Annotated in this window: 45 protein-coding genes, 1 tRNA gene and 1 pseudogene (1 of these 47 running past the window's edge); 24 read left to right on the top strand and 23 right to left on the bottom strand. The window is 65.8% G+C overall.

Features of this window, described 5'->3' with window-relative positions; translation table 11 throughout:
* Positions 1-31 precede the first annotated feature (31 nt).
* Entirely contained in the window at positions 32-697 is a 666-nt protein-coding gene (locus ACW2Q0_RS26660; RefSeq protein WP_457193660.1) for a TetR/AcrR family transcriptional regulator, read from the bottom strand.
* Between the two features lie 304 nt (positions 698-1,001).
* On the opposite strand from ACW2Q0_RS26660, the gene ACW2Q0_RS26665 reads away from it, so the two are divergent.
* The 3 genes from ACW2Q0_RS26665 (at position 1,002) to ACW2Q0_RS26675 (ending at position 4,619) form a co-directional block, all read left to right on the top strand.
* Positions 1,002-2,129: a DUF3152 domain-containing protein gene (locus tag ACW2Q0_RS26665; protein ID WP_457193661.1), complete on the top strand. Its 1,128-nt coding sequence runs from the start codon at positions 1,002-1,004 to the stop codon at positions 2,127-2,129.
* Positions 2,130-2,329: 200 nt separating this feature from the next.
* Positions 2,330-3,514: an adenylyltransferase/sulfurtransferase MoeZ gene (gene moeZ / locus ACW2Q0_RS26670; RefSeq protein ID WP_457193662.1), complete on the top strand. Its 1,185-nt coding sequence runs from the start codon at positions 2,330-2,332 to the stop codon at positions 3,512-3,514.
* A 253-nt stretch (positions 3,515-3,767) separates the two neighbouring features.
* The gene (locus ACW2Q0_RS26675) at positions 3,768-4,619 is read left to right on the top strand and encodes a TIGR02569 family protein (RefSeq protein ID WP_457193663.1); all 852 of its coding nucleotides are present in this window, start codon (positions 3,768-3,770) and stop codon (positions 4,617-4,619) included.
* 3 nt (positions 4,620-4,622) lie between these two features.
* On the opposite strand, the gene ACW2Q0_RS26680 is transcribed toward ACW2Q0_RS26675, so the two are convergent.
* From ACW2Q0_RS26680 to ACW2Q0_RS26690, 3 genes are all read right to left on the bottom strand, one after another.
* Complete coding sequence (locus tag ACW2Q0_RS26680) at positions 4,623-4,772, bottom strand: hypothetical protein (RefSeq protein WP_457193664.1); 150 nt, start codon at positions 4,770-4,772, stop codon at positions 4,623-4,625.
* Positions 4,773-4,853: 81 nt separating this feature from the next.
* On the bottom strand, positions 4,854-6,338 hold the full coding sequence (locus ACW2Q0_RS26685; RefSeq protein WP_457193665.1) for an MFS transporter: 1,485 nt from the start codon (positions 6,336-6,338) through the stop codon (positions 4,854-4,856).
* Positions 6,339-6,526: 188 nt separating this feature from the next.
* Positions 6,527-7,198: a FadR/GntR family transcriptional regulator gene (locus ACW2Q0_RS26690; RefSeq protein WP_457193666.1), complete on the bottom strand. Its 672-nt coding sequence runs from the start codon at positions 7,196-7,198 to the stop codon at positions 6,527-6,529.
* A 173-nt stretch (positions 7,199-7,371) separates the two neighbouring features.
* Between ACW2Q0_RS26690 and ACW2Q0_RS26695 the strand changes: the two genes are divergently transcribed.
* The 8 genes from ACW2Q0_RS26695 (at position 7,372) to ACW2Q0_RS26730 (ending at position 16,513) form a co-directional block, all read left to right on the top strand.
* On the top strand, positions 7,372-8,523 hold the full coding sequence (locus ACW2Q0_RS26695) for an MFS transporter (RefSeq protein WP_457193709.1): 1,152 nt from the start codon (positions 7,372-7,374) through the stop codon (positions 8,521-8,523).
* 278 nt (positions 8,524-8,801) lie between these two features.
* Positions 8,802-10,265: a nitrate/nitrite transporter gene (locus ACW2Q0_RS26700; RefSeq protein ID WP_457193710.1), complete on the top strand. Its 1,464-nt coding sequence runs from the start codon at positions 8,802-8,804 to the stop codon at positions 10,263-10,265.
* A gap of 26 nt (positions 10,266-10,291) precedes the next feature.
* Positions 10,292-12,841 carry a nitrite reductase large subunit NirB gene (nirB, locus tag ACW2Q0_RS26705; protein ID WP_457193667.1) on the top strand — a complete coding sequence of 850 codons (2,550 nt, stop codon included), beginning with the start codon at positions 10,292-10,294 and terminating at the stop codon, positions 12,839-12,841.
* Between the two features lie 64 nt (positions 12,842-12,905).
* A complete protein-coding gene (gene nirD / locus ACW2Q0_RS26710; protein WP_457193668.1) occupies positions 12,906-13,310 on the top strand; it encodes a nitrite reductase small subunit NirD in 405 nt (134 codons plus the stop codon).
* A 2-nt stretch (positions 13,311-13,312) separates the two neighbouring features.
* On the top strand, positions 13,313-14,554 hold the full coding sequence (locus tag ACW2Q0_RS26715; protein WP_457193669.1) for a uroporphyrinogen-III synthase: 1,242 nt from the start codon (positions 13,313-13,315) through the stop codon (positions 14,552-14,554).
* Positions 14,551-15,375 (top strand): sirohydrochlorin chelatase, encoded by an 825-nt coding sequence (locus ACW2Q0_RS26720; RefSeq protein WP_457193670.1) that lies wholly within the window; start codon positions 14,551-14,553, stop codon positions 15,373-15,375. Before ACW2Q0_RS26715 ends, ACW2Q0_RS26720 begins: the two co-directional genes overlap by 4 nt.
* 476 nt (positions 15,376-15,851) lie before the next feature.
* Positions 15,852-16,115, top strand: a complete 264-nt coding sequence (locus tag ACW2Q0_RS26725; RefSeq protein ID WP_457193671.1) for a type II toxin-antitoxin system Phd/YefM family antitoxin — start codon at positions 15,852-15,854, stop codon at positions 16,113-16,115.
* The gene (locus ACW2Q0_RS26730) at positions 16,106-16,513 is read left to right on the top strand and encodes a PIN domain-containing protein (RefSeq protein ID WP_457193672.1); all 408 of its coding nucleotides are present in this window, start codon (positions 16,106-16,108) and stop codon (positions 16,511-16,513) included. Before ACW2Q0_RS26725 ends, ACW2Q0_RS26730 begins: the two co-directional genes overlap by 10 nt.
* Before the next feature lie 310 nt (positions 16,514-16,823).
* Here ACW2Q0_RS26730 and ACW2Q0_RS26735 read toward each other — a convergent pair whose 3' ends face one another.
* The gene (locus ACW2Q0_RS26735; RefSeq protein WP_457193673.1) at positions 16,824-18,011 is read right to left on the bottom strand and encodes a phosphotransferase; all 1,188 of its coding nucleotides are present in this window, start codon (positions 18,009-18,011) and stop codon (positions 16,824-16,826) included.
* Between the two features lie 206 nt (positions 18,012-18,217).
* Between ACW2Q0_RS26735 and ACW2Q0_RS26740 the strand changes: the two genes are divergently transcribed.
* Together ACW2Q0_RS26740 and ACW2Q0_RS26745 are read left to right on the top strand one after the other, a co-directional pair.
* Positions 18,218-19,462 carry a cytochrome P450 gene (locus ACW2Q0_RS26740; protein ID WP_457193674.1) on the top strand — a complete coding sequence of 415 codons (1,245 nt, stop codon included), beginning with the start codon at positions 18,218-18,220 and terminating at the stop codon, positions 19,460-19,462.
* An 80-nt stretch (positions 19,463-19,542) separates the two neighbouring features.
* Positions 19,543-21,243 (top strand): metallophosphoesterase, encoded by a 1,701-nt coding sequence (locus ACW2Q0_RS26745; protein ID WP_457193675.1) that lies wholly within the window; start codon positions 19,543-19,545, stop codon positions 21,241-21,243.
* A gap of 3 nt (positions 21,244-21,246) precedes the next feature.
* On the opposite strand, the gene ACW2Q0_RS26750 is transcribed toward ACW2Q0_RS26745, so the two are convergent.
* Positions 21,247-21,585, bottom strand: a complete 339-nt coding sequence (locus ACW2Q0_RS26750; RefSeq protein WP_457193676.1) for a TfoX/Sxy family protein — start codon at positions 21,583-21,585, stop codon at positions 21,247-21,249.
* 196 nt (positions 21,586-21,781) lie between these two features.
* Here ACW2Q0_RS26750 and ACW2Q0_RS26755 point away from each other — a divergent pair, with 196 nt between their 5' ends.
* Complete coding sequence (locus ACW2Q0_RS26755) at positions 21,782-22,537, top strand: helix-turn-helix transcriptional regulator (protein WP_457193677.1); 756 nt, start codon at positions 21,782-21,784, stop codon at positions 22,535-22,537.
* A gap of 2 nt (positions 22,538-22,539) precedes the next feature.
* On the opposite strand, the gene mtnC is transcribed toward ACW2Q0_RS26755, so the two are convergent.
* From mtnC to ACW2Q0_RS26800, 9 genes and pseudogenes are all read right to left on the bottom strand, one after another.
* Positions 22,540-23,223, bottom strand: a complete 684-nt coding sequence (gene mtnC, locus ACW2Q0_RS26760) for an acireductone synthase (RefSeq protein WP_457193678.1) — start codon at positions 23,221-23,223, stop codon at positions 22,540-22,542.
* Positions 23,220-23,795 (bottom strand): 1,2-dihydroxy-3-keto-5-methylthiopentene dioxygenase, encoded by a 576-nt coding sequence (locus tag ACW2Q0_RS26765; RefSeq protein ID WP_457193679.1) that lies wholly within the window; start codon positions 23,793-23,795, stop codon positions 23,220-23,222. The genes mtnC and ACW2Q0_RS26765 overlap by 4 nt, the downstream gene beginning before the upstream one ends.
* Positions 23,796-23,863: 68 nt before the next feature.
* Positions 23,864-25,495: an S-methyl-5-thioribose-1-phosphate isomerase gene (mtnA, locus tag ACW2Q0_RS26770; protein WP_457193680.1), complete on the bottom strand. Its 1,632-nt coding sequence runs from the start codon at positions 25,493-25,495 to the stop codon at positions 23,864-23,866.
* 125 nt (positions 25,496-25,620) lie between these two features.
* Positions 25,621-26,280 (bottom strand): annotated as a pseudogene (locus ACW2Q0_RS26775) (sulfatase-like hydrolase/transferase); the annotation flags it as partial.
* 563 nt (positions 26,281-26,843) lie between these two features.
* Positions 26,844-27,029 carry a hypothetical protein gene (locus ACW2Q0_RS26780; RefSeq protein WP_457193681.1) on the bottom strand — a complete coding sequence of 62 codons (186 nt, stop codon included), beginning with the start codon at positions 27,027-27,029 and terminating at the stop codon, positions 26,844-26,846.
* A gap of 94 nt (positions 27,030-27,123) precedes the next feature.
* On the bottom strand, positions 27,124-28,908 hold the full coding sequence (locus ACW2Q0_RS26785; RefSeq protein ID WP_457193682.1) for an NTP transferase domain-containing protein: 1,785 nt from the start codon (positions 28,906-28,908) through the stop codon (positions 27,124-27,126).
* A gap of 98 nt (positions 28,909-29,006) precedes the next feature.
* Complete coding sequence (locus ACW2Q0_RS26790) at positions 29,007-29,750, bottom strand: VOC family protein (RefSeq protein ID WP_457193683.1); 744 nt, start codon at positions 29,748-29,750, stop codon at positions 29,007-29,009.
* A gap of 43 nt (positions 29,751-29,793) precedes the next feature.
* Positions 29,794-30,090 carry an MGMT family protein gene (locus tag ACW2Q0_RS26795; RefSeq protein WP_457193684.1) on the bottom strand — a complete coding sequence of 99 codons (297 nt, stop codon included), beginning with the start codon at positions 30,088-30,090 and terminating at the stop codon, positions 29,794-29,796.
* Positions 30,091-30,094: 4 nt separating this feature from the next.
* Positions 30,095-30,880: an alpha/beta fold hydrolase gene (locus ACW2Q0_RS26800; RefSeq protein WP_457193685.1), complete on the bottom strand. Its 786-nt coding sequence runs from the start codon at positions 30,878-30,880 to the stop codon at positions 30,095-30,097.
* 126 nt (positions 30,881-31,006) lie between these two features.
* Here ACW2Q0_RS26800 and ACW2Q0_RS26805 point away from each other — a divergent pair, with 126 nt between their 5' ends.
* The 4 genes from ACW2Q0_RS26805 (at position 31,007) to nudC (ending at position 40,844) form a co-directional block, all read left to right on the top strand.
* Entirely contained in the window at positions 31,007-34,837 is a 3,831-nt protein-coding gene (locus tag ACW2Q0_RS26805; RefSeq protein WP_457193686.1) for a PD-(D/E)XK nuclease family protein, read from the top strand.
* Positions 34,834-38,721: an ATP-dependent helicase gene (locus tag ACW2Q0_RS26810; protein ID WP_457193687.1), complete on the top strand. Its 3,888-nt coding sequence runs from the start codon at positions 34,834-34,836 to the stop codon at positions 38,719-38,721. Before ACW2Q0_RS26805 ends, ACW2Q0_RS26810 begins: the two co-directional genes overlap by 4 nt.
* Positions 38,722-38,862: 141 nt before the next feature.
* A complete protein-coding gene (locus tag ACW2Q0_RS26815) occupies positions 38,863-39,918 on the top strand; it encodes a potassium channel family protein (protein WP_457193688.1) in 1,056 nt (351 codons plus the stop codon).
* Positions 39,919-39,941: 23 nt separating this feature from the next.
* Entirely contained in the window at positions 39,942-40,844 is a 903-nt protein-coding gene (gene nudC, locus ACW2Q0_RS26820; protein WP_457193689.1) for an NAD(+) diphosphatase, read from the top strand.
* Between the two features lie 60 nt (positions 40,845-40,904).
* Here nudC and ACW2Q0_RS26825 read toward each other — a convergent pair whose 3' ends face one another.
* On the bottom strand, positions 40,905-41,135 hold the full coding sequence (locus ACW2Q0_RS26825; RefSeq protein WP_457193711.1) for a mycoredoxin: 231 nt from the start codon (positions 41,133-41,135) through the stop codon (positions 40,905-40,907).
* A 321-nt stretch (positions 41,136-41,456) separates the two neighbouring features.
* Between ACW2Q0_RS26825 and ACW2Q0_RS26830 the strand changes: the two genes are divergently transcribed.
* Together ACW2Q0_RS26830 and ACW2Q0_RS26835 are read left to right on the top strand one after the other, a co-directional pair.
* Positions 41,457-43,631 carry an ATP-dependent DNA helicase UvrD2 gene (locus tag ACW2Q0_RS26830; RefSeq protein ID WP_457193712.1) on the top strand — a complete coding sequence of 725 codons (2,175 nt, stop codon included), beginning with the start codon at positions 41,457-41,459 and terminating at the stop codon, positions 43,629-43,631.
* A gap of 643 nt (positions 43,632-44,274) precedes the next feature.
* Positions 44,275-44,541 carry a WhiB family transcriptional regulator gene (locus tag ACW2Q0_RS26835; protein WP_433601716.1) on the top strand — a complete coding sequence of 89 codons (267 nt, stop codon included), beginning with the start codon at positions 44,275-44,277 and terminating at the stop codon, positions 44,539-44,541.
* 186 nt (positions 44,542-44,727) lie between these two features.
* Here ACW2Q0_RS26835 and ACW2Q0_RS26840 read toward each other — a convergent pair whose 3' ends face one another.
* From ACW2Q0_RS26840 to ACW2Q0_RS26850, 3 genes are all read right to left on the bottom strand, one after another.
* Positions 44,728-46,071 (bottom strand): ABC1 kinase family protein, encoded by a 1,344-nt coding sequence (locus tag ACW2Q0_RS26840; RefSeq protein WP_457193690.1) that lies wholly within the window; start codon positions 46,069-46,071, stop codon positions 44,728-44,730.
* A gap of 83 nt (positions 46,072-46,154) precedes the next feature.
* The gene (locus tag ACW2Q0_RS26845) at positions 46,155-47,018 is read right to left on the bottom strand and encodes a hypothetical protein (RefSeq protein WP_457193691.1); all 864 of its coding nucleotides are present in this window, start codon (positions 47,016-47,018) and stop codon (positions 46,155-46,157) included.
* Positions 47,019-47,106: 88 nt separating this feature from the next.
* Positions 47,107-48,516, bottom strand: a complete 1,410-nt coding sequence (locus ACW2Q0_RS26850) for a zinc-dependent metalloprotease (RefSeq protein WP_457193692.1) — start codon at positions 48,514-48,516, stop codon at positions 47,107-47,109.
* Between the two features lie 127 nt (positions 48,517-48,643).
* Here ACW2Q0_RS26850 and ACW2Q0_RS26855 point away from each other — a divergent pair, with 127 nt between their 5' ends.
* A complete protein-coding gene (locus ACW2Q0_RS26855; protein ID WP_457193713.1) occupies positions 48,644-49,669 on the top strand; it encodes a YlbL family protein in 1,026 nt (341 codons plus the stop codon).
* A gap of 3 nt (positions 49,670-49,672) precedes the next feature.
* Here ACW2Q0_RS26855 and ACW2Q0_RS26860 read toward each other — a convergent pair whose 3' ends face one another.
* Entirely contained in the window at positions 49,673-50,254 is a 582-nt protein-coding gene (locus ACW2Q0_RS26860; protein WP_457193693.1) for a PPA1309 family protein, read from the bottom strand.
* A gap of 233 nt (positions 50,255-50,487) precedes the next feature.
* Here ACW2Q0_RS26860 and ACW2Q0_RS26865 point away from each other — a divergent pair, with 233 nt between their 5' ends.
* Positions 50,488-53,490, top strand: a complete 3,003-nt coding sequence (locus ACW2Q0_RS26865; RefSeq protein WP_457193694.1) for a UPF0182 family protein — start codon at positions 50,488-50,490, stop codon at positions 53,488-53,490.
* A gap of 113 nt (positions 53,491-53,603) precedes the next feature.
* On the opposite strand, the gene ACW2Q0_RS26870 is transcribed toward ACW2Q0_RS26865, so the two are convergent.
* Positions 53,604-54,152, bottom strand: coding sequence for a transglycosylase family protein (locus ACW2Q0_RS26870; RefSeq protein WP_457193695.1), 549 nt, complete (start codon positions 54,150-54,152; stop codon positions 53,604-53,606).
* Positions 54,153-54,705: 553 nt separating this feature from the next.
* Here ACW2Q0_RS26870 and ACW2Q0_RS26875 point away from each other — a divergent pair.
* Positions 54,706-54,779 (top strand) — tRNA-Met (locus ACW2Q0_RS26875).
* 430 nt (positions 54,780-55,209) lie between these two features.
* Here the strand turns inward: ACW2Q0_RS26875 and ACW2Q0_RS26880 are convergent.
* Positions 55,210-56,490, bottom strand: a complete 1,281-nt coding sequence (locus ACW2Q0_RS26880) for a hypothetical protein (protein WP_457193696.1) — start codon at positions 56,488-56,490, stop codon at positions 55,210-55,212.
* Positions 56,491-56,571: 81 nt separating this feature from the next.
* On the opposite strand from ACW2Q0_RS26880, the gene ACW2Q0_RS26885 reads away from it, so the two are divergent.
* On the top strand, positions 56,572-56,826 hold the full coding sequence (locus ACW2Q0_RS26885; RefSeq protein WP_457193697.1) for an acyl carrier protein: 255 nt from the start codon (positions 56,572-56,574) through the stop codon (positions 56,824-56,826).
* Position 56,827: 1 nt separating this feature from the next.
* Here ACW2Q0_RS26885 and ACW2Q0_RS26890 read toward each other — a convergent pair whose 3' ends face one another.
* On the bottom strand, positions 56,828-57,671 hold the 3' portion of the coding sequence (locus ACW2Q0_RS26890) for a class I adenylate-forming enzyme family protein (RefSeq protein ID WP_457193698.1). Its footprint extends 617 nt past the window's final position; 844 of the gene's 1,461 nt are visible here — the last part of the coding sequence; its start codon lies off the right edge, out of view; the stop codon is at positions 56,828-56,830.

Below are 57,671 nucleotides of genomic sequence, written 5' to 3' on the forward strand. Positions count from 1 at the left end.
GGTGAGTGCGGGGGCTCTGTCGTCTGCCCGGTCAGTTGATCGGATGCAGCGGCACATGCGACAGACCGCCCCAAGCCAGCGCGACGGTGGTGTCGACTGCCTCTTCCTTCGGAATCGGCCGATCCGCCTCCAGCCAGTACCGTGCGGTGAACTGGCTGGTGCCGACCAGTCCGACCGCGAGGATCCGGGCCCGATAGGGGTCCAGACCGGAATCGTGGGCGACCAGATCGAAGACCGCGTCCACACACGCCTCGGTGGCCTGTTCGACCCGGCGCTGCACCTGCGGCTCGCTGATCAGATCGGATTCGAAAACCAGTCGGAAGCCCTGCATTTCGTTGTCCACGAAATCGAAGTAGGCCTGGACCGCGGCGCGCACACGCTGCCGGTTGTCGGTAGTCGAGCGCAGCGCCTGGCGCACACTCGACACCAGCATGTCGACGTAGTTCTGCAGCACCGCCACGTAGAGCTCGAGTTTGCTGGTGAAGTGCTGATAGAGCACCGGCTTGCTCACTCCGGCGCACTGTGAGATCTCGTCCATGCCGGCGGCGTGGTAACCGCGCTGGACGAACACCTCACTGGCCGCCGCGAGTAGCTGTTGACGACGCTCGTCGCGCGGAAGCCGGGTACCGCGCTTGGTCGGCGCCATGGCGTCGGACGACGTTCTGCGCGACGGCGTCCGGTCCACGAGGTCAGTCATTTTCGGCTCTCCCAGTCGATGCCCCGGCAGATTGGGGTGTACACCGGGTATCCCATGAACGATACCCGGTTGCCCGACGTCTGCCGATCGGGGCCACAGATGCCGCCCAGTCGGTGAGATATATCGCATCGCCGGCGACTCCTGCAGGTCGCTCGAAAGGGCCGGCATCGGCCCGGTACGGGGTATCGCGCCTTGTGAGACGCTGGTTGACGTGACCGTCCGACCGGAAAGATCGTCCGGCGGCAGACGCAATGCGCACCGCCGGGCTGGCTCCGGCGCGTCCGGTTCCGTAGTCTCGGGCGCTGTGGAAAGGCCAGGCCCCGAGGTGCGTGCGGGCGCAGCCACCCGAAGCGGTGCTGCTGCCCCGGACGGCGCCGAGGGTGAGATCGAATGGAGATCCGGTTCGCCACCGCGGGTCGGCAACGGTGTCGAGATCTATCACCCGCTCGGCTTGGACGAGTCATCACCCGTCGATCGTTCCTATCAACCGCTGCGGGCCCGCTGGGATCCCACCGCCCCCGACGAGAGTCGTTCCCGCGCATCGAGACCCGAGCGTGATACCAAGAAGCTGAGCGCACTCGGTCGTTTCGTCCGCACCTATGGTTGGCGTGCTTACGCACTTCCCGTACTTTTCGCGGTGACTGTGCTGGTGATCGTGGACGCGGTGCGCGGGGGCACCGATCCGGCGAATATGCCGGGCGGGGCACCGGGATTCGGACGATTCAGCCCGCGCGCGGCATCTGCGGGAATCATCGGCGCACCGCCCGGCGACGGCCACTTCCCGACGAATCTGCCGACCGGCGCGCTGCCCGACGGCGGATCGTTCACCGAAACCGGCACGGGCACATGGCATGTGGTGCCGGGGGCCACCGGGCAGGTGGGCACCGGATCGCAGTTCCAGTTCAAGTACACCATCGAAATCGAGGACGGCGTAGACACTTCCGGCTTCGGTGGGGACGAGTCCGTGGCCAAACTGGTCGACAGCACCCTCGGCAACCCCAAGAGTTGGGCGCACGACACCAGATTCGCCTTCCGGCGCATAGATCAGGGTGAGCCGGACTTCCGCATTTCGCTCGCCTCCCGCGAATCCTCGCGTAAGGCATGCGGTTTCGATATTCCGATCGACTCCTCCTGCTTCAATGCCGATCTGCGCCGGGTGGTGCTTTCGGAGGTGCGTTGGGTGCGCGGCGCGCTGGCCTTCGAGGGCGATATCGGTTCCTATCGGCAGTACCAGGTCAACCACGAGGTCGGCCATGCCATCGGCTATCACCAGCATCAGCCGTGCGAGACCGACGGCGGGCTCGCGCCGGTGATGATGCAGCAGACCTTCGGCACCAAGAACAACGACATCGCGGCCCTCGATCCTGACGGTGTGGTTCCGATGGACGGTAAGCGCTGTCGTTTCAACCCCTGGCCCTATCCACGCGGCTGAATTATCGCACCGCGCCTGCGGCGCGAACTCCTCGCTCGTAATGCCACGCTCCGTGGTGGTCGGGTTGTGCGGGTCGGTTGTGGGGCTCGGTGGTTGATGCGAGACCATAGTCGGGAAGAACGGGCCGATTGTCGGTGTTGAGTAATTACGCGCTGAGCCACCACAGTGCGATCGGCCAATTGATTCGAGGAGCCCTGGACGTGTCATCACCGAAGTCCCTGCCGCCGCTGGTCGAACCGGCCGCGGAGCTGACCAAGGACGAGATCGCCCGCTACAGCCGTCATCTGATCATCCCGGACCTGGGTGTGGACGGACAGAAGCGGCTGAAGAACGCCAAGGTGCTGGTCATCGGCGCGGGCGGGCTCGGCTCGCCAGCGCTGCTGTATCTGGCGGCCGCCGGTGTCGGCACGCTCGGCGTTGTCGAATTCGACGAGGTCGACGCCTCCAATCTGCAGCGCCAGATCATCCACGGTGAATCCGATATCGGCCGTCCGAAGGCCGATAGTGCGCGCGATTCCATTCTCGAGATCAACTCCGGTATCGACGTGCGGCTGCACAAGATCCGCTTGGAGCCGGAGAACGCCGTCGAACTGTTCGCCGAATACGATCTGATCGTCGACGGCACTGATAACTTCGCCACCCGCTACCTGGTCAACGATGCCGCGGTGCTGGCGGGCAAGCCGTATGTCTGGGGCTCCATCTACCGCTTCGAGGGCCAGGTCTCGGTCTTCTGGGAGGACGCGCCGGACGGCCGCGGCATAAACTACCGCGACCTCTACCCGGAGGCCCCGCCGCCGGGCATGGTGCCCTCCTGCGCCGAGGGCGGTGTCCTCGGCGTGCTGTGCGCCTCCATCGGTTCGATCATGGTGACCGAGGCGATCAAGCTGATCGCCGGCATCGGTGAGCCGCTGCTCGGCCGTCTGATGGTCTACGACGCACTGGATATGAACTACCGGACCATCAAGCTGCGCCGCGATCCGGAGCGTCAGCCGATCACCGAACTGATCGACTACGAGGCGTTCTGCGGTGTGGTGTCCGAGGAGGGCCAGGCCGCGGCCGCGGGCTCGACGATTACCGCGCGCGAGCTCAAAGAGTTGCTCGACGCGGGCAAGGAAATCGAGCTCATCGACGTGCGCGAGCCGGTCGAATGGGACATCGTGCACATCGAGGGCGCCAAGCTTATCCCGAAGGATCGGTTCCTCTCCGGTGAGGCGCTCTCGGATCTGCCGCAGAACCGCCCGATCGTCTTACACTGCAAGACCGGTATCCGCTCGGCCGAGGTGCTCGCGGTCCTGAAGAGCGCCGGTTTCTCCGATGCATCGCATGTGCAGGGCGGCATCGTCGCCTGGGCGAATCAGGTCGACAAGTCACTGCCGGTCTACTAGATCGGGCACCCATGCCGAGAGGTTGCCTCGCGGCGTAACCACCTCGGAGTGAGTCTTACGAGCGATGTTCGCGGCCCGTTGCGGGTCCGCGTCGGCCGAGCCGTCGAAGCGTATGCGCCGCGGGCGCGAGCCTCGGCGGCTCGGACGCGCGACAGCAGAGGGGCCGCGAACGCGCAGCGCCGAAGGCGCTGCCAAAGGCAGAGCACACGGCGCGCCGCGGGCGTGCCAAATTCAACACAGGTACCGTACGGCCGTGACTTCTGTGGAACCTCCCGAGCACGTACGCGCCACGTTCGGTCTGCGCGAAGTGACCCCGGTTTCGCTGGGAGACTGGGACGGCGGCTGGCGGCTGGGCGATGTGGTGCTGAGCCCGGTCGCCGACCATGCCAGGGCGGCATGGTCGGCGAAGGTCCGCGAAACCCTGAAGGTGGACGGCCTGCGCCTGGCCCGCCCGGTGCGTGCCACCGACGGCCGCTATGTGGTATCCGGTTGGCGCGCCGATACCTATCTGGAGGGTGTGCCCGAGCCACGGTATGACGAGGTCGTCTCGGTATCGCTGCGACTGCATCAGGCCACGGCGCGACTCGAACGACCGCGGTTCCTGGTCCAGCCGCCGGTGGCGCCCTGGGTCGATGTCGACGTCTTCGTCGCCGCCGACCGCGCCGCCTGGGAGCCGGTACCGCTGCGCAGTCTGCGCGCCGGTGGTATCACCCCGGCCACCTCCCCCGACGGCGAACGCAGCATGGAACTGATCGGCCAACTGGCCACCTTGCGCAAACCGATCCAAACCCCCGCGCAACTGGTGCACGGAGATCTGTTCGGCACGGTACTTTTCGCCGGGGTCTTCACCCCGGGTCTGACCGACATCACCCCGTACTGGCGTCCAGCGTCATGGGCCGCCGGTGTCATCGTCGTCGACGCGCTCGCCTGGGGCGGTGCCGATGACGGCCTGCTCGACCGCTGGTCCGATTTGGCCGAGTGGCCGCAAATGCTGTTGCGCGCGGTTATGTTTCGGCTTGCTGTGCATGCGCTGCACCCCCGCTCGACCCCCGAAGCGTTTCCCGGATTGGCGCGAACCGCGGATATGGTTCGTCTGATGCTCTGAGTTCTATCCTGACCGCGATCGCCCGGTTACCGGATCCGGCACTGTGCGCCGCGCGGTCGGGATGGGCTGGCCGTCGGTGGCCCACAGCGAGACGGTGTCGATGAGCAGTACGGCGGCGATCCAGCCGAGCAGCCGGAACGGCCGAAAGCCCACTGGGATTCGACGCTTGGACGGCCGAATGCCGCGCCGGGGACCTGGTTCCGGCGCGGCATTCAGGTCTATCGGGTGAGGTGGTTACACGTTGGCGTAGGCGAGTGAGGGGACGCGGGCCACGGCGAACGACGAGCGCAGGTAGCAGAACCAGGTGACCGCGGCCATGACCAGGAAGGCGCCGGCGTAGGCCCAGAAGGCCGGGTTCATGCTGTGGAAGTTGATGTTGGATAGGCGAAGCGCCTGCTGGAGCAGATAACCGCCGGAAGCGCCGATCGCGCCGATGACACCGATCGCGGCACCGGCCTGACGCTTGGCCGAGGCCACGGCATCGACGAGGTCGAGTCCGTGCTCGGCGGCGTACTTCTTGGCCTCGGCATTGAAGATGGATGGGATCATCCGGTAGGTCGAACCGTTGCCGACGCCGGACAGCACGAAAAGCAGCAGGAATGCGATCAGGTAGAGCGGGAAACTCTTCGCCTGCAACCCGGCCATGATCAGCACACACGCGATCGCCATACCGCCGAACACATAGATGGTGATCTTGGCGCCGCCGACCTTATCGGAGATCCAGCCGCCGAACGGCCGGCTGAACGAGCCGACCAGCGCGCCGAGGAAGGCGAGGTTACCGAGGGTGGTGATCCAGCCGATATTGGCCAGATCCGGGAAGTTGGCCTTGATCAGCGTCGGGAAGGCGAAGGAGAAGCCGATGAAGGAACCGAAGGTGCCGATGTAGAGGAACGACATCACCCAGGTGTGCTTATTGGTGAGCGCCAGTTTGTAGGACTTGCCGTCGGCCTTGGCGGTGCCGATGCTGTCCATGTACCGCAGCGCGCCGAACATGGCGATCAGGATGAACGGCACCCAGACCAGTACCGACAGCGTGATTCCGAAGCGGTAGCCCGCCGCGTCGTCGGCCATGATGTGTGTGCCGAGGGTGATCAGCAGCGGCAGCACCAGCTGGGTCTGCGCGACGCCGAGATTGCCGCCCGCGGCGTTGATACCAAGGGCCGCACCCTTTTTCCCTTCCGGGTAGAAGAACGAGATATTGGCCATCGAGGACGAGAAGTTACCGCCGCCGAAGCCGGCCAGCGCGGCCAGGATCATGAACACCCACATGGGGGTGCCCGGGTGGTTGACGAAGTAGGCCAGGCCAAGCGTCGGGATCAGCAGCATGGCCGCGCTGAATGTCGTGAACGCGCGCCCGCCGAACTTCGGAATGGCGAAGGTGTACGGAATGCGCAGTGCCGCGCCGACCAAGGTCGGGGTCGAGGTCAGCAGCAGGGCATTGCTCACCGCGGTCGGGTTGCCCTTGCCGAGTCCGGCCAGGAAGTCGAAGCCCGCCGGGCCCATACTGGTCACCACGGTGCCCCAGATGACCCAGATGCTGAAGCCGAGATTCTCGGCGAAGACGGAGAAGATCAGGTTCTTGCGGGCGGTGAGTTTGCCGCCCGATTCCCAGAATTCGGTGTTGTCCGGTTCCCAGTGCTCCAGCCAGCGTCCCCGTTTCTGGTGCGTGAATGCTGGGGTGTCCGACTGCTGGCCGGTGGCAGCTACTGCGGCAGTCATCGGCTTCCTCTCGATCTGGCTCGGTGGGTTCGCCGAGCTACGGTCGAGACAAAGGTAGGAGCCGGTTGTTGCGTGTGAATGGCCCAGAATGACATCCCAGGCAAATTCGACTCACATGACAGCTGTTCGGTCGGTGACGTATCGGTTACCTGGTCGGGCGAAAGAGTTTCGGTCGTTCGACCAGAAGTCTACCGGTCCGGATAGTCGGCGATCAGCGAGGTGAGAAAGCACCGAGCCGCTTGGGCCGCTCGTTCGGGATCGCCATCGATGACGGCCTGCACCAATTCATTGTGCTCGTCGTCGTAGGCGTCATCGGATTTCGCGGATCGTGCGCGGATCACCTGTTCGATAATCGGCAGCAGCGAATCGTAGAACTCCAGATATACGGCGTTGTGGCTGGCCACGACGATCGCGCGGTGCAGTTCCACATCGGCTTCGATGGCCACGACATTCTGTTCGTCCCAGTGCTGCTGGTTGCGTTCCTTCAGCAGCCGCCGCAGATTCGCGATATCGGTCTCGTCGCGACGGCGCGCGGCCAATGCCGCGGCATTGGTATCCATGGCCATGCGCAGCTCTAGTACATCGCGTTCCTCGGCATCGGCGAAGTACTTCGCGAGGGTGCCGCCGACCTCCGAGGCCGCGATGACATAGGTGCCCGAGCCTTGGCGACGCTCCAGCATCCCGGCGTGCACGAGCGCTTGCACCGCCTCGCGTACCGTATTTCTCCCGGTTCCGGTGAGCTCGGTGAGCTCTGGTTCGGTGGGGATTCGGGAGCCGATAGGCCAACAGCCGGAACGTATTTCGGCGCGCAGCTGCTCGGTTACCTGGGCAATGAGGCTGGTCCGCCGGACGGGTTGCACGGCATCAGAGTACCGCCCATCACAAATCCTTGTTTCCCATCGTCGGGTCATCCTATGATTCCGCGGTGGCTGCAGCTCTCCCGGAAAGTACCACTCGCCCGGAATGCGTCGGCGGCGAGCGACGCAAACGTGCACTGACGGAAGGCCGACTGCTCGTCCTCGCCGCCATCGTGATGTCCGCACTCACCCTCCGGGTCGCCGTCACCGCATTCTCACCGTTGGCCGAGCGCATCGGCGCCGATATCGGGTACTCGACAGCGGTTGTCGGTGTCTTCGGCATGATCCCGACGCTGATGTTCGCGGTTTCGGGCCTGCTCACTCCGCTTTTCGTGCGCTGGATCGGGCTGGAGCGCACCGCCCTGATCGCGATGCTGATGGCCGGACTCGGCATGCTGATCCGGGCGGTGGTCGGCGGCACAGCCGAACTGCTGATCTTCTCCGCGCTGGCCCTCGGCGGTATGGGCATCGGCAATGTGGTGATTCCGCCGCTGGTCAAGCGATATTTCCCGGACCGGCTCGCGGTGGTCAGCTCGCTGTACATCACCATGGTCCAGCTCGGCACCGTGGTGCCCGCGCTGATCGCGGTGCCGGTTGCCGAGGCGCACGGCTGGCGGATCTCCTTGGGACTGTGGGCAATTCTCGGCTTCGCGGCCGCCGTGCCGTGGCTCGGTGTGCTGCGCGATCGTCGCGGCCGCGATCGGGTCGACAGCACCGCGCTGCCACCGCGGACTCCAGAGCCCAAGGGCAAGGTGTGGCGTTCGCCGCTGGGCTGGGGCATGGCGGCCATGTTCGGTATGACCGCGCTGACCACCTACGCCATGTTCACCTGGCTGCCCAAGATCTTTTCCGAGGCGGGTGCGAGTGCCGCGTTCGGCGGGGCCATGGTCGGTGTGGTCGCGCTGGTCGGTCTGGTGCCGGCGCTCACCGCACCGACGGTGGTCGCGCGGTTCGGCAATCCGTTCCCCTTCGTAGTGGGTTGTGCCGTCTGCTTTTTCGTCGCATTCGCCGGACTACTCATCGCGCCGATGAGTGTTCCGTTGCTGTGGGTCGTGCTGTTGGGCCTTGGCCTGAGCACCTTCCCGATGACGCTGACGCTGATCAATATGCGCACCCGGACCCCGCAGGGCTCGGCCGCACTGTCGGGCTTCACCCAGGGCGTCGGATATGCGGTGGCCTGCGTCGGTCCGGTGCTATTCGGCATGTTGCACGACGCGACCGACGGCTGGGCCGCGCCGTTCGTGATGCTCGTCGTCGCGGTGCTGGTGCTGCTCACCGGCGCATGGCAGGCCTGCAAGCCGCGCATGCTCGAAGAAACCTGGAAATAAATAGCTCGCCTTCCCAACAGTTCGAGTTGCGAGGCTGGGCGGAGGTGGTCATGCTGTGCGCGGCGGGAGGGCGTGCGTCACACCTCACCGGTCGGCAATTCGAAGATCGGCTGTTCGTGACGCGCGGAAAACCAGTGTGTCACATGTCCGAAACATTGCATTGAAACTCACCCGGGGATCCCGGTAATCGTGAGCAACCGTTGATTTGACGGTCATTTGGGGCAGCATTTCGGCAATACCCGTTTCCTACCGTGGGGCTAACCGATTTTGGGAGGCCCCTGTTGAGCACGCTGACGCGTAATCACAACATCGAGCATTGGGATGCCGAGGATGTCACGGCCTGGGAGGCCGGCGGCAAAGACGTCGCCAAGCGCAATCTGATCTGGTCGGTCTTCGCGGAGCATGTCGGATTCTCGGTGTGGTCCATATGGTCGGTCATGGTGCTGTTCATGCCCACCGATAAGTTCGGCATCGATCCGGCGGGCAAGTTCTTCCTGGTCGCCATGCCGACACTGGTCGGTGCGATTATGCGCATTCCGTACACCGTGGCCACCGCGCGCTTCGGCGGTCGCAACTGGACCGTCTTCAGTGCGACGCTGCTGCTCATTCCGACGCTGCTCACGCTGTACTTCATCAATCAGCCGGGCACCTCGTACACGACCTTCCTGGTCGTGGCCGCATTCGCCGGATTCGGTGGCGGCAACTTCGCCTCCTCGATGACCAATATCAATGCCTTCTACCCGCAGCGGCTGAAGGGTTGGGCGCTCGGACTGAACGCGGGCGGCGGAAATATCGGCGTGCCCGTCATCCAGGTGGTCGGGCTGCTGGTCATCGCCGCCCTCGGCAATGGCTACGCCTCGCTGATCTGCGCGATCTACCTCGTGCTCGTCGCGCTGGCCGGTCTCGGCGCCGCGCTGTTCATGGACAACCTGAAGAACCAGAAGGCCGATCTCTCCTACATGATCACGGCGCTCGAGGTACCGCAGTCCTGGGCGATCGCCTTCCTCTACATCGGTACCTTCGGTTCGTTCATCGGCTACAGCTTCGCCTTCGGTCAGGTGCTGCAGCTCAGCTTCAATGCCGGTGGTGAGACCATCACGCAAGCCACACTGCATGCCGCGCAGATCGCCTTCATCGGCCCGCTGCTCGGTTCGCTGGCCCGGCCGTACGGCGGCAAGTTGGCCGATCGGATCGGCGGCGGCCGGGTCACCTTCTACACCTTCGCCGTGATGACCGCGGCTGCCGTGCTGGTCGGCGTGGCGAGTACCGCGGGTGACCGCAGCGGCGGTGTGCCGAGCGGTGCCGCGATGGCGGCGCTGGTGGCTGGGTTCATCGCGCTGTTCGTGGTGTCCGGTATCGGTAACGGTGCGGTCACCAAGATCATCCCGTCGGTCTTCGACGCCAAATCCAAAAGCCTGAACGCGAGTCCGGCCGCCCAGGCCGCCTGGTCGCAGAACACCTCCGGTGCGCTCATCGGTTTCGTCGGCGCGATCGGTGCGCTCGGCGGTGTCGCGATCAACCTCGTCCTGCGCTCCTCCTACACCTCGACCAAATCGGCGACCACCGCGTTCTGGATCTTCATGGCCTTCTACGTGGCCTGCGCTGTGGTGACCTATCTGGTGTTCCTGCGCCGCCCGCGCGGCGGTACCGACGCCGGGGTCGTCGCGGAGGCCGAGGCGCTCGTTCTCGAAGCCGAGGCAGGCAACCCGTCCCAGTCCACCAGCACGTCGGTCCGAGCCTGACGCCGAATCAGCAACGGAGGACAGTCATGAACTCGACAGTCGACCCCACCCAGCGCAAGATCGTCGTGGTCGTCGGCCACGGCATGGTCGGGCACCGGTTCGTTGAGGCACTGCGGTCCAGGGACGAGGCAGGTCAGTGGCAGGTCGTCATCCTCAGCGAGGAGCAGTTGCCCGCTTACGACCGCGTCGGACTCTCGTCGTACGTCGGCAACTGGGATGCCGCCGCGCTGGCGCTGCCCGGTAACGAATACGCCGGTGACGCGCTGGTCGAGCTGCGCCTCGGCCAGTCCGCGCAGTCCATCGATCGCGAGGCGCGCAAGGTCACCACGTCGGCGGGCGACATCATCGCCTATGACGCGCTGGTGTTGGCGACCGGTTCGTACCCGTTCGTGCCACCGGTGCCGGGTCACGATCTGCCGGAATGCTTCGTCTACCGCACCATTGATGATCTGGACGGCATCCGCGCGGCGGCCGCCGCGGCCGGACCCGGTGCGGCCGGTGTGGTTGTCGGTGGTGGTCTGCTCGGTCTGGAGGCGGCCAACGCCCTGCGCATGCTCGGCATGACGCCGCATGTCGTGGAGTTCAACCCCCGCCTGATGCCCGCCCAGGTCGACGAGGGTGGTGGCGCCATCCTGGAGAAGCTGGTCGTCGATCTCGGGCTGCAGGTGCACACCGGTGTCGGCACCTCGTCGATCGAGACCGTCGCGGACGCGGTAACGGCTGAGCGCCTGAAGGTTACGCTCTCCGACGACACGGTGATCGATGCCGCACTGGTGGTCTTCTCCGCCGGTGTCCGCCCGCGCGACCAGATCGCCCGCGACAGCGGCATCGAGGTCGGCCCGCGCGGCGGCATCGTGACCGACCTCGGCCTGCAGACCTGCGATCCGAATATCTACGCGATCGGCGAATGCGCCGCGGTGCAAGGTGTCTGCTACGGCCTGGTCGCCCCCGGCTACTCCACCGCCGAGATCGTCGCGGACCGATTGCTCGGTGGCGCAGGCGAATTCCCGGGCGCGGATATGTCGACCAAGCTGAAGTTGCTCGGCGTCGATGTCGCCAGCTTCGGTGACGCGCACGGCACCACCGAGGGCGCTCTATCGGTCGTATTGCACGACGCCGCGAAGGGCACCTACGCGAAACTCGTCGTCTCCGATGACGCGCAGATCCTGCTCGGCGGCATCCTGGTCGGTGACGCGACCGCGTACTCGGCGTTGCGTCCGCTGGTCGGACGTCCGCTGCCCGCCGAACCGGCCGCGCTGATCTCACCGGCCGGTGCCGAACTCGGTGCCGACTCGCTGCCCGACGACGCCCAGATCTGCTCCTGCAACAACGTTTCCAAGGGTGCGATCTGCGGTGCCATCGCGGACGGCGCCTGCGATATCGCGAGTGTCAAGAAGTGCACGTCCGCCGGAACCTCGTGCGGTGGTTGCGTTCCCATGCTCAAGAAGCTGCTCGAGCAGTCCGGCGTCGAGATGTCCAAGGCGCTGTGCGAGCACTTCTCACAATCGCGGGCCGAGCTGTTCCAGATCGTCCAGGTCACCGGCATCCGCACCTTCTCCGCCCTGATCGCCAAGCACGGCACGGGTACCGGATGCGATATCTGCAAGCCGACGGTCGCCTCCATTCTGGCCTCCACCTCGAGCGATCACATTCTCGACGGTGAACAGGCCGCGTTGCAGGACACCAACGATCACTTCCTGGCGAATTTGCAGAAGAACGGCACCTACTCGGTGGTGCCGCGGATGCCCGGCGGTGAGGTCACCCCGGATCAGCTGATCACCATCGGTCAGATCGCCAAGGAATTCGACCTCTACGTCAAGGTCACCGGCGGTCAGCGCATCGACCTGTTCGGCGCCCGCGTCGAACAGCTGCCGCGGATCTGGCAGCGCCTGGTCGATGTCGGTATGGAATCCGGGCACGCCTACGGCAAGTCACTGCGCACCGTGAAGAGCTGCGTCGGCTCCACCTGGTGCCGCTACGGTCAGCAGGATTCCGTCGGTATGGCCGTATTGCTGGAGAAGCGCTACCGCGGCCTGCGTTCGCCGCACAAGCTGAAGCTGGCGGTCTCCGGTTGCGCCCGCGAATGTGCCGAGGCGCGCGGCAAGGACGTCGGTGTGATCGCCACCGAACACGGCTGGAACCTGTATGTCGGCGGCAATGGTGGTCTGGCCCCGAAGCATGCGGTGCTGCTCGCCGGTGATCTCGACGACGAGACGCTGATCAAGTACATCGACCGGTACCTGATGTTCTATATCCGCACCGCCGACCGGCTGCAGCGCACCGCGCCGTGGCAGGAAGCGCTGGAGGGTGGCATCGAGTACCTCGAGCAGGTTGTGTGCGAAGACAGCCTCGGCATCGCCGCGGATCTGGAGGCGGCCATGGCCCAGCATGTCGCCGGTTACCGCGATGAATGGGCCGCGGTGCTCGAGGACGAGGAGAAACTGTCGCGTTTCGTGTCCTTTGTCAATGCCCCGGACGAGGCCGATCCGACCATTTCATTCGATGAGACCGGGGAACGGAAGGTACCGGTGCTGCTCGGTATGCCGGAAATCCCGGTTGCCACACGCGGGCAATAGCCGCTTAACACCGAAGAAACAGGACGCCGGTACCAATGGGTAAGGCGTTTGGAGGATGACACCGATGACCGTGATGGACACCCCTGGCATTGCCACCGCTACCAGCACGGGTTGGACGCAGGCGTGCCGACTCGACTACCTGATTCCGGGCCGCGGCGTCGCGGTGTTGCTGAAGGGTGGCCGTCAGGCCGCTCTGTTCCTGCTGACCGACGGCACCCTCGCCGCCGTCGGTAATATCGACCCGATCGGCCGCGCGGCAGTGATGTCGCGCGGTATCGTCGGTGACCGTGGCGGTATTCCGGTCGTGGCCTCGCCGCTGCTGAAGCAGGCGTTCTCGCTGCTGGACGGGCACTGCCTGGACGACGATTCGGCGACGTTGCCGGTATACGCGGTGTGCGTCGAGGACGGCATCGTTTCGGTTTCCAATGAGCCGGTCGATGCCGGGCTCGTCACCACGGACGGCGGATAGGCATGACGACAATCGATACGGGTGCCTGTCTGGCCGGTTTCACGGTGGGTGTCACGGCCGCGCGGCGGGCCGAGGAGTTCGCCACGCTGCTCACCCGACGGGGCGCCGGTATCATTGCCGCTCCCGCCATCCGGATCATCCCGCTTGCCGATGACAACGAACTGGAGCGGGTGACCCGCGAGATCGTTGTCGATCCGCCGCAGATCGTGGTGGCCACCACCGGCATCGGCTTCCGCGGCTGGATGGAAGCGGCCGAGGGCTGGGGCATTGCCGAGGATCTGCGGCTGACGCTGTCGGCGGCCAGGGTGCTGGCGCGTGGGCCGAAGGCCAAGGGCGCCATCCGTGCCGCCGAACTGCGCGAGGAATGGTCGCCCGCCTCCGAATCTTCGGCCGAGGTGCTCGACCACCTGCTCGCCGAGGGTGTGGAGGGCGTGCGGATCGCGGTTCAATTGCACGGCGCGACAACCGAATGGGAGCCGGTACCGGACTTCTGTGAGGTATTGCGTTGCGCTGGTGCGGATGTCGTTCCGGTGCCGGTGTACCGCTGGGTGCCGCCGGATGATCAGGCTCCCATGGACAATCTGATCGAGGCGATCATCACCGCCAGCCTGGACTGCGTGACCTTCACCAGTGCGCCCGCCGTAGCGTCGATGTTGATGCGGGCCAAGGAAACCGGGCTGTTGGAGGGGGTGCTGCACGCGCTGCGTGGACGGGTGCTGCCCGCCTGCGTCGGACCGATCACCGCGGCTCCGCTGGAGGAACTGGGAGTGGCGACCTCGATGCCGGGACGGGCGCGCCTCGGTGCGCTGGCCCGGCACGTCGCCGAGGAATTGCCCCGGCGCGCCAACCGGATTCAGGCCGCCGGCCACACCATCAGCGTACGTGGGGCGTGCGTGGTGGTCGATGGTTCGGTGCGTCAGCTCGCACCCGCGCCGATGGCCTTGATGCGCTCGCTGGCGCGCCAGCCCGGCCGGGTGGTGTCCCGGGAGGACCTGCTCGCGGCGCTGCCCGGCGGCGGTGACGACACCCATGCCGTGGAGACCGCGATCGCGCGGCTGCGCGCCGGACTCGGCACCCCGAAAGCCATTCAGACCGTGGTCAAACGGGGCTACCGGCTGGCACTGGACGCCGCCGATTGCGCCGATGACTTTCCACGCACCGTTGCCAATGGCCGTGCGCCGGGAGCGGGCATCGCCACCCCGGCCCGCGCACCGAGGTACGCACCGGCTGCGGGGAGCTGGTGACGGCACCGGCCCTGGTCCTGGTCGCACACGGCACCAGGAGTACCAGGGGTGTGCAGATGATCGCCGCGCTCGCCGAGGCGGTGGCGGATGAGTTCGGCGCCGCGATTTCGGGGCGCGATGCCGAAGCGGGTCTGGTTTGTGAACATCGCGCCGTCGTTCGTGGGCCGGAGACCTCCGAGCAGCCCTGGGTGCGTACCGCCTTCGTGGATGTGCTCGGTCCGTCACCGTCCGAGGTATTGCGCGATCTGACCGACGCCGAGGGGGAATCGGTTCCCGCCGTGGTGGTTCCGGCGTTTCTCGCATCCGGATACCATGTCTATCAGGATGTGCCCCGCGAGGTGGCCGAGAGCGGTCATCCCCAGGTAGCGGTCACACCCGCCATGGGACCGGATCCCGCCTTGGCCCGCATCATGGCCATGCGGTTGCGCGCCGCTGGCTGGCGACCGGGTGACGCGGTTGTCTTCGCGGCGGCTGGATCATCGGATGCCCGTGCGCGCCGAGATGTTCGACGTGCGGCGGGGATGCTGGCCGAACTTCTCGGTATCCCGGTTCGCATCGGCTACGTCGCCACCGGAGCTCCGCGTGTGCCGGAAGTCGTTGCCGAACTTCGCGAGGCGGGTGCGAAGCGCGTCTTCATCGCCTCGTATCTGCTGGCCCATGGCCTGTTCCAGCAGCGCCTGCACGAGGCGGGTGCCGATGGTGTCGCTGAGCCGATCGGTGTGCACCCGGCGGTCGTCCGTCTGATCGCCGACCGCTACCGTGCCGCGGCCCGAGAGCTGATGCGGGCCAACGCCTTTCCTGCGGAGGTCCGCGGGGCGTAGCGCCCTTTCTGCGGAGGTCAGAGGCGTAGCGGAGGCCCGCGCCCGTAACGACCGGGATTGCGGTGCGCTCCTTTTATTGATCCGGATTTACGTCGAACAGGATGGTTCCAGGCTGTGCCTGCGGAAGCGGCGTACGCGACGGAAGCCGATGCGCGGTGAACGACTCGCGCGGGAATTGCACCCGCAATATGCGCGCCGAATTGCTGACCGGACACGGCCATAGCGACCGCCGACGCCACCCACGCGCGGCATGTAATGGCTGGATACTCCCATCTCGCGGGGGCGATCAATCAGGCTCGCACCCTCGACTACGCCGGCGCGTTGGATCACGTGACAGCGGCCCGCGACTACGCCCGCCGCACTGGGGAGACAGACCTGTACATGACGGCGTTCGGGTGCCGCGAGAGTTGGCTCGTGCACGCGATTGGCGACCGATAACCCGTAGCACGGTGTAGCAGAAATGCTACATTGAATTCATGTCTCAGCATGAGCGGGTTTCGGTGCGTGAACTGCGCAATCATGTCAGTGAGGTGCTGCGGCGAGTCGAGGCGGGTGAGACCCTCGAAGTCACCGTGAACGAGCGTCCGGTTGCTCTATTGGTGCCTCGCCGCGAGCGGCCAACCACTATGGCCACGCGGGCATTCTTCGCTTATCTGCCGCTCGCCGATCCCGGCCTGCGCGATCAGCTTGCGGATGAGTTGACCGAGACCACGGACGACACGGTGGGTCCGTGGCGGTGAGCGAGCGCATGAGCATGGGCCTGCTCGACACGTCAGTATTCATTGCGCAAGAAAGTGGCCGACGCATCGACCTCGACCTGCTTCCAGAGGAATCGGCCGTCAGTGTGGTCACTTTCGCAGAATTGCGGTGGGGTGTGCTGATGTCTGTCGATGATGAGTCCCGTTCTCGCAGGCTGGATACGTTGATGGCAACGCAACGCTTGCAACCGATTCCGATCGATGAGCGGGTGGCAGCGGCCTGGGCGCTGCTGCGACAGCGGCTGAAGGCGGCCGGGACGAAGATGGAGATCAACGATTCGTGGATTGCTGCGACTGCGATGGCGCACGGATGGTCAGTAGTCACTCAGGACACCGGGTTTCCTTCGGTCGTGCCGGAGCTGACTGTCATTCAGGTATAGCCGGGCCGCCCTCGGATTTGCTCAGGCGCATCGGCTTGGGGTGCGAGTGAAGGAGGCGCGGGAGACACTCGGGGGCAGGCCTACGTGGCGGATCATGTGTCGGCGCAGGGAATCCGCGGAACCGATACCGCTGTGGCGGGCGACTTGGTCCACCGGGAGGATTGTACGACCCGTGCGAGGTGCGGACAGTAACCGGAGCACGCTCACGCTGCGGCTGTGACAACGCCTTGACGTGCGATAGACGCGACTCGATACGAGGCGAATCGAATGGTGACCCAGTTCGAACAATCACCATTCGACTCGTTGTCGGCTAATCGCCGACGGCTTGTAGCGCGTCGAGATCCATGATCGCCGTGGACGTACGGTGCACGATGGCACGGCATACGTCGGCCGGTTGGAATTCAGGCATGATGGCGCTGCGACCGATGGTGATCATCCACGCGAAATAGGGGTAGAGGCTTTGCTGCCGGTAGGCAAGCCACGCATCCTCCAACGGCAAGGCGGGACCGCCCGCCGCATGCAGCCGGTCCACATAGAATTCGATGAGTTCACGCTCCCAGGCCCGCCGGTCCGCGACCTCGAGCCCGGAGGTGATCGCATAGGTGACGTCGAAAGCCCAACTGCCGCGCAGTACCAGCTGCCAGTCGGTGAAACCCATGCGACCCGTGTCGGTCACATACGCGTTGCCGATATGCGCATCCCCGTGCAGCAGTGTCTGTGGGCCGCGTCCAGCGATCAGCAAGGACTTTTCACACGCCGCGTAGAGCTTGTCCTGCACGGGGGGCAGCGTGTCCGGCACGATCTCGGGCGCGCGCTCGAGCCCCACCCTCGCCCGCTTGCGCATTCCGAGGAGCCGGTCGAAATTGCGGAAGTGCCGACTCGGTGTTTTCAACCAGTCCAGCGTTTTCAGCTCCGGAGAATCCCAGTAATGACCGTGCCAGATAGCCATATTCGCCAACAGATCCTGCATCTGTTCCCGGGTTATGGGCTCCATCGGCGTGCAGAACCGCGCGTTCTTGGTAACGCTGATGTCCTCGAGCAGGGTGAGTGAACGGCCCGTGCGCATATCGGCGGCGCCGAAATACCCATGGGGGGCCTCGATCTCGAGTTTCGGCCGCAAGTGCTGAAAGAAACCGGGCTCTCCGGGCAGCGCGTCGGCCAGATACTGCGTCAAACGCTGGGTGAACGTCAGGGTGGTCTTGGCGAACAGGTGCTCGGGCAACTTCGCATGCCTACCCGCCTCGTTATAGCTGAGCTTAGCGCGCCATCGGCTTGTCGTCCCCGGGCTGGCGTCGACGATCTCGAACGACTCCACCTCTGCCCCAGGATGTCCGGCGGCCAGCACAGCCGTCAACCAACGCGCGTCGACCTCGCTCTTCTTCATCGGAATCTCGAAGTCCTTGTGCGGCAAGAACTTCTCCGACAGCACATTGCGACCGAGTTTCACTATCCCTGGCAGCACACCGTGTGCCGCACTGTCCTTGGCTGTTTCGCCCATACCATCGCCTTCCTCGGCTCGCCGCACGGCCGGCTCGGTCGCCGACAACGACGCGGCTCCGTGCCCCCTCTACCGTCCCACCCATGGCGGGCAGCGAGCCGATTGTGTCATTGATCGCATCATCGAATTATGCTGGGGCGGAATACTCGTCAACTTCTAGACGGCAGCACCCGCAGTCCACGCACCGATGATCCGGAGTTCGATTCATGAGTACATCGCAGCCTTGGTCCACTACTCCGACCTGCCCGGTGGCCCATGGTTCCCCGACCGAATCCCCCGACCGGACAGTGCCGTTGTACTCACCGGAATTCGCCGCGGATCCACACCGCGTATACCGCGAAATGCGCAGTCGTTACGGCTCTCTGGCACCGGTTGAGCTGGCGCCCGGAGTGCCCGCCACGCTGGTGCTCGGATACAGCACGGCAGTGCGGATCCTCAATGATCCGGAGCGGTTCCCCGCCGATCCGCGCACCTGGCAGCAGAACGTTCCCGCCGAATGCCCCGTGCTCCCGATCATGGCTTGGCGTCCAACCGCGAGCCGCAACGACGGCGCGGACTTCCAACGCTACCGGCATGCCATCAGCGCGAGCATCGACCAAGTCGATCTGTACGCCCTCCACGCAGTTGTGGAAGAGATCGCCGTCCCGCTCATCGACGCCTTCTGTCGAACCGGTACAGCCGACCTGATTCGCCAGTACGCATTTCCGCTGACGTTCGAGGTGCTCAATGTCCTGCTCGGATGCCCGCCGGAAATCGGGCAGCGGGTCGCCACCGGAATGGCCGCGCTGGTCGAGGGCGTCGACGCCGAAGACGGCAACACGATGATCAGTGCGGCAATACTGGAGTTGGTGACCCTCAAACGGAGTCGACCCGGTAGCGACATCACCTCACTTCTGCTGCGTCAGCCCGCCGAACTGAATGAGGAGGAGATGGTTCACCAAGTGGCCAGCCACTACGGCGCGGGCATCGAATTCCAGCAGAACCTGATCGTCAACACTCTGCTGCTGATCCTCGCCGATGAGCGTTTGGGTGACAGTTTTCTCGGCGGCAGTATGTCCACCCGCGACGCCCTGGACGAGGTGCTGTTCAACGACCCGCCGCTGGCGAACTTCCTGACCACTTATCCTCGTCAGCCGATCCTGCTCGACGACGTCTGGCTGCCGGCGCATCAGCCGATCGTGATCAGCATGGCCGCCTGCAATAACGATCCCGCGATCCGAGTCGAGGATCGCATCGGAAACCGGTCACATCTGGCGTGGGGAATCGGCCCACACGCCTGCCCCGCACAGTCGCTGGCCTACCTGGTCGCCCAAGACGCGATCGATCAGCTTCTCGACGCCCTACCCGAGATGCGATTGGCCTTCTCCGATGACAAACCGACCTGGCGTCCCGGCCCATTCCACCGGGCCTTGGAAGCTCTTCCCGTCACGTTCACCCCACTCATTCGCTGAGCGCCGAGTTCATGAACTGTTCGTGTATGGGAAGCGGTTTCGGGTTGCGTGAGATGCCGGGGCCGTAGAGCATCGGTGCCGTGCCGACGAATCCGTTGAACCCCGCTGGCGATCTGCCGGATACCGGAATTCCCGCCGCCCAGGCCGCGCAGATGACCATGGCCGAGCAGCACGAGTGGCATCGGGATTATATGCGTCGGCACGCGGTCTCCCGGCGCAATGTGTTGCGCGGTGCCGCTGCGGCCGCCGCCGTCGCCACGGTAGGAACCTCACCGTTCGGCAAGCGCGCCTATGCAGAAGATGCGCAGCTCGCGGTCGGCGGTCGGCATGTCGGATACGGCCCGGATGCGACGAGCCAGCTGCGGTTCGCTGGTCAGCTATCCCGGCAACCGGCCGGTATCAAGGTCTTCCTGGACCACGGTCCGACGCCCGCGCTCGGCGGCACCATCGAGGCCGAGGTGCGCAATCTGCTGACCCAGGTCCCCTCCGCAGACGGCGGTGTCCTCGCGGCCGAACAGTTCTATGTGCACGCCCCGGTCGACGGCCTACCCGGACGCGTGCCGCATTTCTATCGCTGGCGCACCTCCGACGGATTCATCGGCGATGTTCGCGCCGCCGCGCCCGCGATGCCGAGTGCGCGCAGTGCGATTCTGCCGTTCCGGTTCACCATGATGGGCGATCAGGGCACCGACGACACTCCAGCGCTGCCACAGGGCACCGTGCCCGGCGATTACGACGACAAGTACTACAAGTCCGATAACGATCCGACCGCACCGCATGCGAGCAACGTGCTGCGCCAAATCGCCGCCGCCAAACCGGATTTTCACATTCTCGCCGGTGATATCGCCTATGCCGACCCGTCCGGCGGGGGCAAGCCGAACGAATTCGTCGCCAACGGCGCGAAGCTCGACTCCGGTTTCGACAAGTACAACCCCTACGTGTGGGATGTCTACTTCGGGGCCATCGAACGCAGTGCCGCCGAGACACCGTGGATGTTCGCCACCGGCAACCACGATATGGAAGCGACCTACGGCCAGCAGGGCTACGGCGGACATCTGGCGCGGCTGGACTTTCCGGGCAACGGTCCCGCGGGCTGCCCGTCGGCGTATTCGTTCACCTACGGCAATGTCGCGGTGCTCTCGCTCGACGCCAATGACGTCAGCTATGAGATCAAGGCCAATACCGGGTATTCCGGTGGGGCGCAGACGAGTTGGGTGGAACGCACCCTCGCCGCCTACCGCGCGGACCCGAATATCGATTTTCTGGTGTGCTTCTTCCACCACTGCGCGTACTCGACCACCGACGCCCATGCCAGCGACGGCGGCGTGCGCGATGCGTGGGCCGGACTGTTCGACCGGTATCAGGTGGATCTGGTGCTGCAAGGCCACAATCACGTCTACGAGCGCACGGACCCGATCCGCGCCGGCGCCGCGACCAGAATCGCCGCGGACAATTCGATCGTCTACCCGGACACCGACGGTACCGTCTACTACACCGTCGGCGGCGGTGGCCGACCGCGCTACGACTTCCAACCCGGATCGCAGGAAACCTTCCGGGGCCACGAATTACCGGACACCACGGTGCCGAACAGTTATGTGTGGACCGCATCCGGCGGCAAACAGGACGAGGCGGCTCCGTGGTCGCGGGTGCGGTTCCGCAACTACTCGTTCCTGCGCGTCGATGTTCGCCCCGGCATCTTCGCCAGCGAAATGGATGTGGTCGCGGTGGACGAATATGGTCGGGAATTCGACAAACTCACCTTCCGCCGCCTGGTCCACTGACCGCTATTTCTCCTTCGGCGGCAACGTGCGGGCGTAGCTGATACCGCGTTCGACCCATTCGTCGAGCGCGGCATCGTCGGCGACAGCCGGGGCGTCGACCCGCAGCCAGTTGTTCATTTCGCGACCACCCATCACCATCGCGCCGATGTGCTCGCGGGCAAGCAGGGTGGTGGCCTCGTCCGGGTCGACACGGACGAGCAGACCACCCTTCCCACTCGCCGCGACCGCCATATTGCCGTTGATCAGAAAGGCGAGACCGCCGAACATCTTCTTCTCGCTCACATCGGGCGTCGGGTCGATCAGCTCCCGTATCCGATCGGCGAGCACCTTGTCATATGCCATACCGCATTGTCGACCAGGGCACCGACAGGTTCGTGGCGAAACGTGGCCCACCGGGCGAAAATTGGGGCAAACATTTCGTTTAATATTGCATCGGCTCGCCTCTGTGCAGGACTACCAATTTGTTGATGCGTCTACGGTTTCATGGGAGTGTATTGCTGTGCCACGCAGGTCGACCGATGGCGGTGACGAGGCTCGCGTGCGTCCGCCTACGTTCGGGGGCGAGTTGCGCAGACTGCGCGACGATCGACGTATTTCCCGGGAAAAGCTGGCATTCGCCGCCGGTGTGAGCACCAGTTATATCACCCACCTGGAGGGCGGCGATCGTGAACATCCCACCAGGCCGGTGGTGAATGCGCTGTTCGGATATCTGGATCGGATCGCCGCGCTCACCGACGCTGAACGCAGACTGTTTTTCGATCTGGCCGGATTGGGTGTGGACAGATTTCCCTCCGTGCCCGAACTACGCAATGAAATCAGCGCGGATATGCGTGACGGACTACGCCTGCACGAGCCGAATGCGGCTGGCTATGTCGATACCCGGTGGAATGTCTTGTCCTGTAACGAATCCTACGCCGCCGCATTTCCCGGTCTGGTCGACGATGTGAATGTGCTGCGCTGGTTCTTCGGCAACGAACTGTCCAAACAGGTCATGGTCGAATGGGAGCGCGAGGCGGCGCTCACTGTCGACTGGCTGCGCGGTTTGATCGGTCAGTCCGGCGATACCGCCTGGTCCACCGAATTCCTCGACGAACTCGGTGCGTATACGGACTTCCGCAGAATGTGGGCTGCGGGCGGCACCACCTACGGCCGGAACCAGCCGATGCATCTGCGCGACCTCGACACCGGGGAGTGCTATCGATTCGATGTCCAACTGTTCCGGCTCGATTCGGGTAAGCATCCGGGGACGATCCAATTCTTCCTCGGCATCCCGAGCCGCTGTGCTGGTCACTGACCTCAGGGCAGCGTCAGTTCCGCGAACGAGGAAATCCAATGATGCGGGGGGCGTGGGGGATTAGGTTCACCGGGACGGTGGACACCGGTCACCGACCAGCCCGCGGTGACCGCGGCATCGAGTTCGTCGGGATGGTCGGAAAGGAACAGTATGCGATCGGCGGGGGTGCCGATGGTGCTCGCGATCTTCTCATAGGAGGCTGGTTCGCGCTTCGGGCCCGCGCTGGACAGGTCGAAGTAGCCGCTGATGAGTGCGGCCAGATCGCCGCCGCGCGCGAAGGTGAACCAATCCTGTTGGTTGCGTACCGATCCCGAGGAGTAGACATACAGCGTCAGACCGGCGGCGCGCCAGGCGGCGAGGGCGGGCGCGACGTCCGGGAAGAACTCCCCGTGCAGTGCGCCATTGCGGAAACCCTCCGCGCAGATGATGCCCTGCGCGGCCTTGAGTGGTTCGGCCTTCACATCGGAGCCGAGCCAGTCGCACAGTATTGCGGCGATCTCGTCGGTGTCGGCATCGGGGCGGGCGGCGAGTTGCCGGGTGCCCGCGATAATGGGAGCAGCCGCATCCGTGCGGTTTTCGGCCAGCCACTCGGGCAGGCGGGCACGGGTGTAGCCGTAGAGGTCCTCGCGCACCGTACTGGTCGCACTGGTGGTGCCCTCGATATCGACGACGACGGTGGCGATCATAGTGCCGTCAGCAGCTGATCGAGGGTCGGGAAACCCGAGCTGATGGGGTCACCGGTGAAATCGCCGACCCAGCCGTCGGCCTCCTCGAAGAAGCGGATGGCGATGAAGTCGGGGCGGGTGCCCATATCGAACCAGTGCAGTGTGCCTGCGGGCACCGAAAGCAGGTCCCCGCCTTCGCATACCGTCGCCACGACCTCGTCGCCGAGATGCAGATAGAAGCAGCCGCGTCCAGCTGCGAAGAACCGCACCTCGTCCTCGGCGTGCCGATGTTCGTGGAGGAACTTCTCACGCGCGCCCGTGGCGATCTGCGGCCACTGCGGATTCGCGTCGTCGGGGTGGATGCGGGCGATATCGATGTGCTTGAAGCGGCCGGAGGCATTCAGTTCGGCGACGCGGTCGTCATATTCGGCGAGCAGCTCATCCGACGCGGTCTCGGTGGCATCGTCCAGCACCGGCCAGCGGTCGAAAGTAATACCGCGGGCGGCCAATTCGGCGCTGATCACCGCATCGTCGGTGGTGCGCAGCAGTACCTTGTCGGCATCGTCGGCGGCCATCACTTGCAACAGTGTCATGATGTCAGTCCAATCTCGAGGATCTCGTTCGGATTGCGTGCTGATCGTTTCGAGCGACCTGCACGCGATCAACTAGCGCTGAAAGCCTGCTGACGGCCGGTGCGGGCTACCAGCTCACACAGAGCCTCGAGGCATTCGGCGCGGTCGCGTGCCTGGGCAAGATTGTCTCCCCACGTCGTGATCCCATGTCCAGCGATCGCCAACGCCGGTGCGGCGGTGGGGTTTTCGAGTAGGTAGGCCTCGATATCGGCGCCGATACGCGCGACATCCGGCCAATTCGGGAAGACGGGCAGGTCCAGGACGGTCGGATAGGTACCATCCGGTTGCTTGGCCACCAGCCCCTTGATGAGTTCGTAGTCCGCGATCCGCAGGGTGGACCGTGCGTCGGGGGAGCCGGCGCGGGTCGCGGCGGTCGTCGCGTAGGGCGGATGGATATGGACAACAGCGGCGGCACCGGTGGTTCGGTACACCGCCGTGTGAATGGTGGTCTCCGCCGAAGGCTTGCGCTGCTGATTCGGTGTCGGCTCGGAGTCGGCGATGCGGACGCTCACCATATCCGCGCCGGTCAATTCGCCCTTCGACAAACCGCTCCCGGTGATCACGGCGGTATCGTCGGTGCGCACCGAGATGTTGCCCGCTGTACCTGGCATCCAGCCCTGTCCATACAACTCGCGGGCGATATCGGCGATGGTCGCAGCTTCGGTATTCGCGCCGTAAACGACACCCAGTTCGGTGACGACGGCTGTCACCAACTCCGCGGGCGTCACATCGAAAGCCGGGTTGAACACCTCGGTGTCGACGGGAGCCGTTGTGACACCGCCGAATCCTGTCACCTCGGCCGCGGCGCGCTGTTCGACGACGATATCGGCACCGGTCGCCATCTTTGGATCCCGGGTCGACTCCGGTGCCACGACGATGAACGGAATGCCATGGTGGTGGGCCGCGATCGCGAGCCCATAGGTGCCGATCTTGTTCGCGACATCGCCATTGGCGCTCACCCGGTCCGCGCCGACCAGCACACAGTCGACCTGGCCGGTCGCTATCGCCCAGGCAGCGGCCGAATCGACGGTGAGCCGATGCGGTATGCCCGCCTCGGCCAGCTCCCAGGCCGTCAGCCGGGCACCCTGGAGCAGCGGTCGGGTCTCGTCGACCAGGACGTTCTCGATCGCGCCGCGTTCCGACAGCACCCGCATCGCCCCTATCGCGGTGCCGAAGGCACTGGTCGCCAGCCGCCCGGTATTGCAGTGTGTGAGCACACGCAGGGGCCGGTCGGGGCACAGCCGCTGCACGAGATCGGCGGCATGGGTCGCGGCGGCCCGGTTGACGCGGCCGTCTTCGGCCAGCATGGCAAGGGTTTCGGCGAGTACCGCCTCCGCACCGAGCGGCACCTTGGTCAGCACCCGCCGCACTGCCCAGGCCAGATTGACCGCCGTGGGCCGGGCGTCCGCGATCCGTGCGGCATCCGCCTCAGCCCGCGCCACATCGACGACACCGTCGGTGGTATGCGCAGCGGTGGCGATGACCACGCCGAAGGCACCGGCGATGCCGATCGCGGGCGCACCTCGGATGGCCAGCGTCTTGATGGCGTCGATCACCTGCTCGACCGTGGTGAGCCGCAGCTCGCGCACCGTATGCGGCAGTTCGCGCTGGTCGATGGTGACCAGCGCACCGTCGTCCCAGATCAGCGAACTGTCGTCCATCAGGTGCATCCTTCGGTCGGGCGGAGTCGGGGTGTTGCCCCTGGTCAACGGTATCGGACCGGCGCTGTGGCCGGAAATCTGCACCCGGCTCACTCGGCGACGAACTCCGCCTCCCGTTCCACGGCCGTATCGCAGGCCTGGCCCCAGCCGCGCGGATAGTGCACCCCCAGTTTCGCGGTGCCGATCAGCTCCTCGTCATGCGGTACGTCACCGGTCCGGTCCGGATCGGTGATATGCGCGAATTCGGCGAAATAGGTGCGGGTGCCCTCCGGTCCGCCTTCCGCGGTGCCGCCGTTGTCCGAAGTGAACAGGACAATGGGGTTGTCGAGTTCGCCGAGTTGCCCGAGGGTGTCGAGGATGCGACCCAGGCTCTGGTCGATGCCGTTGCTCGTCGCTCGTAAGCGAATCCCACTCCGCTGCTTCATATCCCGGTTCGGTATTGCGCGGCTTCTGCTGTGTGCCTTCCGGTAGAAGAAGGAATTGAGACCTTCCAGCGAACCGTAGTAGCGGTCGAAGCCGCGCTGCGTCGGCCACGAATCCCGATGTGCCGCAGGGTTCATCGTGGCATCGCGCACCAGATGCCATTTGCCGACCGCGTAGGTGGCATAGCCGTTGGCGCGCAGTATTTCCGGCAGGGTCAGCACATCGTCGGCGAGTCCCAGACGCAGACCGGGATAGCCGGGGTCGGCATGCGCGACGAAGCCGAAACCGGCACGGTGGGCATTTATTCCGGTCAGCAGCGATGTGGTCTGTGCGGCGCTGATTTCGCCAGCGTGTCCACGACTACGCCCTGCGCACCGCGCGCCGAGTGTTCGTGTCGCTCGCCGCGTTGCTGATCCACCCTCGACAGCGTCATCAGCCACGACCTCGCGGTGGTCCACCAGGTGGACAACCGTGTCGTGGTGCTGCGCCAGGGCGCCGTCGTCGAAACCGGACCTGTCGCCGAGGTATTCCTCTCCCCGCGCGCCGACTACACACGCTACCTCCTGAAAGCAGTTGCCACTCCCGATCCGACTCGCCGCATTCCCGACAGTCCAGCGCTTGTGCGCCTCGGGGTCTGTTCTGCCGCCGTCTTCGAATGCTTGCGCCGCCATTCGAGTCGCTTCGATGGGCACGCAGAATTTTCTGCGGCAAAAGGCAGCTCGCCGGACCGTGGCCGTCGAACGGTGAAATTCGAACAGCGCGCGACGCGTTCGAAAGGGTGCGTCAATTTTGCGGATCTATCGGCCGGAATACGTTGCGGTGAATATTTTCGCACCGGCGTCGAACCGGAGTTCGAGCGAAACGAATCGGCCCGCGCACAGCCGGGCCGCCGGCTCACATGGTGGAACCGGCGGCCCGTTTCAGATCAGTGCTGCCCGGTCCGGCGCTGGTCAGCGCCTCGCCGCTCGGAAGCCTGGCGCTGTTCGGCTTCCATGCGCTCGCGATCGCTCATCGGGCCGGATCGGCTCATGCCCTCCTGGCGCTGCTGTTGCTGCTGCCGTTCCATCTGCTTGGGCATTTTCTTAGGCGTTTTCTTCGACTTTTCAGCCATCTCCACTCGGTCCTTTCCGAAGTGTTGTTGTATTCGCCTAACCCATCACACAATAGCGAGCGGACATCATCAGTGGAAGAAGAATATCGATTCTTTACGCGTGGAGCGGGAGGAATTCGACGAGGTCGTCGTCAGTGGCCTCGGCGGGCACGATGACCAGGCCGTCACGGTCGACGAGGCCGCCCAGATGGGTGGTGCGGATCTGCGGATCGCCCAGCCAACCGCCGTGGGGGGCCAGCCGGGCCGAGACGATGCGGGGAACGGGCCCGGAGATCGCGCTCGCATTGCGCAGTGGCCCGATCAGCGGGCGCGGCGGATGGCTGCCCGTTCGGCCCTCGACGAGCGCGGGCGCCAGGGCCATCAGCACGGCAACGGCCGCGAACGGATTGCCAGGCAGGCCGAGAATGGTTGTACCGCTGGATAATTCGGCGACAATCGTAGAGCCGCCCGGACGCAATTTCAAGCGGTGCACCAGGATTCGAGCCTCGGCACGGGCGATCGCCGCACGCAACTGGTCCGCCGCTCCGCCGCCGGTGGCGCCGACGATGACCAGCAGATCGCAATCTTCTGCCGCACCGAGCACCTCGTCGAAGCCGCGTGGAGTGTCGCGCAGATGGACACGATCGATCGCGCGAATTCCATACCAGGACAGCACATCCGGCAGAATCGGCCCGATCGAGTCGCGGGTTTGACCGGTCTGCAGCGGGCCGGTGCTGCGGATCTCGTCGCCGGTCATGACGATGCGAGCCCGCACCGGTCCGCGTACCACCGCCTCGGTCACCTCCACACTGGCGGCGGCGGAAATCAGCCCGGCCGTGACCAGTGTGCCCGCGGGCGCAACGAGATCACCCGGATCTCGGTCCTCCCCGCGACGGCGAATATCGTCGCGCAGCGGGGAATCCTCGTGCTGGTACAGCATTTCGCCATTTTCGATGCGCGCGAACTCGTCACGGAGCACTCGCGTGGTGCCATCGGGCACATGTGCGCCGGTGGCGATTCGTACCGCCTCACCGGGCAGCAATCCGACCGGCCGTCGACCGCCCGCGAAGCCGATATCGCGGCGCAACCGCCACGGGCCGTCGCCGGCGACCGCGTATCCGTCCATGGCGGAGACATCGAAGCGTGGCAGTGCTCCGACCGCCGTGAGCGCCGCGGCGAGCGCGGCACCGCGTACGGAACGCAATTCGGCTCGATACTGCGTGAGCCGAGAGAGATCGGCTCGCATTCTATCCCGTGCCTGCTCGAGCGACAGCGGCGTCGCGGCAACCGCGGCCGCAGGTGCGGGAGCAGCCGCGCCGACGGTACGGGTTTCCCAATCCATCCTGGCCCTGCGCACCTGCTCCTCGGTATCGCAATCGGCGATACCGGCCATGGTGACGGTGACCGTATCGGCCGGGATCAGCGCCTTCATCGGCTGATTGATCAGCGAATCCAGCCGCTGCAAGGCCTGCGCCAGCGCCGTCCGTCGCCACACGCCGATCAGATACTGCGGCCGACCGGATTCGTCGGCCGCGAAGACCGCATCCGCACCGGATTCGCTGCCGTGCCGAATCAGTTCCCGCACGGTCACCTGCGACAGGAACGGCAGATCCGCCGCGAGCACCACCACTAGCGGGGCGGCGGTCGGGCCGAGCGCGCGTAATCCGGCCCCCACCGCCGCGACCGGACCCGAGCCCGGCGGCACCTCCCGCACCTGCACGATCCGCGCGTCCAATTCGGGCCGATGTGGTCCGACCACCACGGTCCGCACACACGACGCCACCGCCGCCAAAGCCGCTTCGAGCATGGATCGACCGCCGATGACGATCGCGGGCTTATCGACACCCCCCATGCGACTGGCGCGTCCGCCTGCGAGCACGATCGCGTCGGCGGCGGTCACCGGTCAGCGCCTGGAGCGAGAGAGGGCATGGCCGACATGCTAATTCGTCGGGTGTACAGAGCCGGGCGGGACGGTCTGGTTCCAGCGGTCGAACGGGACTAGGACGTCGAATAGTCGGGGGCCGTTCGGCGCAGGTAGAACTCGTTCGTCTCGGGATCGGCCAGCACCGATCCGGACAGAGCGCCGGGCGTATCGATCCGGGTCGCGCCGGCCGCCCGTAGGCGTGCCACCTCGGCGGCCGGATCGTCGGCGGGGAAGGACGCCAGGTCGAAACGCAGCCGATTGCGGCCGCCCCGCACATCCGGCGTACGGACGAACTCCAGCCAGGAACCCAGCCCCGTCGCCGAGCGGAGCCCGGCCACCCGCGCGCCGCCGTAAGCGATCGGCCAGCCGGAGGCAGTGGACCAGAACTCGGCCAGCCGTACCGGATCGTGTGTATCGATCACGACGGCGGCGACCGCGCCGGTATCCACGTACTCCTCGCGCGGCTCCAGCACACAGAACTCGTTGCCCTCCGGATCGGCGAGCACCACCCACGGCACCGTGCCCTGGCCGATATCGACGTGCCGGGCACCGAGCGCCAGCGCGCGGTCGACCTGCACCCCCTGATGATCGAGCGAGCGACTTGCCAGATCCAGATGCATCCGGTTCTTGCCGTCCTTGGCGCGTGTCGTGGGCAGGAAGGTCAGGGCCAGATCGAGACCGTCCGGATCGGGCGCCGCCACATCGACCTCGTCGCGACGGTCGAGCGTCACCGCCCAGCCCAGCAACTCGGCCCAGAAATCCGCGACCGACCGGGGCCGGTTTGCATCGAAGACGACACATGCCAGGCGGATGGACATATTCATTCCAACGTTAACCGCCCACCGACGGCGACGCGGCGGTTTACGGGAGCGGAAAACGCGCGGCGCGCAGGTCCACGCGGCCGTCGCGGATCGGCACGCCCTCGGCGGCCAGCAGGCGCAACTGACGCTCGGCCAGATGTCCGGCCGGCTTACCGCCCGCGCCGATCACCCGATGCCACGGCAGATCGGCGGAGTCGGTGCGCATGATCCAACCGACCGTGCGCGGGGTGGACAAACCAGCCGCCGCGGCGATATCGCCGTAGGTGACGACCCGACCCGGCGGTACGGTCGCGACCAGCGCGCGCACCCGCTCGACCTCGGCATCGGTGGTAGCCATCGGGCTACAGCACCGATCGGATCAGCGCCGCGGTCTCGGCCGGCCGGGCCTGGGCGACCATATGGTCGCAGTCCCATTCGAGCATGGTCAGATTCTCGCCCAGGTGCGCGGTGAGCGCGGCGCGGAACTCCGGCGTGACGAAGGGCGGCATCACCTTCATCGCCTGTACCAGGATCGTCGGCAGGTCCACGGGTGGCAGCACATAATGTCGGGCCAGCTGACCCCAATAGGAGTTGACGGCGGGCAGGCTGATCCGCCAGCCGACCCTGCCATCGGCGGTGGGCATCAGATGTTCGGTGAGTTCGGCATCGAGCAGGCGCGGCTCCACCTCGCCCCAGCCGGTCGCGATCTTGTCCTGGCGGGCGCGCTCGACCGTGTCGTAGTCCGGTGAGGCCAGACTGGACAGTGCGATATCCATCAGGCGCTCCGCCTCCAGCGCGATCGCCGAATCGAGCAGGATCAGCTTCCGGACCAGGTGCGGGTGCCGATGCACCAGGTGCAGCGCACAGGCACCGCCGAAGGAATGCGCGACGACGACCACGGGCCCGTCGGTCTCCGCGGCGAGCAGTTCGACCAGATCTTCGACGATGGTCTCGAAGTTCCACGGCGGCAACGAGGTCGAGCGACCGTGTCCGCGCAGGTCGGGGGCGATGATCCGAACATCGGGCAGATGTCGGGTGGCCAGTTCCTCCCAGCGTTTGCCGTGTCCGGTGACACCGTGCAGGGCCAGGACTTTCGGCCCGTCGGCAGGTCCGAACCGATACACATGCAGAGGCGACACAGATCTCATAGTGGCGTATCGCGAAATCCGGCGCAGATCGAGTCATGTGTCGGACCTCACCGATCGGTGAATCGCCCGCGTGGCGTGTCGGAGGTGTCTGTTGCAATAGCCCGCGTGGTGCGATCGGATAGCGCGGTGCGACTTGTTCGCCGGAATGTGGCGGCACCCCCGGCTCGGACCTGGGGTGCCGATGTTCGCGCGCTGTTCGAGGCCGGGGCGGCAGTCGGTCCGATTCGGCCGGACTGGCGGCCCTGGCAGGTGCTCGGCCGACCGGGAACCGGCAAGACCGCACTGCTGATCGAACTGGCCGCCGAGCGCATCGCCGCCGGGGCCGATCCGGAATCGGTGCTGGTACTGACCCATTCGAAGCAGGCGGCGAGCATGGTCCGCGATGCCATTACCGCCCGGCTGACCGCGCCCGGCGCCGCCGAGGGCGGCGTGCCCGGCGCCACCAGGGAACCGCTGGTGCGCACCCTGCATTCCTATGCGTTCTCGGTATTGCGCAGACATGCGAGCGCGCACGGCAATCCGCCGCCGCGTTTGCTGACCGGTGCCGAGCAGGATGCCGTGGTGCGCGAAATGCTGCGCGGCGACCTGGCTGATATCGCGGCCGGAGCGAGTGGCCTGTGGCCGGAACGGCTGCAACCCGCGCTCGGCCTCGGCGGATTCGCCGAACAGTTGCGCGATCTCATGCTGCGGGCCACCGAACGCGGGCTCGGCCCCGAGGATCTGGTGCGGCTCGGTCGCGAACACGGTCGACCGGTTTGGGTGGCGGCGGGCAAATTCGCCGTCCGATACGAGCAGTCCATGCTGCTGCGCTGGTCGGTCGGGGTGGAGGCGCCCGAGGCGACCGCGCCCGCATTGGACGCGGCCGAGCTCGTCGGGGCCGCGCTGGATGCGCTGGCCGGTGATGCCGAACTGCTTGCCGCGGAACGGAATCGGATCCGATATCTGCTGGTCGACGATGCCCAGCATCTGGATCCGCAGGCCGCGCTACTGGTGCGGGTCATGGGTACGGCCGCACACACCGCGGTCGTGGCGGGCGATCCGGATCAGGGCGTATTCGCCTTCCGCGGTGCGGATTCGCGCTTTGTCGCGGAACTGGCGGCCCCGGCTGGACAGCGAATCATCCTGCGGGAAAACCATCGATCGGGGGGCGCGGTGGAATTGGCCGTCGCGCGGATTGCTGCCAAGTTGCCCGGCAGTGCGCCACACCGCTTTTCCGCACCCGAGTACCCGGTGGCACCGAAGGATGGCGACACCCAGGTGCGCGTGCGGGTGCTGGCCACCCCCGCGAAGGAAGCGGCCCTGATCGCCGACCATTTGCGTCGCGCCCACCTCACCGATGGTGTGCCATGGTCGCGTATGGCGGTGATCGTCCGCTCGGTGCCGTTGTCACTGGCTCCGCTGCGTCGCGCCCTCTTGGCGGCCGGAGTGCCTGTGCAACAGCCCGCGCTCGATGCGCCATTGGCCCGACGGCGCGGCGCGGCCTGGATGCTGTTGGCACTGCGCGCACTGATCGCGGAGGATGCGCAGCGGCGCGGGCGACGGCGTTCGTCCGAGGCGATGTTCTCGGCCGAAGACGCATTGGATCTGCTGGCTGGACCGCTCGGCGGCGCGGATCAGATCGCGCTGCGCCGGTTGCGTCGCGGTATTCGGCGTAGTGTGCTGGAGTCCGCACGCGGCGAGATCAAGGCCGCACGCGCACGTACGAGTTCCACGTCGAGTGAACCGGATTGGGCGGCTGAGGGTTTCGCGCCGGATGAGCAGGAGCTCCCGCCGGATGAGGAAGGCTTCGGACCAGAGGCGGACCGCTCCGAACGGAATGTGACGACGGCCGAACGGAATATCAGCCAGATCGAACGGATCACCGACGATGCCGATTGGTATGGCATAGAACCGGAGTTCCGTAGCCGAGATTTGGAATGGCAGCGCGACACTTCCGAATCGGACGGTGACGAGCCGGACCGCGCTGCCCCCGAACACGATAGTGCGGTACCTCAACACACAAATGCCGCATCCCAGGATCAGGGCGAGGCCGGGCTGGCCGCTGATGAGCGGAGCGTGGCTGGCGCAGAGCGGGGCGCGGTCGAGACCGAGCGGAGCAGCAATGATCCCGAAGCGGATTCGTCAGCACTCGAATCGGACGACACAGATTCCCGATGGCGCGCCTATGTCGACCAATCCTCCGCGGAGGTGCTGCGTGACCTGCTGGTCGGTCGTGCGGATCGGCGGCTCATGGAGCGGCTCACCGATGTCGAGGCGGCGCCGCTGAGGCGGGTGTTCGACGCGATCGATCGGGCCGGTAGGACTCGGCGGCGCGGTGCCGGTCTCGAGGACGTGTTGTGGGCGCTGTGGACGGGGTCGCGGCTGCAGCGACGGTGGGTGGCGCAGTCCGAACGCGGTGGGGCGGTCGGTATGCAGGCCGATCGCGATCTCGATGCCGCTGTCGGGTTATTCGATGCCGCGGCCGCCTATGTGGATCGGCTGCCCCGCGCGAGTATCGAGGGCTTTGTCGAATTCCTTGTGCAGCAGGAGATCCCGCATGACACCAAATCGCTGACCGTGGCGGGGGAGGCGGTCGCGCTGCTCAGCGCGCACGCGTGCGCGGGCCGGGAGTGGGATGTGGTCGCGGTTGCCGCTGTGCAGGAAGGTATTTGGCCGAATCCGCGCCCGCGCGGCACCCTGCTGCAGACCGAGGATCTGGTCGATCTCACCGCGGGTATCCTCGACGCGGGCGAGGTGGTGAGCCGCGCGGCCCCGATCATGGCCGAGGAGCGCAGACTGCTGTTGGTCGCGTGCAGCCGGGCCCGGCGTTCGCTACTGGTCACTGCGGTGGAGTCGGTAGCGGGCGACCGCGATCTCGTACCGTCCCGGTTCCTGGCCGAACTGCTCGGCCACGATGACGACGGCGAACCCGGTGCGCTCCCCGTCGCCGATCCGGGCCGCGCCCTCGTCATGCATGCGCTGGTGGCCGAATTACGCGGTGTGGTCTGCGATTCGGAGGCCGAACCGGAGCGCCGACGTCGCGCCGCCCACCAACTCGCTCGGCTGGCACACGCCGGGGTGCCGGGTACCCATCCCGACGAGTGGTATGGCACAGCCGATCTCAGCTCGACGCGTTCACTCTGGGATGACGACGAAACCGCGGTCGCTCTGTCCCCGTCCACCGTTGAGCTGCTGCGTACCTGCCCGCTGCGCTGGGCGCTGGAACGACACGGCGGCACCGACGGCGACAACCCACACGCCGTCAAGGGCAATCTGGTGCACACGCTCGTCCAAGCACTGGCGGGCAAGGTACCGCAATCGCAGGTCCGCACGGCATTGGACAAGGCATGGCAGGCCATCGATCCGGGCACCGGCTGGCATTCCCGGCAAGAACTGCGCCGCACCGAGGCCATGCTGGAGACCTTCATGGCCTGGGTGCGCAATACCCGCGGTGAATTGACCCAGGCCGGTGTGGAGGTCTCGGTCGACTGCGTACTGCCGCCGCGCGCGGAAGACGAGCGCGCCGTGCGGATTCGCGGCCGCGTCGACCGACTCGAACGCGATGCCTTCGGCCGGTTCGTCATTGTCGATGTGAAGACCGGGAAGTCGCCGGTCACCAAGCAGGCCGCCGTCGACCATGCCCAGCTCGCGACCTATCAGGTGGCGGCCGCTGCGGGCGCGCTCGACAGCGCCGTGCACCGCGCCGCCGAATCCGGCACCGCCACAGCGGAATCCGAACCCGGCGGTGCGCGCCTGGTCTATGTCGCCAAGCCGAGCAGTAAGGAAGGCGCCACCCAGCGCATGCAGCCCGCGCTCGATGCGGAGGCGCTCGATAAATGGCGTGGCACGATTCATGATGCCGCAGCCGCTACCCGGGGCCCGAGCTACCTCGCCATGCGCAACGATGGCTGCCGGCACTGTGCGGTCGCGGGCAGCTGCCCCGTCCAGGACACCGGAAGGCAGGTGACCGACGAATGAGCGGCACCGTATCGCCGAACCGGCTCGCAGAGGCACTGGGCCTCCCACCGCCCACCGCGGAGCAGGCCGCGGTGATCGCAGCCCCACCTGGACCGACCCTGGTCGTCGCCGGTGCGGGCGCGGGCAAAACCGAGACCATGGCCGCCCGCGTGGTGTGGATGGTCGCGAATCGTCTCATCCTGCCCGACGAGGTGCTCGGCCTGACCTTCACCCGAAAAGCCGCCCAGCAGTTGACCTCCCGCATCCGCACCCGACTGGCCCGCCTGGCGGGTTCACCACTGCTGCGCGACCTCGACACCGGCGGTGAGCTGCGTGCTCAGCTTTCCGGCGCCGAACCCGAGATCAGCACCTACCACTCGTACGCGGGCCGCTTGCTCACCCAGCACGGTCTGCTGCTGCCCGTGGAACCCGCCGCGACACTGCTGACCGAAACCCAGCTGTGGCAGCTCGCCCACCAGGTGGTCCGCAACTGGGACGGCGACCTGGACACTGAGCGCACCCCGGTCTCGGTGACCGAGGCGGTCCTCGCACTGTCCGGCCAACTGGCCGAACATCTGGTGGAACCCGAACAACTCGCCGAAGCCCACACCGAACTCGAAAAACTGGTCCACACCCTGCCCGCGGGTCCACGCCAACGCGGCGGGCCGAGCCAGGCCCTGCAGAACATCGTCCAGGTGCAGCGCGAACGCGTCGCCCTGCTGCCGCTGGTCGAACAGCTCGCCGAGGCCCTACGCCGCCGCGGCGCACTGGATTTCGGCGCCCAGATGTCGCTGGCCGCCCGTCTCGCCGCCGAACATTCCGAGGTCGCCGCCGCCGAACGCGCCCGCTTCCGCCTGGTCCTGCTCGACGAATACCAGGACACCGGCCACGCCCAACGCATCCTGCTGGCGTCACTGTTCGGCGGCTACTGTCCCGAACCGCACTCCAAGCGAGTACGAAAGACCGCCGACACACTGAAGTCCAACAGGCAAGCCGCGGATTCCGGTGCGCCGGAGCGTCAGTCGGATGCCGAGCACGGTACGACCGGACGTGCCGACCAGCGGTTGGCGGTGACCGCGGTCGGTGACCCGATGCAATCGATCTACGGCTGGCGCGGTGCGTCCGCCGCTAACCTGCCCAGATTCGCCACCGATTTCCCCAGCGCCCCGGGAATTCCCGCGCCGATCCTGCCTTTGCTGACCAGCTGGCGGAACCCGCCGCAGGCACTGGCCCTGGCGAATCTGGTCGCCGAACCCTTGCGTCGCAATGCCATCGACAGCGGCGGCGTAACCGTCGACGCACTACGCGCGAAACCCGATGCCGAACCCGGCATTGTCGCGCTGGCACTCACCGAAACCGTTGCCGACGAACGGGATTGGGTGGCACGCCGGATCGCGACGGAATGGGTGACCAAGCGCGAATCGGGACAGCCGCCACCGACCTCGGCCGTACTGGTGCGACGCAATGCAGATGCCGCTCCGCTCGCCGAAGCCCTACGCGAACAAGGACTTCCGGTGGAAATCGTCGGCCTCGGCGGTCTGCTCGCCACGCCGGAGGTCGCCGATATCGTGGCGACGCTGCGGCTGGTCGCCGAGCCCGGCGCGGGCAGCGCCGCCATGCGCATACTCACCGGCGCCCGCTGGCGCATCGGTGTCGCGGACCTCGCCGCTCTTGCCCGTCGCGCCAGGGATCTCTCGATCAGCCGACCGCACGGCAACGAAGTCGATGAAATCACCGATTCGGCCGCGTTGGCCGAGGCGCTGCGCGAGGTGGCGCCCGAACCTGCCGAACAGGCGGGGTTGGCCGATGCGATCGCCGATCCCGGAGCGCCGGAACAGTATTCGCAGTCCGGTTTCAAACGTATCGTCGCATTGGGCCGGGAACTCACCGCATTGCGTGAGCGCAGCGGTCAACCGCTCGCCGAACTGGTGGCCGATGTGGAGCGCACCATCGGCGTCGGCGTGGAGACCCAGGCCCGTCGCGCCATGCTCGGCGCCGGTGCCGGACGCGAACATCTGGATGCCTTCGCTGACGTAGTCGCCGGGTACGCGAGTGATTCCGGTGCCTCGCTCGGCGGTCTGCTCGCCTTCCTCGCTGCCGCCGAATCCGTCGAAAACGGCCTGGAGCCGGGCGAAGTCGAAGTCGCGCGGGACCGCGTCCAGGTGCTGACCGTGCACGCGGCCAAGGGGCTGGAATGGGAGATCGTCGCGGTACCGCACGTGACCCGCGGCGTCTTCCCGTCCGGCGCGGCCTCGGGTACCTGGCTGGGCGCACTCGCTGAACTCCCCACCTCGCTGCGCGGTGACCGCAGACAGGACGATGCCGCGGAAGGCGTCCCAGTACTCGACCTCTCCGACCTCTACGATCGGGCCGACCTGGAGCGAGCGATCAAGTCCCACAAGGAATCCCTGGACCGCCGCCGTATCGACGAAGATCGCCGCCTGTTCTATGTCGCCCTCACCAGAACCGAACGCGTCCTGTTCGTCTCCGCCCACCATTGGGCCGAAACCGGCACCTCCCCGAAGGGACCATCGGATTTCCTCCTGGAACTCAAACACGCCAGCGAGGCCCCCGACAGCCCCGCCAATGGCGCGCTCACCCTCGACCGCTGGGACGAGCCCCCCGATGTCGACGCCGTCAACCCCTTCACCGATAACCCCGCAACCGCCGAATGGCCCCGCGACCCCCTCGGCAACCGCCGCGACCCCATCGAACAGGGGGCGTCCCTCGTCCGCGCCGCGCTCGCCGAACTCGCGGCACAACCCAGTGCAGGCATCACCGCGATGAACCGCACCGCTAACCCCGATGAAGCAACTGTCCCAGTCGCTTTCGCGGAATACGCGCTCGGTGACATCGACATGCCACCGACTGTAGACCCAGCCACCGACAACTGTGCCGACCCGTACATCACAGCCGCTCAACCCGATATCGACCCGCATACCGACGTGCCCCCGCCCGAACTTTCCGATGCCCCCGAACCATTCGACGATTTCTACGAACCGCCCGCGAGTCTCCCAGGCGTGCCGGATCCGCTGGGCCCGGATGACTTTTCGCCGCCGCCACGCGACTTCGACTCGCATTTCGACGAGTTCGAGCCGCCCTTCGACGACTTCGAACCACCCCCGGACGAGTTCGCCCCATCGATCTCCGAGCCCACACCGCCCCAAAACCATTCCGATCCCGACGACCCCGACGGCTGGGCCGCCGACGTCGACGCCCTCCTCGCTGAATTCGAAGCCGACCAGGTCATCGCCGAGGAAGTCGAACTCCCGGGCCAGATCGCCGCGACAGCTCTCGTCGAAATGCGCGCCGACCCGGCCGCACTCGCCGCCCGCCTGCGCCGCCCGCTGCCCTTTCCACCGAACCCGCTGGCTCGTCGCGGCACCGCCTTCCACGCCTGGGTGCAGCGCTGGTTCGCCGCCGATCGCCTGCTCGGCTTCGACGAACTCCCCGGCGCGGCCGACAACTCCGCCGCCGACGCGGGTCTGGACACCGAGTTGGTCACCATGCAGGAGTCCTTCCTCAATTCACCATGGGCCCATCGCAGTCCGCTCGAAGTGGAGATCCCCTTCGAAACCTCCATCGCGGGCACGGTGATCCGCGGCCGGATGGACGCGGTCTTCGCCGAACCCGGCGGCGGCTGGATCGTGGTCGACTGGAAAACCGGCGCCGAACCCGCACCCGCTGATGAGCCCGCGGTCGCCATGCAACTGGCCGTTTATCGGCTGGCCTGGGCCAGGTTGATGGCGGCGCGCGATCATGGCACCGAGGCGCAGATGCTCGAACGCATCGGCGCCGCATTCCATTACGTGCGCACCGGACGCACCATCGCGCCCGCCGAACTGCCCGGCCCGGATGCACTGGCCGAGCTGATCCGGAATGCGGCGCCGACACCCCTGGAATGATCCAGAGGTTCACCAGCCGTTCGCGTCGGGGTCAGGCGTCGCCGCGGGGACCCGGTAGGCTGCCGTGCGTGCCGGAGGGACAAGCAACGCCGCAGACGGCCGACGCCGTGGGATCGGCGCGCACAGGGGCGGGTGCGTCCGGTGTTCGATGATCGCGCCCGCAGTGTCGGACTGTCCAGTCGTCCGGATTTCGCATTGGTCGGGGTGCTACGCATTCCGGAAATCCAGACCAGCCCAGGCGCTTCGCTGGTGCGCCGGGTGCTTTTCGCGGTCGCCCTGCTGTTCGCCGCCGCGCTGGTGGTGTACTTCGGACGCGATGGGTACCACGACAATGCCGGTGGCGAGCTGTCGTTCCTCGACGCCCTCTACTACGCGACGGTCTCGCTGTCGACCACCGGCTACGGCGATATCGCGCCGGTGACCCCGGAGGCCAGGCTGGTCAATATCGTCATCATCACCCCGCTGCGCGTGCTTTTCCTCATCGTGCTCGTCGGTACCACCATCGGCGTGCTTACCGAGCGCTCCCGGCAGGCATTCAAGATTCAGCGTTGGAGGCGCAGCGTGCGTAATCACACCGTGGTCGTCGGATACGGGACGAAGGGCCGCACCGCGATCGATGCCATGCTCGGCGACGGCGTACAGCGCGCCGAGATCGTCGTGGTCGACACCGATGCGGTCGCATTGGAGGCGGCGGCGAATGTGGGCCTGGTGACCGTGCACGGTTCAGCCACCCAGTCCGATGTGCTTCGGCTGGCCGGTGTGCAGCGGGCCGCTTCGGTGGTGGTCGCCGCCAACCGCGACGACACCGCCGTCCTGGTGAGTCTCACGGCGCGCGAACTCAACAAGAGCGCCAAGATCGTGGTCGCCATCCGTGAGGCCGAGAACACCCACCTGCTGCGCCAGTCCGGCGCGGATTCGGTGGTCGTGTCCTCCGAGACGGCGGGGCGGCTGCTCGGCATCGCCACCACCACCCCGACCGTTGTGGAGATGATCGAGGATCTGCTGACTCCCGAAGAGGGTTTCGCGGTCGCCGAACGCGATGTGGAGCCGTCCGAGGTGGGCGGTTCCCCGCGCCATCTCGGCGATATCGTGCTGGGTGTGGTGCGCGACGGTGAGCTGATCCGGGTGGGTGAGGCCGAGGTGGACGCGTTGGAAGCGACCGACAAGCTGCTCTACATCCGGCACGCACGCCGGTAATACCGGCGCGATAGTCTCGAACCGTGGCCTCTGGATTTCAGCTCAATGGTGTTCCACTGCTTTCGCGTTCAGTGCTCGACCGGGCCGAGGAGATCCGGGCCGACGAACAGGTGTTGAAGGAGGGCTGGACCGAGGCCCAGTTGCTCCGGATCAATACGCGTGGACAGTTCCGCTTCGAAGACGGTGCGCTGCTGCTGGAGCCGGCGATCGAGCTGTCCGCCGAGCCGAATCCGGCCGCGGTATTCCTCGGGATCCACGGCGGTAGACATGTGTGGGCTGTGCGCGATATCGGCCTGCAGGGCGCGCTGACCGATCTGCGCGCCATGGCGGGCGGACTCGACGATCTCACCGCCGACCTGCTCACTTCCGCTATGGCCCTGCTGAACTGGCATGACAAAGCCGGGTTCGATGCCGCCGACGGCACCGCTTCGGTATCCACCAAGGGGGGCTGGTCGCGGGTCACCGAGAACGGCCACGAGGAGTTCCCCCGGATCGATCCGGCCGTCATCTGCCTGATCCACGATGGCGGCGAACGGGTCCTGCTGGCCCGTCAGCACACCTGGCCGAAGACCCTGTTCTCCCTGCTCGCCGGATTCGTGGAGGCGGGGGAGTCGCTGGAGCGGTGCGTCGCGCGGGAGATGCGCGAGGAGGTCGGCCTCGACGTGCGCGACATCACCTATCTGGGCAGTCAGCCGTGGCCCTTCCCGCGCTCGCTCATGCTCGGTTTCGCCGCCATCGCGGATCCCGAGCAGCCGCTGACCTTTTCGGACGGCGAGATCGCCGAGGCCTACTGGTTCACTCGGGCCGAGGTGCGCGAAGCGCTGGCCGTCGGTGACTGGTCCGCGCAGAACCAGGGCGCGCAACTGCTGCTGCCGGGTTCGATCTCCATCGCCCGCACCATCGTGGAGTCCTGGGCCGCGCTCTGATCGAAGGCATACGAAAAGTCCGTGCGGGCCGATCGGCCCGCACGGATCAAGTGCCCCTGATCAGGCCAACGTGGCCAATGTCTGCTTGACCGTGGCCAGCGACGGATTCGTCGCCGTGGACCCATCCGCGAACTTCACCGTCGGCACCACATGGTTGCCGCCGTTCACACTGCCGACGAACTCGGCCGATGCGGGATCGTCTTCGATATCGATCTCGATATAGCTGATACCGGACTCCTCCAACTGCTTCTTCAGCCGTCGGCAGTAGCCGCACCAGGTGGTCGAGTACATCGTCACGGCGGGGGTCACATCAGTCACGAACCGTTCAACATTTGACGGCCCGATCCTGTTCCATCGGGCTTGCACAGAATTCAGTGTGCGCGCGTGCTGAGTCCACGTCACCGCTTCCGTACCATCGACGACGTGCCGCTCTGGCAGGCGGATCCGCGGGATGGCGGCTGTTTCCGACCGTGGCGACGGCGATGCGAGCGCGTTGGTGGGTGCGCTGCGGCGCCTACCCGATCGCCAGCCGCGCGACCGAGTCCGCGAAACGGCGGAATCCGGTCCGGACCGGATCCCTCGCGGCGCGACGTGTCGGCTGGCACTGCCATGATGTGTGTCGTGTCGGCAACCAGTACGAGCGAGTCCACCCGCCCGGAGTTGGACTCGCTGGACCCGGAACAAGCCGCGGCTGTCCGCGCGCCTCGGGGCCCGGTCTGTGTGCTCGCCGGTGCTGGCACCGGCAAAACCAGGACCATCACCCACCGCATCGCGCACTTGGTTTCCGCCGGACACGTCAAGGCCGACCAAGTGCTCGCGGTGACCTTCACCGCGCGCGCGGCGGGGGAGATGCGTAACCGTCTGCGCGCACTCGGACTCGGTGGCGCGGCCAATCAGGTGCAGGCCCGCACCTTCCACGCGGCCGCGCTGCGCCAACTCAAGTACTTCTGGCCGCAGATCGTCGGCGATGTGCCGTGGCAATTGCTCGATCGCAAATTCCCGATCGTGGCACAGGCCGCGCATCAGTCGGGATTGCCCTCGCACACCGAGGCGGTCCGCGATCTGCTCACCGAAATCGAATGGGCGAAGGCCACTCTCATCGCACCGGAGGACTATCCGACGGCCGTGGACAAACAGCGTCGCGAGCCGCCCTACGACCCGATGCGAGTCGCGGCGGCCTACAGCGGCTACGAAAAATTGAAGGCGACACCCGACGGTCTGCTGCTCGACTTCGATGATCTGCTGCTGCATACCGCCGCCGCGTTGGAGGACTATCCGTCGGTGGCCGACGAATTCCGCGGGCGCTACCGCAGTTTCGTGGTCGACGAATATCAGGACGTCACGCCATTGCAACAGCGGGTGCTCGATGCCTGGCTCGGTGAGCGTGACGATCTGACCGTGGTCGGCGACGCGAACCAGACGATCTACTCGTTCACCGGTGCCACCCCGAGCTATCTGCTCGACTTTTCCCGCCGCTTTCCGGAGGCGACCGTGGTCCGGCTGGAACGCGACTATCGCTCGACACCGCAGGTGGTCTCGCTGGCCAACCGGGTGATCGGGGCCGCGCGTGGGCGCATCGCGGGCACCCGGCTGCAACTGGTCGGCCAGCGCGAGGACGGCCCGGAGCCGGTTTTCGCCGAATTCGACGACGGCCCGGCCGAGGCCGATGCGGTCGCGCGGTCGATCGAGAAACTGATCACCGCAGGCACTCCAGCCGCCGAGATCGCGGTGCTCTATCGGATCAATGCGCAGTCCGAGGCCTATGAACAGGCGCTGACCAAACGGGGCATTCCCTACCAGGTCCGTGGCGGCGAGGGCTTTTTCGTCAGAAATGAGGTTAGGCAAGCCATATCTGCATTGCGCCAGGTGGCCGCTCGCGCGGATCTGCCGGACCAGTCCCGCAGTGGTAAGGCCTTGGTCACCTTGGTGCGCGCCGCACTCGCGCCGGTCGGTCTCACGGCGACCGAGCCCGCGGGCGCCCAGGCCCGCGAGCGCTGGGAATCGTTGATGGCGCTGGTGCGGCTGACCGAGGAACTGGTCGACCACGACGACGCACTCGACCTGATCGGCCTGCTGCGCGAGTTGGCTGCGCGCGCCGAGGCCAGGCACCCACCGACGGTCCAGGGCGTAACCCTCGCATCGCTGCACGCGGCGAAGGGTCTGGAGTGGGATGCGGTATTCCTGGTCGGCGTCGCCGACGGCACACTGCCGATCGCGCATGTACTCGGCGACGATGGTTCGGTCGCCGATCAGACCGCGCTCGAAGAGGAACGACGACTGCTCTACGTCGGCGTGACCAGAGCACGCGAATATCTGCAACTGTCCTGGGCGCTCTCGCGTGGTCAGGGCAGCAGGCGCACACGGCGACGCTCCCGATTCCTCAACGGCCTGGTACCCGACGACTCGCCGGCCTCACGAATCGCCGCACCCGTTGCCGACAGCGCTTCGAATGGAGTGCGCCCGACCTGCCGGATATGCGCCAAACCGCTGATCGGCACCTACGCCACCATGCTCGGCCGCTGCCGCCGCTGCCCGGCGGAGTTGGATACCGAGCTACTCGCGGCACTGCAGGCGTGGCGCGAGGAGAAGGCGCAGCATCTGCGGGTGCGTGAGTTCGTGATCTTCACCGACACCACACTCACCGCGATCGCCGAGCAACTGCCTACCGACGACAACGCCCTTGCCGCGATTCCGGGAATCGGGGCGAAGAAGCTCGAGCGATATGGTGCCGAGGTGCTGTCGATAGTGGCATCTCGGCTGCGGTCAAGCCCACAAAACCGCAGGTAGAAAATAGGTTGTCGCGATGCGCGGCAACACATATGGTGGGATTCACGCACCGGGAGGTTATTTCGGCGCGCAGAGTTACCGACACGAGTACAGGAGGGAGGCAGACCGATGAATGGCAATACGAACTTCAGCGCCAATGGCGGTGTGGTGAATGCTGCCCCCGTCATGTCGGCCTCCCGGGGGATCCTCGCTGCTTTGCAGGGGATCGGTCTGTCCGGCGTCGGCGTATCCGGGGATCACGGCAAAGCCATGAGCACGCATTCCCCGATGTGCGTCGTCATTCAGGACAAGCCAAGCGCGGGCTGGCACCCGGCATTTGCCCACACGGCAGAAGCCGGCGCCTTCGCAGTTGCGGCCGGATATGCACCGGCAGATCTGCAGGCACGCCTCCGCCGCACCGCACACCCAGCGACCGTGATCAGGATTCGACAGAGATGTCGAACTAGGTAGGGAACACTCCCCGACCTCCTGGCCACGGATCGCCCGAAGCGAAACCGTGGCCAGTATTTTCTACCGGCCCTTCAGCCACCACCGGCCTCGGTTTCGCGGAACGAACGAACGTACCGCTGCAAACGAGCTGAAGGAGAACGACGTGTTCACCGCAGAGAGGCCACAAGCCACTACTGACGTGACATGCCGAACCGTGGCACGGCCCACCCGTACCCGGGAGGTCACAAAGGTGCCTTGTCGAGCCGGAGATCCCGATCTCTGGTTCGCCGAGAGCCCGGTCGAGTTGGAGCAGGCCAAGGCGCTGTGTGCGTCTTGCCCCATCCGAAAGGGCTGCCTGACCGCGGCCATGGATCGGCGCGAGCCTTGGGGTGTCTGGGGTGGTGAGATCTTCGACCAGGGTGTCGTGATCGCCCGCAAGCGCCCGCGTGGACGTCCACGCAAGGTCGCGATCTCGGTATGAGAACTGTGATTCCCCTCCCTCCGGTCGCTGAGGCCCATCCAGTCGGTTCGGATTCGGCTGAGTCCGATCAGCCCGAATCCGATCAGCACAGGGCCCAGGAACGAGAAAGCAAACAAGCCGCTCACCGTGAGATCCGGTGGGCGGCCCGTTTGCGTTCTCGGCCAATCGCTTTCGGCGCGGCGTTGTTCAGCTCGCGGAGCGCTCCTCGCGGAAGCCGGGCATCCAAGCCCGCACCAGTTGCATGAACGGCAGTTCCGCATCGAGCTGGGCCAGGATGCCGACCGAACCGCCGAGCACGCGGAAGATCATCACGTACTGCGCGGGCAGTTGCAGCGCCCGCGCGGTTTTCATATTCGGACTGCCGATATCGGAGGCCTTACCCGCCACCTGCTGCATCCACTTGCGGGTGAAGTGGAATGAATCGGTCTGGATCGGGTCGGTGAACGGCCGCAGGTAGTCGGCGATTTCCTCATCGGTGACCGTCCGGCCCGGAATCACCCAGCCATTGTCGTACATCAGCTCGATCAGTTCATCGAAGCGTTCCTCGAGTTCGAGGGACAGCATCCGGCCGAGGACCTCCGGAAAGCCTTCCGGCATGGGCGCGCATGCGCCGAAATCGATGACGGCCAGCTTGCCGTCGGGCAGCATCATGAAGTTGCCGGGATGTGGATCGGCGTGCAGCAGACCGACGGTCTCCGGTGAGCAGAAGTGGAATTTGCCCATCAATGCGGCGACCCGATTGCGCAGCATGCGCGTGCCCTCCGGATCCTCGGCGCCCTGCTTGATGATCTGCGAGACCGGGGTGCCGTCCAGCCATTCGGTAACGATCACCTTCGGCGCGCTGGCCACCACCTTCGGCACCACGATCTCCGGATGTCCGTCGAATGCCTTGGCGAAGGCGCGCTGGTGGGCGGCCTCGTTGCGGTAGTCGAGTTCCTCCTCGGTGCGTTCGCTGATCTCGGCGAGCAGCGGCTTCACATCCGCGCCCGGAATCACCGAGGTGATCAGACCGGACATCCGCGACAGTGTCTTGAGGTCGGCGCGCAGCGCCTCGTCGGCACCCGGATACTGCACCTTCACCGCGACGGCCCGTCCGTCCGACCACACCGCCTTGTGCACCTGGCCGATGCTCGCCGATGCGGCGGGGGTGTCCTCGAAGGAGCGAAAGCGCCGCCGCCAGTGGGTGCCGAGCTGCTGGTCCAGGACCCGATGCACGGTCTCGGCGGGCATCGGCGGCGCTGCGGCCTGCAGTTTGGTGAGTGCCTCGCGATAGTGCTCGCCGAACTCCTCGGGAACCGCGGCCTCCATGACGCTCAGCGCCTGGCCGAACTTCATCGCGCCGCCCTTGAGCTCGCCGAGCACGGTGAACAACTGCTCGGCGGCCTTCTGGTTCAACTGGGCGTTGATCTCCCCCTTATCGCCACCCGCCAGCTTCTTACCGAACCCGACGGCGGCTCGACCGGCGATACCCAGCGGAATCTTGGCTAACTGGGCATTGCGGGACGAGCGGCGGCGCACGATCTCAGACACGTACCCATCATGGCGGACGGACCCGTCCGATCGCCACGACAATCGTGATGTCCTTGCTTGACGGGCTGTAAGAAGCGACACTCTCATCCCGCGGTACCAGCGAAAATTCGGCGGCATCCGCAGCCGTCGTGCTGTGGCCATTCCCGGCGCGAGATCCGGTGTGTATCGAGTTCGAGTTCGATCGTGGTGTTCATGGTGTCGAGCTGACGGTCGGGGGAGCAGTGCATGATCGCCTCGAGTTCGCCGAGCAGTAAAGCCGCCGTCGCCAGGATCCCGGCCGGCGAGGCGTGCCCGACCCGGCCGAGTAGCTGGCTCGCCAACTGCGGCCACTCCGGGTCGTATTCGCAGCGGATCAGATCCAGGCAGCGCAGGCAACTCGTCAGGCCGGGAAAAACCAGCGGACCGACCACACCCTTGCCATCGCGAATGCGGACCGGCACATGTGGAATCCCGTGCAGTACCAGCTCATTGGCCAGGCGCGGTTCGACGACGAGCGCATCGGCAAGCACCACGAGTTCACCGTGCCAATCCAGCACCGAACCGTCGGGCCGGTACCCGCGCGAGCGGATCGGCCGCAGTCCGAGTCGACGCAACCCGTTCGCCACCGCATCCGAAAGCGGCCCGAGTCCGTGCACCCGCACCGAACGCACCCGCCCGAGCCGTGGATTCGGATGCAGCAGCAGGCCCGCGTCATCGATGCGGTCCAGCAGCTCCGCCGCGTTGTCGGGGTCGACGCCGCATTCCTCGGCCCGCCAAATGACCTGCGGGCGGCTGTGCATACCATCCAGCAGCCGCAGGAATGCCAGCACGGTATCGGTATCCAATGCCGTCCGATCGAGTAGCAATGCCCGCTCCGGATCCCACCCCAACTGCACGACCCCGGAGGGCCGCACCAATACCGTCACCCGCGGGGCCAGCATCGGCCCGCACATCCGCCTCGTCGTCATGGCAGCAGTATGCGGATCGGACCATCAGCGAATCAGCGCGAATCCCGCAGTAATCCACAGGAATTCGCGCTTATCAACAGGACACTTCTCAGGACGCGTCGATGTCCTTGCCGAGGTCCGGGCCGGATTCACCGTCACCCTTGGCGGCCTCGCGTTCGGCCTTTTCGCGTGCCTCGGTTTCGGCTAGTTGGGCCAGCGGATCGTCGAAGGCGTCCACGCCGCCGCCGATCACCGAATCGATGAAGCCCGCAGGGGAGTCCAGGTCATTCGAGTCCGGCAGCAGGTCCGGATGTGCCCAGATCGCGTCGCGCGCGTCGATGCCCGCATCGGCGGTGAGCCGCCGCCACAGCGCCGCTGCCTCGCGCAACTTGCGCGGCCGCAGTTCGAGTCCCACCAGCGTCGCGAAAGTCTGCTCGGCGGGACCACCGGTGGCGCGGCGGCGGATCAGGGTCTCGGCGAGTGCACCCGCCCCCGGCAGGCGATCACCGATCGCTTCGGTGACGACGACCTGCACCCAGCCCTCGATCAGGGCGAGCAGCGTCTCCAGCCGCTCCAGGGCCAGCTTCTGTTCCGGGGTGGTCTGCGGTTCGAACGCGCCCTGCGACAGGATCTCCTCGAGTTTCGAGGGGTCGGTCAGCGACATCGGGTCGATGCTCTGGGCCGCCGACTCCAGTGCGGAGAAGTCCATCTTGATACCGCGCGCATAGTCTTCGACCGCGCCGAGCACCTGCTGACGCAGCCACGGCACATGTCCGAACAGGCGCTGATGGGCCGCCTCGCGAGCCGCGAGGAAGACCAGGATCTCGCTTTCCGGCTGCTCGAGTCCAGCGCTGAACTCCGAGATGGCCGCGGGCAGCAGCGCGGCGGTGCCGGTCGGGCCGAGCGGCAGCCCGATATCGGTGGAGGTCAGCACCTCATTGGCGAGTTGGCCTAGCGCCTGCCCGAGCTGCGAGCCGAAGGCGAGTCCGCCCATCTGCCCGAGCATGCCGACCATCGGACCGGCGAATTCCCGCGCCTGCTCCGGCAACTGCGCGGACCACATGCCGGAGATCTGTTCGGCCACCGGATCACACAGTCGCTTCCAGGTCGGCAGGGTCTGCTCGATCCAATCGTTGGCGGTCCAGGCCGCGGTTCTGGCGGCGCCCGCGGGCAGTGTGGTCGCGCTGTCCAGCCACAGTTCGGCCAGGTGCGCGGCGTCGCCGACGGCCTTAACCGTACTCTCCGTGACCGGCGTCACACTCGCGCCGAGTTGCTGGCGGGCCAAGCGCTTGGCCACGTCGTAGTTGACCGGGCCGGATTGCGCCACGCCGGGCTGCCCCATACCACTGAGCATCTGCCCCAGTGAGGTGAGCATCTGGCCGAGCTGGGCCGGATCGAAACCGCCCGCACCTGCCCCGCCGAAGCCGAACGGATTGTTCGCCCCGGCACCGCTCGGCTCGTCGCCGCGCTTACGGTCGTCGTCATCGCGGTTCGAGAATCCGAAGGGGAGGTCACTCATACCCCAAACATTACGCGCGTGGTGTAGGCCGCCGATGTTCGCGCGGCGCGAAATCTCCGCCACGCGCACGCCGGCAAATATGCGCCTCGCACGACTGGGCGCGGCGACGATCATTACTGTGGTTCAGGTGAATCGTCGGATCCTGACCCTGGTGGCCGCCCTGATCCCGGTGCTCGTCCTCGGTGTGGTGGGCAGCCTGCTCACGGTACCGTTCGTCGCACTCGGGCCGGGACCCACGTTCAATACCCTCGGTTCGGTCGATGGCAAGCAGGTCGTCGACGTCCGCGGCGCCGAAGTCGACCCGGTGACCGGTCATCTGAATATGACAACGGTCTCGGTGCGCGACGGGTTGAATATTTTCGAGGCGTTCGGGTTCTGGGTCAGCGGTCAGTACGGACTGGTTCCGCGCGCCGAGGTATATCCACCCGGTGTCCCGCGCGAGGAGATCGATAAGTCCAATCAGCAGGACTTCAAGGATTCCGAGGGCAATGCCGAGGTGGCGGCGCTGCACTTCCTGAACCTGCCGACGGTGGTGCTGGTGCGCAAGGTCTCCGACGACGGCCCGGCGAAGGAGACGCTGAGGGCGGGTGACGAACTGGTCAGCGTCAACGGCACACCGATCGCCGCGCCCAAGGATGTCGTCGCCGCGGTGTCCTCGCAGGCCCCCGGCAGCCAGATCACCGTGACCTACCGACGCGAGAACACCGAGAACACCGTGACCATCACCCTGGCCGCCCGCCCCGACGATGCGAGTAAGGGCTACCTCGGCCTGACTCCGACCGAGGGTGCGCGCCCGCCGATGGAGGTCTCGTTCAACCTCGCCGATATCGGTGGACCGTCGGCCGGTCTCATGTTCAGCCTCGCGCTGATCGACAAGCTCACGCCCGGTGAACTCGACGGCGGCAGGTTCGTCGCCGGTACCGGAACCATCGATCAGGACGGAAAGGTCGGCCCGATCGGCGGCATCCAGTACAAGATGATGGCCGCACGCGATGCCGGTGCGCAGACCTTCCTGGTCCCGGCCGCCAACTGCAATGAGGCCAGACAGCGCACACCGGACGGCCTGCGCCTGGTGAAGGTCGAAAACCTCAGCGGCGCAGTGCAATCCCTCAACGATCTCAACGCGGGCCGGGAGACCGTCTCCTGCGGCTGAGCCTCACTCCAGTGTGTGGTGCAGCGCCTCGATCAGGTTGGGCGCCAGATTCGGATGGGTGCGCAGTTCGAGATCGCCGAAGTCGTCGACATCGTCCTCGGGCTTGACCTGCAGCAGGCACAATTCCGCGCCGGTGCGCAGCACCGCGGCGAACAGTCGGGCCGTGCGCCGTCCGGGATGCGTCTCGGCCGCGGCGCGCGCGGCCGCATCGGCGGCCTCGTGATCGGCGAGCAGCGGGGTGAGCGCATCGTCGAGGGTGCTCTCGGCATCCGGCGGCAGCACGACGATCTCCTGGACCAGCAGACAGCCGCTCACGGCCTCCGGCCAGCTGGTGGTCGCGAGGAATTCGTCCAGCGCCATCGACCCGCCGGTGATGTCGTCCGGGAACGACTCCTGCGCAATCGCGGTCAGCTCGCTGCCCTCATCCAGCTGATCCAGCAATCCGGGCTCGGCCGCGACCAAATCGGCCGTCGGCACCAGCGCGAACATCTGCGGCGGTCTGCCCCAACCCTCGGCATCGACGAATTCCGCCACTTCGCGGACGGAACGGGCGAGGACGAGTTCGGCGTGCAGATCTGCGGTCACACCGGACATCCTTGCACCAGCAACCAGGCATATGTATCGAGGGCGGTGTGATCTCGCGACCACCACGGAATCGAGTCCTGAGAACATGCGGCGCCTAAGGCGCTGCCACTGTCACAGCCCGATTCCGTAGAGTGGGCGCGAGACGGTCCCCAGGGACCATCTGCAACATTGGACTGCGGTGTCACGGCCGAGAACATCGGCGCGCGCGCCGCCGGACCTTGGAGAGTGGCATCGTGGGCATGCGGCCCCCCACCGGCTTACCTTCGTTGTCCCGACGCAGCCGAGTGCTGCTGGTGGCGGCCATCATCCTGGCGGCGCTGCTGCTGCTGGGACCGCGGCTGACCGACACCTATACGAACTGGTTGTGGTTCGGCGAGGTCGGTTTCCGCAACGTCTATCTCACCGTCTTGCGCACGCGGATCCTGTTGTTCATCGTCGTCGCGCTGTTCGTCGGTCTCGTCGTCTGGTTGGCGTTGTTGCTGGCCTACCGGTCCCGGCCGGTATTCGTGCCGGTCGCGGGGCCGAACGATCCGATCGCGCGCTACCGCACCACCGTGATGAGTCGGCTCAAACTGTTCGGTGTCGGTATTCCGCTGCTGATCGGTGTGCTGTCCGGCCTGGTGGCGCAGTCGAATTGGGTCACCGTGCAGCTGTTCCTCAATGGCGATTCGTTCGGCCAGAAAGATCCGCAGTTCGGTCTCGACGTCGGGTTCTACGCCTTCGACCTGCCGTTCTATCGGATGGTGCTGAACTGGCTGTTCGTCGCGGTGGTCATCGCGTTCTTCGCCAGTCTCGTGACGCACTACGTCTTCGGCGGCCTGCGCCTGACCGGCCGCGAGGGCACGCTGACCAAGCCCGCGCGTATCCAGCTGGCGGTAATCGCCGGAATTTTCGTATTGCTCAAGGCGATTGCCTACTGGTTCGATCGCTACGAACTGCTGTCGAGCAGTCGTAAGGAGCCGACCTTCACCGGTGGTTCCTACACCGATATCAACGCTGTACTGCCCGCGAAGCTGATCTTGCTGTCCATCGCGGTGATCTGCGCGATCGCCTTTTTCGCCGGTATCGTGTTGCGCGACCTGCGGGTGCCGGCGATGGCGGCCGCGTTGCTGGTGCTCTCCTCGGTCCTGGTCGGCGCGGTATGGCCGCTGGTGGTCGAGCAGTTCTCGGTGCGTCCGAACGCCGCCGACAAAGAAAGTGAATACATCGAACGCAATATCGCCGCGACCAGGCAGGCGTTCGGCATCACCTCGGACAAGATCGAGTACAAGGACTACAAGGGCGATAGTTCGAAGAGTCCGCTGGAAGTTCCGGTCGACGCGGCGACGATCGGCAATGCCCGCCTGCTCGACCCGAATATCCTGTCGCCCACCTTCACTCAGCTGAAGCAGTTGAAGAACTTCTACGGCTTCCCGGAGTCGCTGGATATCGACCGCTACACCCTCAACGGCGATACCCAGGACTACATCGTGGCCGCCCGCGAACTGCACCCTTCGGCGCTGAGCGGCAATCAGACCGACTGGATCAACAAGCACACCGTCTACACCCACGGCAACGGCTTCGTCGCGGCACCCGCCAATCGGGTGAACCGGCCGCAGTACGAGGACCCCAACGCCAATACCGGCGGCAGCAGCGACAGCGGCTACCCCATCTTCCTGGTCAGCGACCTGTTCAACTCGACCGACCAGCAGCAGATCAAGGTCGACCAGCCGCGCATCTATTACGGCGAACTGATCTCGCAGTCCAATCCGGACTACGCGATCGTCGGCGCCGTGAATGGCTCGCAACCACGCGAATACGATTCCGACACAGCGCAATTCACCTATAACGGCAAGGGTGGCGTGTCGATCGGGAACTGGTTCAACCGGTTGGCCTTCGCGGCCAAGTACACCGAGCGCAATCTGCTGTTCTCCTCGGCCATCGGCGACAACTCCAAGATCATCTTCAACCGCAGTCCGCGCGAGCGGGTGCAGAAAGTGGCGCCCTGGCTGACCACCGACGGCAATGCCTATCCGGCGGTCGTCAACGGCCGGATCCAGTGGATCGTCGACGCGTACACCACGCTGGACAACTACCCGTACGCGCAGACCACCTCGCTGGAGGGCGCGGTCGAGGACAGCATCGATAAGAAGACCGGAAGGCTGCTGCCACGCAAGGAGGTCAGCTATATCCGCAACTCGGTGAAGGCCACTGTCGACGCCTATGACGGCACGGTGACCCTCTACGAGGTGGACCCCACCGACCCGGTGCTCAAGGCCTGGCGCGGTGTGTTCCCGGGCGCGGTCAAACCGGAGAGCGAGATCTCACCGGAACTTCGTGCGCACTTCCGCTATCCCGAGGATCTGTTCAAGGTGCAGCGCGAAATGCTGACCAAGTACCACGTGGACAATCCGCGAGAGTTCTTCACCAACAACGCTTTCTGGTCGGTGCCGAGCGATCCGACTGCCGAGGGCGGCACGTTCAACCAGCCCCCGTACTACGTACTGCTCGGTGATGCGTCGGCGAACAATAAGCCGGTATTCAATCTGACCAGTGCCATGGTCGGCTACAACCGGCAGTTCCTGTCCGCCTATATTTCGGTGCGTTCGGATCCGGACGGCTACGGCAAATTCACGATCTTGCAATTGCCGACCGATACGCAGACACAGGGTCCGCAGCAAACGCAGAACAGTATGACGACGGCGCCCGAAGTATCCAGCCAGAAAACACTGCTGTCGAACTCGAACAAGATCAGATATGGCAATCTGCTGACATTGCCGATCGCCGACGGCGGAATCCTTTATGTGGAGCCGTTTTACAACGAGCGAAATACCGGCGCGGGCAGCTCCACCTTCCCGCAGCTGCTGCGTGTGCTGGTGAGCTACCGCGATGTGGCGGGCAGTGTGAAGGTCGGTTTCGCCTCCACCCTGGCCGATGCGCTGAATCAGGTACTACCGGGAACGGGTTCGCTGGCCACGCCGTTCGGCGGTGATCCGGCGAGCAGGCCGAAACCGGGCACCACCCCGCCGTCGGACCACGGCGCCACTGCGCCGACACAGGGCATGGCACCGCCGACACAGGGCACCACGCCGCCGCCGGCGACCGGTTCCGCGGCCAAGGATGCCGCGGCCGCGGAGCTGAGCAAGAAGATCGAGAATGTGCGCAATGCCATGAAGTCCGGGAATTTCCAGGACTTCGGCAAGGCGCTCGAGGAACTGGACGCCGCGGTCAAGGCGTATCAGGACGCCGGCCGCTGACCCCGATGGAACGGCCCCGTCACCCGGTTCCCTTGGGGTGGCGGGGCCGTTCTCATCGACGTCGAGTCGACGCCGACCTCGGCGCCGTTGCCGAGTGACGTCGGATTCGTACGTCAGTGACCGAGCGAGTCGATCAAAGCGCCGTTCTGGTCCAGCAGCTGCTGGTACTGGCCCTCCAGGCCGTTCTGCTTGGCCAGCTGGTAGCCCGCGGACTTGGCCAGCTCGATGGCGGATTTGACGTTGGTGGCGGGGGCGGGGGCAGCCTCTGCCGGCGCGGCCGGCCCCGGCTCGACGACGGCGGGGCTCGGCTCGGACTGACCGGCACGCAGGTACCGGCCGCAGACCGGCCACGCGCCCGAACCCTGGGTGGCGAGCACATTCTCGGCTACCCGGATCTGCTCTTCCTTGCTGGCATTATTGGCGGAACCGGCGCCACCATTGGCCGCCCAGGTGCTCTGCGAGAACTGCAGACCGCCGTAGTAGCCATTTCCGGTATTGATACCCCAGTTGCCACCGCTTTCGCATTGCGCGACGCCATCCCAATTATGGGACGGGGCGGCCGCTGCGGTGCCGGTGGAAAGACCGAATGGGACGGCAACGAATGCGCCGGTGACAGCGGCATAGCCGAGGGCGCGGGTGCTGAGCTTTCGGTGCTTCGACATGTTGTATTCCCTCCCTGCGCCCACCGCTCCCGGTAATGCAATTGCCGAGTCCCTGCCCCCAGGTGTCGGGGATCCTCGAACCGCGGGACAGGGTCGCCGGCGTTCGGCGGTTCGAGTTCGAGCCCAGCACGTTTTGACCTGGGCCGTGGTCCGACGGTAACCAAGAAATCTCGACAGATCACATCTTGATAACTTCCCAATTATATGATGCGAATAACGGGCATATCGGTGTTTGCGCAGGTCGTAAATGCTTCGAGAATGGATTCCGAACGGTCGGTTATAGCATCGTTATGTGTTCGGGATCACTAAGAAATAGTGACTCAGGTCACGTTTGAATCCGCTGGCCGACCACTGCTCTGCCGCATTTCGATCGGCTTTCGCCGCTAAGCCCGCACATGTGCGGTGGGCGGATTCGTGGATGTCCGGCGCCGTCTCTCGTGGCCTCCCTGCTTCTGCGACCGCCTGTCCTCCAGCGCGCTGACCAGGGTAAACCCCCTGGAGGATAAGTGATTTGCCTTCCGCGCTCAGACGTGTGTAATGTGGTGTTTACCGACGCGGGGTGGAGCAGCTCGGTAGCTCGCTGGGCTCATAACCCAGAGGTCGCAGGTTCAAATCCTGTCCCCGCTACAAGCGGTCTAGGCCAGGGAGATTTTTTATCTCTCTGGCCTAGGCTATTTTTCCCGGTCCACTAGGCCTTTCGGCCTTCACCCGCCGCCATTGATTGTCGAAGTTCGTCGGGCGCGCTGCGTTCCGGTGCTCGACTGATCGCGCACGTCGCCGATCTCGACGGTCAGCGCGCTGGTTGCGGTTCTTCAAGCCTCGATCTGCACTTCGGCATGTACCGAGCTTGCGCACGGGCGAGGCAAGAGCCAACACCGAACACAAAGCAAGAGAGTTCACTGGGAGGGAGATGGTTTGGGAGGGTACGTTACGTAGAGCTGCGCAACCTACAGTGACGTGTTCGCACGGCTGAGCGCGCTCAGCGCAATAGGCAAGCCGGGTAAGACCGCTGCGGGCCAGAGCATGGTAGCTCCAGACGTGCGATCGGTGCGGGTTCTTATCTGGCACTTTCGAGCCGGGCCACCGCGTTGTCGGTGAGCCAGCAGACCTCATCCTCGCTCATCGCGATTGCCGTGTACCCGACGCTGAGGTCCAGGCCACCAAGCCATTCGTTGGCGATCACAAACAGTGACGGGCCGAATATGTCGATCGAAACGGCCCTGGTGACGTCCTCGAGCGTGTAGGCGCCGTAGCTGGTCTGCAGGCCGGACTGACCTGCCGTGGTAACAGCGAGTCCGTCGATGCGCTGGTTGTGCTTGATCGTTGGGCCGGCTTCGTACCGATACACTTTCCATCCGGGAAGCTTCATGACCGAGGCGGACTCCTGGTCCTTGGCCAGCGCGGCGATCAGCTTGAACGAGGCATCACGGGCGGTTGCCCAGAAGTCGTCGGTGATCGGGTGCTTGGTACGCAGGATGTCGATGTAGCAACCGTAGATCCCGTGCGGCGGCGCGGGTTTACAGAGGCGACGGAGGTCGACCGTGGCCAACACGGTCATGGCGTCGAGCCCGTACCGCTCGCGTATGGCAAGCAGGAAGGCCGCCGTCACCGCACCGTGCAGCGTCGTCCGGTGGGTTTTGATGGCATCCTCGAGCGTCGCCGTTATGACGGGCCCGAGGTGACGCGCGAGTACTCGCGTTTCGTCCTTCGGATCGGGCACCGTCTGCTTGGGGAGCCGAATAGCTGGCGTATAGGTGGTCTTCTTGCCACTGCCGGACTTGTCGGGCAAGCCGGCCTCTAGCGGCGGGGGCAGAGCAGTGTGGAGCGGGGGTTTCAGTTGCGCCCTGGCTGGATCGGCGAGGAATTCGAGAAGTTGGTGAGCGAGCATGTTGGCGGACTGGGCGTCGAGCGTCGCGTGATCGGCGCAGATGACGATGTGGTTGACGTCGGCGTCGGGCGACTGCCGCACCAGCGTTATCCGCAGGCGCGGATGGTTGCCCTTCGGGATCGGCGTGCGGATGTCGGAGGCAAGAATTTTGCGCCAAGCGTCCGGGTCGGTGTCGTCGAGCACCTTCAACGGGATCTCCGTCGTGCCCTCGGTGTCGAACCAGGGCCGGCGATAGGCGAAGGGCGGTAGGCGTCCCCAGGCAATCTTGCCGGGGCGGATATGAGCGCGAAGGATGGGGTGCTGGGTCTGTAGCCAGGCGAGCGCGCGCTTCACCAGCGCAGGATCGAGGCGGCCGCGCACGTGTAGCACCTGCATGGCGATCAGCCCGCCATGGGCATGCAAATGATTGAGCAGTCGTTCCTGTTCGCCCAGTGGGCGTGTGTCGCCCAAGCCGTCCTCCCACGTTTTCGAGCACCATTTCAGGTCGCGATGAAATTGGCTAATATGCTCTCTGAATAAGGGACGCGAGTAATGAACGCTATCGAACAACCGATCATCGAGTACATCTCCGGCATGGTGGCTGAAACCGGTGGAGCGCCGGTCGATCGTGAGACCCTTTTGCTCGAGGCCGGCGTGCTGAACTCGATCGATCTGGTGAAGCTGATACGGTTTCTCGAGAAGCGATTCAAGATCAGCATCCCTGAGACGGATATACGGGAGGACCTGTTCGAATCGCCTGCGAACGTAGCGGCCTACGTTTCGCAACGAGCGAATCTGCCCGCCTGAACTAAAGCTCGCGCAGCCGGGCGCGGAGCAACTTGCCAGCCGAGCTGCGCGGCAGTGCGTCGATGAACGCGATCTCGGCCGGGACCTTCTGGACCGACAGCTTTCTGCGGGCATAGCGAATCAACTCATCGGCCGACACGTCCGCCCCTTTGACGACAAACGCGATCAGCCGATTGCCATCGCACGGGTCTGGGAGACCCGCCACTGCGGCTTCGGCGACAGCCGGCAAGGTCATGAGCGTCTCCTCTACCTCGATGGGATCGATCTTGTAGCCGGATACCTCGATCAGCAGTTTGCTGCGGCCACGGATGAAGATGCGGCCTTCTTCATCGAGCGAGGCAAGATCGCCGGTCCGGAACCAGCCCTCATCGAACGCCTCAGCATTGGCTGCGGCATCGCCGAGATAGCCCCGCATGAGCGAGGATGAGCTTAGTTCCATTTCGCCGACGGATGGGCCGAATTCGGTGTCGAACGCGACGATGCGGACCCTGGCGTCGCCCGCCGGCTTGCCCACCGAGGCCCAGCTTGCGTCGGGATCGGCGGAGTTGTTATGCGAGACCATGCTCGCCTCGGCCGAGCCATAAGCCTGACGGAGTGTGACACCAAGGCGCTCACGCACCGCTTCGAAGATCGGCCGCTTCAATGCGACGCCGCCCGAGAAGGCCAGGCGCAGCCTGAGTTCGAAATTGCCGGGCTGACCGGCGACGATTTCGTACATTGCCGGAACGGCACCCATGACGGTGACGCGCTCGCGGACCATGGTGTCGAGCAGCTTCTTGCGCGAAAGCACCAGCGGCAGGGGATCGCTCCAGTAGAGCGTCGTTGCACCACGGGCGACGGCTTCC

It is taken from the genome of Nocardia citri (assembly GCF_054065835.1).

Excerpts from the sequence above, each read along its gene's own strand:
- ACW2Q0_RS26660 (WP_457193660.1), bottom strand. The coding sequence starts at position 697 with ATGACTGACCTCGTGGACCGGACGCCGTCGCGCAGAACGTCGTCCGAC.
- ACW2Q0_RS26685 (WP_457193665.1), bottom strand. The coding sequence starts at position 6,338 with ATGACTGCCGCAGTAGCTGCCACCGGCCAGCAGTCGGACACCCCAGCA.
- ACW2Q0_RS26695 (WP_457193709.1), top strand. The coding sequence starts at position 7,372 with ATGTCCGCACTCACCCTCCGGGTCGCCGTCACCGCATTCTCACCGTTG.
- nirB (WP_457193667.1), top strand. The coding sequence starts at position 10,292 with ATGAACTCGACAGTCGACCCCACCCAGCGCAAGATCGTCGTGGTCGTC.
- nirD (WP_457193668.1), top strand. The coding sequence starts at position 12,906 with ATGACCGTGATGGACACCCCTGGCATTGCCACCGCTACCAGCACGGGT.
- ACW2Q0_RS26715 (WP_457193669.1), top strand. The coding sequence starts at position 13,313 with ATGACGACAATCGATACGGGTGCCTGTCTGGCCGGTTTCACGGTGGGT.
- ACW2Q0_RS26725 (WP_457193671.1), top strand. The coding sequence starts at position 15,852 with ATGTCTCAGCATGAGCGGGTTTCGGTGCGTGAACTGCGCAATCATGTC.
- ACW2Q0_RS26735 (WP_457193673.1), bottom strand. The coding sequence starts at position 18,011 with ATGGGCGAAACAGCCAAGGACAGTGCGGCACACGGTGTGCTGCCAGGG.
- ACW2Q0_RS26740 (WP_457193674.1), top strand. The coding sequence starts at position 18,218 with ATGAGTACATCGCAGCCTTGGTCCACTACTCCGACCTGCCCGGTGGCC.
- ACW2Q0_RS26750 (WP_457193676.1), bottom strand. The coding sequence starts at position 21,585 with ATGGCATATGACAAGGTGCTCGCCGATCGGATACGGGAGCTGATCGAC.
- mtnC (WP_457193678.1), bottom strand. The coding sequence starts at position 23,223 with ATGATCGCCACCGTCGTCGTCGATATCGAGGGCACCACCAGTGCGACC.
- ACW2Q0_RS26765 (WP_457193679.1), bottom strand. The coding sequence starts at position 23,795 with ATGACACTGTTGCAAGTGATGGCCGCCGACGATGCCGACAAGGTACTG.
- mtnA (WP_457193680.1), bottom strand. The coding sequence starts at position 25,495 with ATGGACGACAGTTCGCTGATCTGGGACGACGGTGCGCTGGTCACCATC.
- ACW2Q0_RS26780 (WP_457193681.1), bottom strand. The coding sequence starts at position 27,029 with ATGGCTGAAAAGTCGAAGAAAACGCCTAAGAAAATGCCCAAGCAGATG.
- ACW2Q0_RS26790 (WP_457193683.1), bottom strand. The coding sequence starts at position 29,750 with ATGTCCATCCGCCTGGCATGTGTCGTCTTCGATGCAAACCGGCCCCGG.
- ACW2Q0_RS26795 (WP_457193684.1), bottom strand. The coding sequence starts at position 30,090 with ATGGCTACCACCGATGCCGAGGTCGAGCGGGTGCGCGCGCTGGTCGCG.
- ACW2Q0_RS26800 (WP_457193685.1), bottom strand. The coding sequence starts at position 30,880 with ATGAGATCTGTGTCGCCTCTGCATGTGTATCGGTTCGGACCTGCCGAC.
- ACW2Q0_RS26810 (WP_457193687.1), top strand. The coding sequence starts at position 34,834 with ATGAGCGGCACCGTATCGCCGAACCGGCTCGCAGAGGCACTGGGCCTC.
- ACW2Q0_RS26825 (WP_457193711.1), bottom strand. The coding sequence starts at position 41,135 with ATGTACTCGACCACCTGGTGCGGCTACTGCCGACGGCTGAAGAAGCAG.
- ACW2Q0_RS26830 (WP_457193712.1), top strand. The coding sequence starts at position 41,457 with ATGTGTGTCGTGTCGGCAACCAGTACGAGCGAGTCCACCCGCCCGGAG.
- ACW2Q0_RS26845 (WP_457193691.1), bottom strand. The coding sequence starts at position 47,018 with ATGACGACGAGGCGGATGTGCGGGCCGATGCTGGCCCCGCGGGTGACG.
- ACW2Q0_RS26850 (WP_457193692.1), bottom strand. The coding sequence starts at position 48,516 with ATGAGTGACCTCCCCTTCGGATTCTCGAACCGCGATGACGACGACCGT.
- ACW2Q0_RS26870 (WP_457193695.1), bottom strand. The coding sequence starts at position 54,152 with ATGTCGAAGCACCGAAAGCTCAGCACCCGCGCCCTCGGCTATGCCGCT.
- ACW2Q0_RS26885 (WP_457193697.1), top strand. The coding sequence starts at position 56,572 with ATGAACGCTATCGAACAACCGATCATCGAGTACATCTCCGGCATGGTG.